We start from the raw sequence: 43354 nt of genomic DNA, 5'->3' as shown, positions 1-43354 counted from the left end.
TATCCAAACAGAGGTTTTTGTGCCTCTCAGCAAATGCATTTTTATGGTTATAAACTTCATGCGGTTTGTTCTATAAGTGGTATTTTTCAAAGTATTTGTCGACTGAAATTCAAATTGATCTGTTCAATTACGCACATATTGAATTGGAAACGCCTAAAAGAGTGAATCAGAAAGATTACAGGCCTCAATTTTATTTGTTCAAAAAACAGCGAAAGAGGATCGAGACATTGTTTTCGCAATTATGTGACCAATTTATGATTAGACGTAATTATGCTAAATCCTTTGATGGGTTCAAAACAAGGATATTAGCTAAAATAACAGCTTTAACCGTTGTGCAATTCATCAATAAAGCCTATTTCAATCGAAATATAAATAACTTAAAAGTCAGTATTATTTAAAATGCACAACGGGTTATATTTTGTAAATTGCGATCCTTATCAATTTGCCCTTCAAAAATGAACGATTTTAATAAAATTCTTACCCAGTACAGAAAATTATCTTTCTCAGAAAGAGACAAAGGAGATAGATTTGAAAAGCTTATTCAAAATTACTTTTTAACAGACCCTAAATATGCATATAACCTAAAGAAAGTATGGTTATGGAATGAATTTCCTGGCAAAAAAGATTTTGGAGGTAAGGATACAGGGATAGATTTAGTCGCTCTAACCATTCATGGTGAATATTGGGCTATTCAATGTAAATGTTTTGATGAAAATGCTACCATTGACAAAAAAGCTGTAGATTCTTTTTTATCTACTTCCAGCAGGATATTTCAAAATGAACAGTTACAGACTGTAGGTTTTTCACAAAGACTTTGGGTTTCTACTACCAATAAATGGGGAGGTAATGCAGAAGAAACGATCAGAAACCAAAATCCACCAGTTACCAGAATTAATTTATCAGATTTACAACAAGCTCCTGTAGATTGGGATAAAATTGAAAATGGAATAAGTGGAGAACTCGCAAGAAATGAGAAAAAATCACTTAGACCACACCAAACTTTAGCATTAGAAAAGACTAATACCTATTTAAAAGACCATGATAGAGGAAAACTAATTATGGCTTGTGGTACAGGAAAGACTTTTACCTCTCTTAGAATTGCAGAAAATGAAACCAATGGTAATGGTTTAGTATTATTTTTAGTCCCTTCAATTGCCTTATTAGGACAAACTTTAAGAGAATGGACAGCAGATGCATTAGAACCCATCACTCCTATTTGTATATGTTCAGATACTAAAATCACCAAGCAAAAAGCTAATAATGATTTAGGTGATACTAGTGTGGTAGATTTAGCTTTACCTGCTACTACAGATGTGAAATCTGTTATTACTCAGTTCAAAAATATCAATAGAACTAGTAACAAAGGAATGACTGTAGTGTTTTCAACTTATCAGTCTATAGATGTAATTGCTACTGCTCAGCAACATCTTCTGAAGGAGGGGAATGATAACGCAGTTTTTGACCTCATTATTTGTGATGAAGCCCACAGAACTACTGGGGTTTCTCTTACCAAAGAAGATTCTTCCTCTTTTATAAAAGTGCATGACAATGATTTTATAAAATCTCAAAAAAGACTGTACATGACAGCTACTCCTAGATTATATAGTGAAGATTCTATCTCCAAAGCACAGCAAAGTGATGCCATTATTTGCTCTATGGATGATGTAAACACCTATGGAGAAGAAATTTACAGAATTGGATTTGGAGAAGCTGTAGAAAATGATTTATTGACAGATTATAAAGTACTTATTCTTACCCTAAATGAGAAAGATGTGCCTGCTTCTGTACAGAGTATGATTGCAGGAAGTGATAATGAAATTTCTTCTGATGATGCTTCTAAACTCATAGGGTGTATTAATGCTCTTTCTAAACAAGTCTTAGGAGATGAAGGCTTATTAAAAGGGAGTGACCCAGAACCTATGAAAAGAGCTGTTGCATTCTGCCAAAACATTAAAGTTTCTAACCATATTACCAATACTTTTAACCAATCTAAAGGAATTTACCTAGAATCTTTACCAGCAAAAGCTAGAGAAAAAATGGTAAGTGTTTCTTCTAAACACATAGATGGTAGCATGAACGCTCCCACTAGAGAAGAATTACTGGAGTGGTTAAAATCTAGTGATACAGAACCTAATGAATGTAGAATACTTACCAATGTAAGATGCCTTAGTGAAGGGGTAGATGTACCCTCTTTGGATGCTGTGTTATTTCTTTCTGCTAGAAATTCTCAGGTAGATGTGGTACAATCTGTAGGTAGAGTAATGCGTAAAGCAGAAGGTAAAAAATATGGCTACATTATTATCCCTGTAGTAGTGCCTTCTGATGTAGATGCTTCTAAAGCATTAGACAATAATGATAGATTTAAAGTTGTATGGACTGTTTTAAATGCCTTGCGTGCGCATGATGACAGGTTTAATGCTACTATTAATAAAATAGACCTTAACAAAAAGAAACCTAGCCAAATCTTAGTAGGTGGTGCTTCGCATGGTAATGATGAAGGTACTGGTGAAAGCAATGGCACTACTAAAGATGTAACAGAGCAACTTGCCCTACAATTTCAGGAATTACAAGGCATTATGTATGCCAAGATGGTACAAAAAGTAGGGGATAGAGTGTATTGGGAAAAATGGGCTAAAGATGTAGCTAAGATTGCAGAAGACCAGATAAGCAGAATAAAACACCTTATTACTACCCAGCCAGAACACAAAGAAGCCTTTGATAAATTCTTACATGGATTACAAAAGAACATTAACCCTAGTATTTCTGAATCTCAAGCTATAGAGATGCTATCTCAGCATATTATTACCAAGCCTGTTTTTGAAGCATTATTTGAGGGCTATTCTTTTGTAAAGAACAATGCAATTTCTACTTCTATGCAGGCTATGTTAGATGTTTTAGAAAGTACCACTTCTGCACAAGATTTTGAAGTGCTTGATAATTTCTATCAATCTGTAAAGAAAAGAGCCTCTGGAATTGATAATGCAGAAGGCAAGCAGAAAATTATCATAGAATTGTATGATAAATTCTTTAAAACTGCTTTCCCTAAAATGGTAGAGCAATTAGGGATAGTTTATACCCCTGTAGAAGTAGTAGATTTCATCATCCAATCTGTAAATGATGTCTTGAAATCTGAATTTGGCAGAAGTATTTCAGATGAAAATATCCACATCTTAGACCCATTTACAGGTACAGGGACTTTTATTGTAAGATTATTACAAAGTGGACTCATTACCCCAAAAGACCTCCATAGAAAATATACCCAAGAACTGCATGCTAATGAGGTCGTTTTATTAGCCTATTATATAGCAGCAGTAAATATAGAAAATGCTTTTCATGATGCTACAGAAGACCCAGATGATGGCATAGGAAAAGAAAAGTACATTCCTTTTGATGGCATTGTATTGACTGATACCTTCCAATTAGGAGAAACTGATTCCACAGAAAAATTATTTTCTGAGATGTTCCCCCAAAACTCAGAAAGGGTGCAGAAACAAAAATCTGCTCCTATACGAGTGATTATAGGCAACCCACCTTATTCTATTGGGCAAAAATCTACCAATGATAATGCACAAAACCAAAAATATGAGAAACTAGATAAAAGAATAGAAAGCACATATGTAAAAAACTCAAATGTTTCAAATAAAAATGCTCTTTATGATGCCTACATAAAAGCCTTTAGATGGAGTACAGACAGGCTAGATCCTAAAAATGGAGGAATAATAGCCTTTGTATCCAATGGAGCATGGCTAGATGGCAATAGTACAGATGGCTTTAGAAAAGAATTAGAAAAAGAATTTTCTAGCATTTATGTATTTAATTTACGAGGAAACCAAAGAACCTCTGGAGAATTGAGCAGAAAAGAAGGTGGCAAAATCTTTGGAAGTGGCTCTAGAACTCCTATTTCCATTACCTTATTGGTTAAAAATCCAGAGTATAAAGGCAAAGCCAACATCCATTATCATGATATTGGGGATTATCTTACTAGAGAAGAAAAACTAAAAATCATAAAAGACTTCAAAACAGTTACCAATCTACCTACCATTACCTTACAACCCAATGCAGAGGGAGATTGGATAAACCACAGAAACTCCATTTTTGAAGAATTTATCCCTATAGAACCAGAGAAAAAATTTGACATTAATGCTCAGTCCTTTTTTACATTAAATTCATTGGGTGTTTTTACAAATAGAGATTCTTGGTCTTATAATTTTAGTCTGAATCAAGCTAGTAGTAACATTGGAAGAATGGTAAATTTTTATAATCTACAAGTGCTAGAATATAAACAAGAAAAAACAAACAATCCTAAATTACTTTCAAAAGATTTTATTGAAACAAATCCCCAAAAAATAAGTTGGACTAGTAGTTTAATTCCTAAATTAGAAAAAGGAATTAATTGCCTTTTTGAAAAAGATAAAATATATTCTTCAATGCATAGACCATTTACAAAAGAACAACTTTATTTTGGAGAGCATTTAATTCACAGAAGAGGACAATTTGAACAATTTTACCCTAAACCATATAAACAAGAAAATATTACAATTTTTGTAACAGGGATAGGTGGTACAAATGAATTTTCAACACTAGTTACAAATATTATATCAGATGGACAAATATTACAAAATTGTCAATGTTTTCCTCTATATTATTACGAAGAAAATAAAGTACAACAAAGAGGATTGTTTGATGAGGAAGATACCAACCAATATATACGCAGAGATGGGATAAGTGATTTTATCCTTACAAGAGCTACCAAGCAATATGGTAACTCAGTAGGTAAGGAGGATATTTTCTACTATGTGTATGGTATTTTACACAGCCCAGACTATAGAGAAACTTTTGCTAATGACCTTAAAAAAATGCTCCCAAGAATCCCATTGGTAGAAGAGCCTAGAGATTTCTGGAAGTTCAGTAAAGCAGGGAGAGCCTTAGCAGAACTTCATCTTAATTATGAATCTGTAGAATCTTATCCAGAAGCTAATATTTTAGGAGAAGATATTACTAGTTATAAAGTTACTAAAATGCGTTTCCCTAAAAAAGGAGAAAAAAGAAGTATTATCTACAATAACCAAATCACTATAGACAATATCCCAGAAAAGGCTTATGAATATGTAGTGAATGGAAAATCTGCCATAGAATGGATTATGGAAAGATACCAAATCACCACAGATGCCAAAAGTGGCATTACCAATAATCCTAATGACTGGGCAGAAGAAATGGGAAACCCTAAATACATTCTGAATCTTCTTCTTAGTATCATTAATGTATCTGTACAGACTGTAAAGATTGTGGAGAGTTTGCCTAAATGCTATCTTACAAAACTATAAAGAGGATGTAAAGATTGTTTTTTAAATTAATCACAAATAAAAAAAGTTAGAATAATCTAACTATTATAATTTAACAAAAATGGCAATAACAGAAGAACTTAAAGAGGCAATATCTCATTTGCCCTCAGACGAAAAAGATAAACTTATATTCAGATTGTTGAAAAAAAATCTACCGCTGGCTAAAAGACTTTCATTTGAATTAATAAGTGATAAAAGTGTGGAAGAATTAAGAGAAGAATTACAAGAACAGCTAAAAGTAAAATGTCATATTGCTGCTACTCAACACTTATACTCCATAGGCTATTTTAGCATGGATATAAGAGAGATGAGCGGACTTATCAATAAGCACGTTACTACTACTAAAGATAAATACGGTGACGCTTGGTTGAATATCTTCCTATTGAATGAAATTTTGGAAAAGGCTTCAAAAGATCTGATGGGATTTAAAAGCAATAAAAAACTACAGAAACTCTATATCGCTTTTATTGCAAGAATCTTTAAAGCCCTGCTAATTATAAACAAATTACATGAGGATTATCTAATAGATTTTATTCCAGTCATGGAAAAACTGGCTAAACAAATAGGTGATAATCCTTTTTTAATGGATATAGCCATGCATCACGGACTTGACGTAAATTGGCTTTATAAAGCAGAAATACCTGAAAATATAGCCTCTATACATAAAGAATTAAGAGAAAATGGATATTTAAAAGCATAACTAATTTAAATTTGAGAATAACTTCAAGTTGTAAATAGTATTTTTTGTATTTTTGATACTATTGGAAAAAACGGTCAAATTGACCACCTCATTTCGGAATAAATTGACCACTGATTTTGGAGCAAATTGACCACCACTTTTCGGTTCAAAATGACCACCCATTAACTGGGATTAATACCCTTTTAGCTGTATAGGCGAAGGGTATTCTTATTTCTTAGCAACAAATAGCCAATTTCTGTAAACTTTATATGTAAAAGAATTGGCATCATTCAAATGAGAGGTCTCTATAATTTTATCAGTAATTGTTGTATAGCCATTTTTTTCAAAAAATAATCTAAATTCCTTTGCTGTAAGCATTTCTGATTCATCAGAAAAAAAATAATCCAATGGTCCAAAATGGACAAAATATCCCTCTTTTTTAATGATAGCATTTATTTTATCAAACCATAATTTTAATGCAATAACATCTGTAAAATAAATTGAGAAAACAGCATTAATTGAATCTTCATTAATTGGAAGGTTTAATATATCTGACACAAAAAAATCTACTTTTTCTCGTATCACCTTCTTAATATCCTCTTTTATGAATGCTGTATGTTTTTTAGCAACATTTTCAAGTGAATAGATATTTTTTTCTTGTGGATTGTAAAATTCAAAGTTATTTTCAGAAATCAACTTATTTATATGCCAAATCATTGAATAAGATTTATCAGTAGCATATACTTTTTTAAAAGAGTCTGAAAGTTCAACAGCTAACCTTCCTACACCACAACCTAAAAACAGGGCACTCTCCATTTTTAGAGGTAGTGAATTTTTAATAGCATTATCAATGATTTCTACTTGTTTTTCCCCTTCTTCGTAATAGCACCAGTCTCTATGTAGATATAAATAATCTTTTAGTGTTGTATTAACAGCATTACCTCCATTAGTATTAACACTTAATACATCTTCAACTTCTACATAGGGCTTGAGATTTAATAATAATTCTCTAATATTATTGTAGTTATGGAGATAGGCTTCTATTAAACAGCCAAAATATTCTTTCCTATATTCTTGATTAATGTATTTGTGTAAATTAAATTCATTGTACTTATTATGATTAAATAGCAACATATAAGATTCAGCAATATAGGTCTGAATGTTATCTACATAAATTTTAACCCTATCTATTTCAGAAAAATTTCTGTTATAAATCATCCTACTTGTCATTTTATTGCTAAAAACCCTTCAAAACATATATATTTCATTATGCTCATAACATCTACAAAGCCTGATCTGTGCAAAAGATCTAGATTTCCTTGAGATGAGAAAGGCTCTAAAACGCCTTTTAAACTTCTTGTCTTATCTAAAATTTCTTCCTTTGTGAAGCCCTGCTCCAATTTAAAATCTGTGTATAAGGCTGTTGAAATATCTTGAAATCTTGCATCTGCACCTCTTACTTTCTCAAACAAAACAAAAGCACCTCCCCAGTTCAAGGATTCATAAATTTTATTGAAAATTAGTTGCCTAATTCTAGGTTTAACGAATTGTATTGTATAGTAGGAAATAATCATATCTGATTTTTCCAATTCAATATTTAAAATATCATCACAAATTATATCAATATTATCATAATTATTCAATTTACTATTTGCAAAATCGACCATATCTTGCTCAATCTCAATACCAATGAATTTGATATTTTTAGTAGAATTATGATCTGCTATTGTTTGCAGTAATGTACCTGTGCTGCACCCCAATTCATAACATACAGAATTGTCTGATAAAAAGAAATCTGAAAGATTAGATATAAGTTTATGACCTTGTTTATATAAAGGTACTGATGATAAGATATGATTGTCAAAATTTTGAACAATATCTCCTGAAAATTTCCAATCTGCATTCATAATTATAAAAGAAAAGGAGCTTACGCTCCTTAATTAGTTCTTTTTTTCAAAAGAAATTAGTTTACCCATGGATATTGAGCCTGAATATCTTTAATTACCTGCTGCAATTCTTTCAATTCTTTTGTTCCATTTCCTGAAGGTGCTGGTGCTGTTGTGTGACAAGCTCCTAAAATACCTCCTGTAAGTTTCTTAAGTTCTTTAATATCTTGTTCTTTTTTTACAGTTTCTTTTTTAAACTGGTCTAGTGTTAATCTGCTCATAAGTTCCAAATATATATTTGTGTTAAAATTTATTTTTATTGATTAATATATTATCCCCAACCATATTTATATATAGTTCCTTGCTCTGGGAACCATTGTGCATGACAAGCTCCCAAAATGCCTCCTGTCAATTTTTCTAAATCCATTTTTTCGTTTTGAGTTGCTTGTTTTTTGAACTCATCTAGTGAAATTCTACCATTTTTTTGGTTACTTTCAGTAGTTTTCTTGAAATTTTTTAAATTCAACATAAGTTTTAAGGTTTAAAATTGTTTAATAATCTAACAAATGTAATAATATTGTTGAAACTACAAAATATCTAAAGCATTTATTTTTAATGTAAAATGTTTTAGTAGATTAATTGTGAACTTGCTAATGTTGTCATCACTATCTTCCTGAAAGATTTCTTTTAAAGATTCTTTTAATTCATACCCATAAAACTCATTCTGCCCACCCCTAATTATATCAATTAAAATTAAATCGTCATTGGTCAAAATAAAATTCATATATCCCCAATCTTTATTAAATGAAAAACTTATATAAGAGGACACCAATTGACCTGTATCAATGTTAGAATGTCCATTTTCTTCGTAGAAAATTTTCTTTCCTTCGCCATCAATATGCAATAAAACCCCAACATCATTGATACGATACTTAGCCTCAAGTAAAAGATTGGGGTTATTTTTATTTTTTTCCTGAATAAGAAAATAGTTATTCACCCTTTTCTGATACAGTTCTTCATAATTTATATTAAGTTGATAGTTGAAAAGATACTCATTCATTTCAAACTTTCGCAATAAGGTCTCATCATTTATGCCTATCACTGCATTTTTCAACTCGTCTAATTCTAGCAATTCTGCATTATCTACTGCATAATCTTTTATAAGAATATCTTTGATTTCTTTAAAATACTTCATGGTATTTTTCTTTTAATAATGTTTGTATTCTTTCAAAATATTCAGGATAACTTTCTTTAAGTGTAATATAAATGTACTCGTTTATATGAATAGATTTTTTCCAAACAGCAACAGGATGGATATAAAATGATGAAGGAATATTTTCAATCCTAACCAACTCAATAAATGATTTATCAGTAGGAGGGAAAAGTTTTTCAACATGTACATTATCATGTATGGACAAGCTATGAAACAGTGCTTGTTCAAAAAACACATTAAAAGGATTGATACTGCTTAAATTATCAAGTTTATTATAATTTTTATCAATTATATTAAATGCTAATTGGCAATACTTTTTAAAAAAATCTAAATCATTTCCTCCTATGATTCCTGCATTTATACCTTCATAGCCATTCAAATTTGCTTTATTCTCAATATAAGGGGTCATTTCTTTTGGAATCTTAAAAGCGTTTTCTTTTATTTCCTCTGTAATTTTTGAATAATATTCAACATTGTTTTCAAAGTTTTGACAAAATAGTGGATTAGTTAAAAATGATTCTTCAAATGCCTTCCATAGAAAAACATCATTATCTATATGTAGAAAAGGTTCATTTTGAATCGAATACGCTTTTATTTTCCCCACTGCCCATAACTCATGCCTATAATTATCAATATCATTTAGAGATAAATCCACAGAATCATATGGCAATTTTAAAATATCAATTAAAATTCTTTTTCCATAATGATCTGTAACTAGCTCTACATTTGAATAAAATTCTTTCAGCTTCAATACACTAAGGGCATTGGAAATAAAAAACATTTCTTTATTCAGCCATAAGTTTTTATTTTTTTTTGCTGCTTCCAAAAAAGGTTTTGACCAAAAACTTTGTACAATCTTAAAATTACTCATTCTCTATTTTTTCAATTCTTCTATTATTTGTTGTAAATAAATAGCATCCATAGGGTGTGTATATGGATCTTTCATTCTAAAATCTTTAAGGTAGAACTCTTTGGCTTTAATTAAATTCTGAGTATATAGTTCTTTATTTTTTTCTTTGTATGCCATAGCTAAGTAATAATATGTTTCAGCATAATAATCAGAAATTTCAATTTCTTTATTGAAACATTTAATTGCTTTTTCTCTATTCCCAACTTCCAAATAAAGAACTCCTAAATGTATATAATCATGATTCAATGGTACATACTCTTTTTTTGAAAGTTGCTTTTCTATTAACTCTATAGCCTTACTTTTCTGATCTAACGCCTTGTAACATAACCCTATTACAATCTCTAAATTATAGTCTCCATTTTGAGAAAAGCCAATATCATTCATCATGTTTTTTAGTTTTTTCAAATCAGTCAAAGCTCCTTTATAATCTCTTAAAAATTGATATTTGCACCACCCTCTATAGCCTAAATTATTTTTAGGGTTTATCTCTACAGCTTTATCTATTAGTTTTTTCCAAGTAATAAAATCACCTCTTTTTAAATATGGCACTGATTTTTCCCTGTACGCATAATCCATATTTGGACATAATTTAATAGCCATATCAAGCATTTTCTGAGAATCTTTAAAACCTTGATAAGGTTCTGCGAGGTTTACTAATTTACACGCTTCTTTACAAGGAGCATCATTGTAAGAATTACAATTTAGTTGAGATAAAACAACAGTCAATGGAGATAGTATTGTGAAAGTGAATAGTAATTTTTTCATGCTATGGTAAAATTTCTTTGACAATTCCATTTTCTATTTTAAAAGTTAAATATTGGTAATAATCTATTTTTTTTTCTTTAGATTCTACCTTAGCCCATTCATCAAGGCTTTTAACAAAATTCAATACTTTTTTAACTAAATTTTCATTAAAAGAAGTTTCCAGATAGTTTTCATCCATTTGCTGGATTCTGAATAAGCCTGTTTTACCTTCACAGTTTACGAGAAATCGAATTGTGATATACCCTGTTTTTTCAGAAATATACAAATTGGGATTGTATGTCTCTCCCCATAGCTTTAATATCGCATATTTTTCTCCTTTATATTGAACCCCATTGGATTGAAAAATATTATAATATTGAAATGATTTATTAGGATTACATACTTTAAAATTTGGATCATCTATTTTACTGTTATATTGTGTATCTCCAACCTGCTCTAAGTATTTGTTCTCTTGTTGAGCTTGGCAACTGAAAATCATAAATAGGCATATTAAATTAATTATTTTCATTTATTGCTTTCTTTAAAAATGTTATACGAAAATACATAGGGTTGATTAGATACATCAAATGAATCAATCAAATCTTTTTTTCTATTATATAGGTTTTGGTATCGCTCAGTAAAGAATTGATACCATAATTCCCCTTCTTCATTATATAAATTGGGAATATTAAACTTTTCGATACCTGCTCTAAATCTTTTCATATTGCTTGAAAACCTGCCTAGTAATTCATGATGCTGCTCCCCTTTAAAAACATTGTTATCAATACATATTTCCATACATGGATTAATATTGGATTGTGTAAACATACCATGAAATCTCCCATACAACTCACCATGATCTGCTTTGTCATTTGTTATTTCCGACATTGCTGTTTTAAAAGGAACTTTAAATAAATTCATCTTAGAATTATAAGTTAAAGTATTAAAAATTACATGTGCCCCCTCGTGTAATATGTGATCTAAGAAAAAAACCTCATCATTACCTATATGAGCATTCAGGAAAATCATATTATGGGCTTGTAATGCTGCAAACGAATAAGGCTCTCCATCATAGATCAATACTTTTTTAATACTTTTTTTTAGCAAATTAAAATATTCAGAATAATTCTCTTTGATAATTTTTAAAGCTGTATTAAAATGTTCAATGTGTTTGTCATAAACCTTATCAATTTCTACTTCAACTATATCATCATTATTATTTCTAAACAAAACTTCAAAAAGAGGATGTTGTGTTTTTACCAATTCAATACCTTCTTCTAAAAAAAGTAATGACTCAAAATGAAAAACTATTTTCTCATCTTTTTGGTTTTTAATTAAAAAAGTGCCATTAACGACTTCTAAGAATAACTTTTGGTTTTTTTCATCTGTATGAAAATATCCTATGTTAGGTATGTAAACGATACCTTTCTTATTGGAGAAAACCTCGATTTTTTTATTTCTATTTTTTTCGTAGCCAAAAATTATTGAATCTAGCCAAAAATCATCACTTTGGGTAATATAAGCATACAAAAGAGGTTCTTGATATATTCTATCATCCTCAAAATCAATCCTGTCAAAAATGTTTTCATGCCTTTGATAAAGAAGTACTTTTAAAGAATCAATAACATCTTCTTGACAGTTATCAAAATTATTATAAAAATTCACAATTATCTTTGTTTAAAATTACGCACTAAAGTATAAACAAATCTTTGTAAAAGCCTTATATCGTCTGTAATAATTTCTGCTTGTCCCATGAGGTTATTAGGAGCAATTCTTTTATTATAGCTAGTCATAAGTCCTTTATTCAGTTCTATGATGACATAGTAAACATTTTCATTAGTTACATTAGTCACTTTTTTCACCCTGCCTTCTAAAACGCCATATTCTTCAAAAGGATAATTTAATAATTTTATATTTACCTTTTGGTTTATTTTTACTTTTCCTGCCCTATCAATGGGCATTTTAGCTCTAGCAAAATATTTACCTGTTGTGTTGTTTGCAGGAATCACAGAAAATAATGTCTGCTCATTTTTTACATATTGGTCTTTTTGCCAAACATCAAAAAAATTAATCTTTCCATTGATTGGAGCTTGTATCAAATATTTATTCTTCCATGATAAAATTTGAGCTTTTAATTCCTGCATAGCATTTTCAGCATTAGTAGATAGTTCTATTTTTTGATTTTCTTTTTGTAAACTTAAATCAACATTTTCTTTCTTGATAATACTTTTATCACTTTCTAAATTTGAAATATTAGAATTATAGCTTTTATACTTATTTTCAGTTTGAAGCAATTCTATTTGGCTTTTTTCAAATTCATTTTTAGAAATTACTCCTTGCTCAAATAAATCTTTATTTCTGTTATATTCTTTTTTCTTCACTTCATACTCTTTATGAGCTATTTCTTTTTGATTGTTAAATTCTCCTTGAACATTATTTACTTTATTAATTCTGTCTTGATTTGAACTAATTCCAACAAGTTGGGGATTAAAAGTACTAAAATATCTATATTGGCTTATCGCTTTTATGTATTCATTATAATAAGGTTGTACTTCTCCTAATTTTAACCCTAAAGGAACTTGAGCAACTTTTGAATCTGTATTTTGATTCATTATAGAATCTATTTTTTTTATATCAGAAGTTATAGCAGGATTTTCAATAACAGCAATCCAATCATCTTTTTTCACAGAATTTCCATCCAAAACATTTAACTCATTAATTTTTCCATTTGTTCTAGAAACTAAATAAACAGGTGGGTTTTCAGAGGTAACTTCTACTTGAGTAGAGACAATATCAGGATATTTTATTATCCAAGAAATTAAAAATAAAATGGCAATAAAAATAAAGAAAATGGAGTTGCCCCATGTTATAATCCATGAGGGAGTTTTTTCTAATATTTCTTTGGAAAAATCACTTGTTTCATCTAGCAAGTCAATCTTATTTTTCATCTTAATTTGATAATTCTAATTGATTTTTTACAAGCTCAAAATAAGCTCCTTTTATTTTTATAAGTTCAGAATGAGTTCCTTGTTCAATAATTTTACCTTTATTTATCACGACAATATTATCTGCATTTTTTACAGTACTTAAACGATGCGCAATAACCACCACTGTTTTACCACAGAAAAACTGATTTAGATTTTCCATAATGATTTTTTCATTGTTTGCATCTAAAGCACTTGTTGCCTCATCAAAGAATAAATATTGTGGGTTTTTGTACACAGCCCTTGCAATCAAAGTTCTTTGGGTTTGCCCTCCACTTAAATTTATTCCACTTGTACCTGCTGGACCAATTCTCGTATTATAGCCTGTAGGGAAATTTTCAATCATTTCTTCAATATTTGCAATCCTTACAGCATTTAATAATTTTTCTTTATCTAATATCCAATCTGATTGCGATTCTGTAATATTTCTCGCAATAGTATCTGTAAAAACATATCCATCTTGCATAACCACTCCACATATATTTCTCCACTCTCTAGTGTCTACATTATTCAAATCAATACCTCCAACATTTATTTTCCCATCTGTAGGTTTGTATAGCTTTAATAATAATTTCAATAAAGTAGTTTTGCCACTTCCACTTTCTCCTACAATAGCAGTAATCTTGCCTTGAGGAATTTGTAAATTAATATCATCAAGTATTACTTTAGAGTTCCTTCCACCATATTGAAAAGATAGATTGTTTATTGTAATTGTTTGATTTTTAGATACTTCGTGGTTGATTTCTTGTGCCTCATATTCATCTTTTATTTCTTTTATTTCATTTATTCTTTGTAAACTAATTTTAGCATCCTGTGCATCTCTAAAAAACTGAACTAATGAAATAAGAGGGGTATTTAATTGCCCTATGATATACTGTACAGCAAGCATCATCCCTAATGTCATGTCTCCCTTGATTACAGAATATGCAGCAGTAAACGATATTAGTATATTTTTAATTTCATTAATTGAGTTTGCACCAATTAATTGTATTTGTGCTAGCTTTAATGATTCTATTGATATTTTGTAGAGTTTTATACGCATTTCTTCCCAACCCCATCTTCTTCTTTTTTCAGAACCATTAATTTTAATTTCTCTAATACCATTAATTATTTGCAGAAGACTACTAGAGTTTCCTGATGATTCATCAAATCTTCTATAGTCAAGTTCTGCTCTTTTTTTCATGAAAAATAAAATCCATGTAATATATAGAACAGCTCCTAATAAAAAAACACCAAAAATAATAATATTGTAGTACAGCAATATTCCCATAAATATGAGCATATTGACCAATGAAAACAATGTAATGGGGGATGTTGTTAAAAACCTTTCCAGCCTATCAGAATCTTGTAATCTTTGTAAAATATCTCCTGGAATTTTTGAATCAAAATAAGATATTGGGAGCTTCATTAATTTAATTAAAAACTCTGTTGCAATGGTCAGATTTATTCTTGAGCCAACATATAAAAGCAACCAGTTTTGAACAAAATTGACGAAGGATTGTGAAAAGAATAAGGTAATTTGTGCTATTAAAACCAATACTACAAAATTTAATTCTCTATAATTGATTCCTTTATCGACAATAGATTGGGTTAAAAAAGGTAATATTAACTGTATAATGCTAATAATTGTTAATCCTATAACGACCTGTAAAGTATATTTTTTATAGGGTTTAATATAGGGCAGTAATGATAAAAATCCTTTTTTTTCTTTTTTTTCTTCTGCTATTTCATAAAACTGTGGCGATGGTTCAAATAATAGTACTAGTCCTTCATTAGCATTATTAAGGTATCTGGTATTTTGCCATCCTTCTATAAATTTTTCTTTACTATATACCATCAATCCATGATCTGGATCTGCAACATAAATTTTCTTTTTTTCTATCTTATAAACGATAATAAAATGTCTTTGACGCCAATGCACAATACATGGTAAAGGAGCTTGTTGCTCCAATGTCTCAAAATCAATATTTGCCACATGAGTATTAAAGCCTATTTTTTCAGCAGCATCAGTGATACCCATTACAGATACTCCCTCTGTTGTAATGTTACTTAGTTCTCTGAGGTACTCAGGTGAATATATCTTACCATAATATTTTGCCAACATTCTTAGGCACGCTGGACCACAATCAGTTCTGTCAAATTGCTTATAAAAAGGGAATTTTTGTTTTCCTATCTTCATTAAAAAATATAATTTTACTGCAAATATACATTTGAATGTTAAATATAAACGAAATTTCTAAGATAGGAATAGGAACTTACAGGATGACAAATAATTCTGAGGACAGCGGTGTTCTAAACTACGCATTAAAATCAGGAATAAATATTATAGATACAGCTTCCAATTATGGATTTGGGGAATCAGAATTATTATTGGGAAATAATATTAGCAAACAAATGAGAAGTTCTATTTTCATTGTTTCCAAAGTAGGCTATATACAAGGAGAAGATATAAATAGAGTCAAAAATATGGATGATTTAGAATATGTTGAGCTAAATGAACATTTTTTATTTTCTATTGCCCCTGAATTTATTTCATTTCAACTAGAACAATCCTTAAAAAGGCTAAAAACAGATTATATTGACTGCTATTTACTTCATAATCCTGAATATTATTATGAAACAAATTTTTCAAAATCAGATTTAAAAATTATTCTTCTTAATTCATTTTCTCTTTTGGAGCAAAAAGTTAAAGAAGGTAAGATCAGATACTATGGAATTAGCTCAAACTTATTGAGTTCACTACCTCTAAAAGATATATTAAATTCTTTACATGAATTTCCAAATTTAAAATTTCTACAGTTTCCTTATAATATCGTAGAAAGAAATTATAGTTTTCAGTTGAATGATCTTGAAAGTATTACAATTCATCAATTAAAAGAGCAAGGGTTGATTTTACTTTCTAACAGACCTCTTAATACAACTTATGGGGATAAAGTTTTAAGATTATCTGACAATCCTATCGAAAATATAGATTCTGTTAGAAGTCAAGAAGAATTGTCATTTAATACATTTACTTCTATAATACAGCAACGATTATCAGATATGCAAGAGGATGATTCTTTAGAAAATTACTATCCTATTAGTTTTTTTATTGAAAACAGAAGAGATATAGCCAATCAAGAAGCGATAAATAAGTCCATAAATTCTTATCTTATCCCTTTTCTCGAAGCATTAGAATTAAAAAATAAAAAAGTGCTTGAAAATCTAAATGATTTGAGGAACTATTGGATTATTTTTTCTCAATATAACAACCAAAACAGATTAGATATTCTGAAAAATAAGTTATATGATGAAAAAATTTTGACAAGGGGAGATAATCGTGATTTATCTTTAATACTTGCTGAAAACTATCTTAATTCTGGAATAGATACTGTTTTGATGGGATTGAGGAAAAAAACTTACATTGATAAGATTACAGATTATTTTTCATAGAAAAGTATTTTTTTTCAGTCCATAAAAAGGGTTGAGAGTTGATTTTGTTGATACAAAACTTATTCCTTAACCGGAAATAAAGACAAACAAAGAATACTTTTGCAGAAAAACCTAAAACATAAATATTTAATACATCGTATAAAATTGACTAACAGTTTTCTTTGCGATTGACACAAATATTGACACTTATTATTTGTAAAATAATTTAAAGATTTTATTTTCAGTGTTTTAATTAACAAATATGTAGTACCGTAGGAATCTAAACAGAGATTTTACAATTATATCTCTAATAATTCCGCCTAGATTCCTACGGAATGACAATCTTTCTGCTTTAATTTTTAAATTCTTAGTTCGCCAAAGTAGCTTCCAAAGTAATTTCAAAGTTGAAAGCTGCGCTTACAGGGCAACCTTCCTCAGCAATTTTTGCATACTTTTGAAATTCTTCTTCTGAAATTCCAGGAACTTTTGCAGTTAAAGTCAATTCAGATTTTGTGATTTTTCCGATGTTTGGGTCTAAAGTGATCACAGATTTTGTCGTCAATTCTTCAGGAGTATAACCTGCCTGAGACAATTCTGCGCTCAGTTTCATGGTGAAACATCCTGCGTGAGCCGCGGCCAATAATTCTTCCGGGTTTGTTCCAACTCCATCCGCAAAACGGCTGTTGAAAGAATATTGAGTCTGGTTTAATGTAGTACTTTGAGTAGTGATGTGTCCGTTTCCTTCTTTGATGTTACCGTTCCAAACGGCTGTTGCGTTACGTCTCATAATAATTGTTTTTTGTTGTTTTAAATATTGTTATTTTTTGATGTTACAAAGGTATGTCGGAAATTCATCGAGATAAATACACAAATCGACTTAAATATTGTACTTTTTTCCCGAAGTGTAATTTTTCTTGAAATTTGTGGGTGTGCTTCCGATTTTATTGGTGAAAAGACGGTTAAAATAAGCCGGATCTTCATAGCCTAAATCATAAGCAATTTCTTTCACAGGCTTATCGGTATAAAATAAAAGTCTTTTGGCTTCCAATAGAATTCTATTAATGATATATTGGTTCGGAGATTCAAGGTTTAAACTTTTAAATTTGTGAGTCAATGTTTTCGGTGCGATGTGCAGCAAATCTGCATAATCTGCCACATTATGTTTTTCTCTGAAATGAATTTCCAAATGTCTGCTGAAATCCCGGAAAACATCAAGTTCATTGCTCGGAATTTTTATTTCGTCGTTATCAAGATTTTGTTTTTTCCATTTTCGGGTTGCTCGAATGATGATTTGTTTTACGTAAGTTCTGATCATTTCTTCGGCGGAAGAATCTTTCCATTCCAATTCATCTTTGATGCTTTGAAATAAATTTTTAATGATAAAATTTTCGTTCTCATCAAGCTCTACAAAAGGAATTTCAAAAACATTGTGAAAAAGAAGCCCATCACAAGCCACTTCCTTATCATGAATTTGAATGCAGTAAAAATCGCGATTATAATATAAAAGATGTGATTCGTCTATGCCGTTTTCAACCTGCAAATATTGATTGGTCAGGAAAAATAAAGCAGGATTTTCTGTTTTATAATGCTTAAAGTCTATAGTTAATTCGTAGCCCTCGGGAACGTAGAAAATTTTGATTTCAGATTTATATTTGATGTCTTTAAGGGTTTTCAGATTATTTTCAGAAAAAGTTTCAAAACCTAATTTCTTGTAATTATCTTCAAAAATAAGCGTCTGCGACATAGATTTACTTTAGCTTAAAGATACAAAAAAGCATGGCTTCTTAATTATTAAATTATTGAAACCATGCCTTTTTAATTTGAAAATAACTCAAAACACATCAACTCTCAAACGCTGAAGATTAGAATGTCACATCAAAGCCAACATAAATATTTGCTTTCATGATCGGAGCATACACCATTCCGCCATCAAAATAATTTCCGAAAGGATCTTTAAAATCGACGATCGCATTTTTCTGATAATAAGACGTCAGGTTTTCACCGCCCAAATACGCTCTGATTTTTTTATTGAAATTCCTTGAAATCTGTGCATTTAAAATCGCATAAGATTCTGAAAATGTTGACAATTGAAACTCTTCAGGGTTTGGAAAGGTGTTCGGAAGTCTTTGTTTTCCAACCAAATTTAAAGTCGTATCAAAGCTCCAGAATCCACCGATATTATTTTTATTGGTTGAATACGACAGATTCACAAAACCTCTGTGTTTTGCCATGAATGGAACTTCACGTCTTCCATCCAGATAATCTGCCTGAACGTTGTAATATTTATAAGCCAATCTTACATCAAAATTCTTGAAGGGCGTGAAATCCCACTGTGTCTGGAAAGAATTGGCGAAAGATTTTCCATCAAGATTATAGAAAGTCAACTGCTGAGGTGAATGATCCAAATCTACCATCACTTGATCTTGGAAATCAGTTCTGAAAAAGTCGACAACAATCGTAGATTTTCTTCCGAAAATTTTAAACTCTTGCTGTAAACTTACACCGTAATTCCATGCGATTTCGGGTTTTAAGCCGTAAATATTTCCGCCATTTTGTAAAATCTGAACACTTCTATTTGATGCAAAATATTGCTGACTTTCCGCAAAAACATTCGCTGTTCTGAAACCTCTTCCTGCAGAAAGTCTCAAAATAGTTTGTGGCGTGAAATCATATTTAAAATTCAATCTCGGCGTGAATTGAGTACCTGCCAAATTGTGAAAATCAACTCTTGCTCCGGCAACTAAAGTATACTTTAATCCTGTCAACGTATATTCGGCAAAAGCTCCGGGAACGATTTCGTTTCTTTTTAAATTGTCCGTTAAATACGTTTCATCATAGCCATCATACATAAAACTCGCTCCGGCTTTGTATTTGTGATTAGTATTTCCTAAAATACTTTCAAAAATTAAATTTGAATAATACGTTTGCTGTTTTCCGGAATAATTTCTCAATCCAAAAAAGCTATCTTGTTGATGATAAGTGTATTGGTTCATCCAACCCAAACTTTGGTAAGGTTTTCCTTTAAAAACATACCCCGTTTTATTCCAAACCTGAAATCTCGAAATATCAATTCCGACTCCGTAAAATGATTGTTTGTCCTGTGGAATTTTTTTATCGAAACCAATTTGTCCTGAAGTTCTTTCGTCTTTAATAAAATTAATTCCAAAATGCGAACCCAATCCTGATTTTTCCAAATCGTTATAATTCAATAAATAAGCTGCATTTAACTGAGTCCCTTTTGGTCTGTCTAGAAATCCGTCGTTATTCATGTCCGTGTCTCCAAAAGTTCCGTTTCCATGAAGTAAAAATGTCTGTGACCATTTCTCATTGATGGGCGAAACGCTTGTAATATTTGCTTCGGCTCTTCCGTTGAAATCAGCAAACAAATTCAATGAAGTTTCTGGTTTTTCCGCATTTTTCAACAATTCTGTATTGATTTGTCCTGTAATGCTTTCGTAGCCGTTTGTAACGGTACTTCCGCCTTTTGTCAACTGAATACTTTCAATCCATCTTCCGGGAATGAAATTTAACCCATAAGCTGAAGCTAATCCTCGGATTTCAGGCAATAATTCTTTCGTTAAACTCGTGTATTTTTGATCTAAGCCTAACATTTTCAATTGCTTTGTACCCGTCACCGCATTGCTGAAAGAAACATCTACGGTGGCATTGGTTTCAAAACTTTCGGATAGATTACAGCAAGCGGCTTTTAACAATTCTTTTCTGTCGATATTAAAAACCAATCCGGCTTCTTTTTTGTTTAAGGAAGTTGCTGCTTTCGAGCCTGTTACGATCACACCTTCAATATGTTTTTCATGGTTCTCATGATTTTCATTGGTTGTATTATGATCGTTGTGATCTCCATGTTCAGAAGTTGTTCCTTCTTCAGCATGAACCTTTGGATTGGCTTCTCCAAAAGGGATTTCTCTGTCGTAAAGACAGCAGGAAGGCAGATTTTTGTAGGTTTTATCGTCGGATTTATACTTTTCGTTGTCGTGACCAAAATCTGCAATTTTCTTTAAAATTTTATCTACAGAAGTTTTTTTCGGATCAAAATTTAATGTTACTATTTGCTTTTCAGCATTCCATTCAGCGGAATCTGCTCCTGCGTCTTTGGCTGCTTTTTCAATTCTGGCTTTGCACGATTCACAATTTCCTTTTACATAAAATTCATTCTCTTTTTTGGAGTAATGTTTATGATTTTCAGTAGCTTTTGGCTCTAAATTACGATCATAATGACAACATCCAGGAAGTGCTTCATAAGTTGCATCGATTGCTTTAAATTTTTCATTATCATGACCAGCTTCAGCAACTTTTTTTAAGACATCATCCGTTGAAAGAGTATTGTCTGTTTCTAAGGTTAATGTTTGTAAATCAATTGAATATATAGCTGTTTTTGCTCCTGCCTTTTTTGCTGTGTTCTCGATTCTTTCTTTACACATTTCGCAGTTTCCTTTTACTTTGAACTGGTTTTTAGAAAGATTTTGAGCCAATATAAATTGTGTAGATAGTAAGAATACACCAAGAATAATCCTGGAAATATATAATTTCATTTTGTTTAAAATTTAGAATAATTAAGTTAATGTATCAATAAACAATGTAATAATTTAACAATCATTGGTAGATTGATAGACTGATACATGTTACATTTTTAATTATCCTATTTTCGGCGGTTGCCAAATCTCTTTCAAACGATCTGAAATATATGGATCTGAGTATTGAAACTGTAAGTTTTTGTTGGATTTATAATAAGAAATCTCTAATTGAAGGCTCTTCGAAAAAGGAGTTTCTATAAAAGTATAACAAGCCACGCAAGTCGAGCAGCAATCGTCATTACAAGAAGATTTTTGCTTTTTTTTGTTGTGATTGTCTTTAGAAGATTCTTTATGGTCGTTTTTACAGCAATCCATTCCGGATTCTGATTTGCAGCACGTTTCCTGCATATTCTGAGCATAGAAATTGTTTTTAGGAACTAAAAAAATCCCCAAACAGAAAACAATCGCTATGATCTGAAACAATTTCACGGCTGCAAAAATACGAAATTATGGTAAACGCTCACCTACTTTCACACCACAATTGTGCCAAGGTTCTCCGTGAGGAGGGTTCAATTCAGGCTTTGGACCTGTCGGCGCAGGAGTTGGAGCCGGAGCTGGTGTATTTTGGGCAATCGTCTGAGTTGGCTGTGGAGTCGTCGTTGCAGGAGCAGACTTACTATTTAAAGGCTGCCCAACAGGAATATCACATCTGTGTCCCGGTTCTCCATGTGGAGGATTCATACCTTTTGCTGTTTTTACAGTTTTTGCTTTTCCGTTGTTATCAATCTGAAATTTTCCAGGTTGTAGAGAATTCGGATCAATTTGAATGGTTTGTCCTTGTTGTGCATTTACCGCAACATTTTGAGTTCCTTGTTGAGGAGCTTGTGCAGGAGCGGAATTTAAAGGCTGTCCGACAGGAATGTCGCATCTGTGACCCGGTTGTCCGTGAGGAGGGTTCATTCCCTGAGCCGTGACAGGTGCTGCAGAACTTTGAATGGGTTGAATTCCAGCCTGATCTAAAAGCGAAGGTTTCGGAGCATTATTCACAGCTACGGAAGGTTGTTGAACTCCCGCTTCTTCCGTTAAATAAGTCGCTCTTTCATCTTTTTTACAAGAAACTGTTAATATAGAAATGGCGATTAAGCCTAAAAATGTAGTCTTCATATCTTTTGGTATAAAACAAAATTAGCAAAACATTTTTAATTGCTTTGCTAATTTTATATTTATAATGATATTTCGGAATTAATTTTTAACTAAAAGTCTAAATCCTTCTCCGTGTACGTTGATGATTTCCAACCCTTCGTCATCTTTTAATAATTTACGAAGTTTCGCGATGTAAACGTCCATACTTCTTGCAGTGAAGTAATTTTCTTTTTTCCAGATCTTTCTTAATGCTAAATCTCTCGGCATGAAGTCGTTTCTGTGAATGCAAAGAAGCTTCAACAATTCATTTTCTTTTGGAGAAAGTTTGTATTCGTTGTCACCAACTCTCAATTGTCTCAGCATAGAATCAAAGAAAATATTACTGATTTTGAATTGCTCCTGCTCTTCGTTTTCCAATGTAGAACTTCTTTGAAGAATCGCTTTAATTTTATATAAAAGTAATTCAGTATCAAATGGTTTTGTGATATAATCATCTGCTCCCAATTGATATCCTTTAAGAATATCTTCTCTCATATTTCTTGCTGTCAAGAAAATGATTGGTGTGTTTTTGTCGATTTTTTTCACGTCTTCCGCCAATGAAAAGCCATCTTTTTTAGGCATCATTACGTCGAAAATACAGATGTCGAATTCGTTTTCTGTAAATTCTTTTAATCCTTGTTCACCATCTGTGGCAAGAGTAACTTCGAAATTATTTATTGTCAAATAATCCTTCAACACTGCCCCGAAACTTTGATCGTCTTCTACTAATAATATTCTGTTGCTCATAGTTTTAATAATTAATAATTAATAATTAAGAATGAACTTTTCACTCTTCTCTTCTTATACTTTGTTTTTGGTTTATATTTATACTAGATCTTGATATATGATTATTACGCCATTGGAAGTTTAATAGTAAACGTACTTCCTTTTCCTTTGTGAGAATCTACAATGATCTGTCCTTTGTGTAATTCCACGATTTTCTTTACATAGGAAAGGCCTAAGCCTTGTCCTTTCACATTATGAATATTTCCGGTTTCTTCCCGAAAGAACTTTTCGAAAATCTTCGTTTTATTGTGGGTTTCCATTCCCATTCCTTTATCTGAAACTTCGATCACATAAAAATGTGCTTCATTTCTTGTCTTAATGCTAATCTCCGGTGCTTCCGGCGAATATTTATTGGCATTATCCAAAAGATTCACCAGCATATTGGAAATATGAAATTCATCTATTTTAAAGGTGTAATTCGTAGCATTAAATTCCTGAGTAAGCTGTCCGTTTCTTTGCTGAACAATCAGATTGAAAGATTCTGTGGTCCTTTTAATTAATTCTCTTACATTGGTTTCCTTCAGGAACAATTTTACCTCATTCCTTTCAAGCTTCGACATGTTCAGCACGTTTTCCACCTGTTTTTTCATCCTGAGATTTTCCTGCTTTATCAATTCGGAATAGTATTTTACTTTATCAGGATTGGTTGCAATTTTATCGTTGGCCAGAGAATCTGTCGCCACGGAAATTGTTGCCAATGGCGTTTTAAACTCGTGAGACATATTGTTGATGAAATCGGTTTTTACTTCCGCCAGCTTTTTTTGTTTCATCATATAATTAATAGAAATAATATAAATTCCCAAAATCGTAAGCAGTGACAGGAAAGTTCCCAGCAGCATCGGCCAATTGTTCATCGCCAGGGAATATTCTTTTTTCGGGAAAACCAGCGCCAGGCTATACAATGTTCTTTCTTTTGAGTCTGTAAAAAGAGGGTAAGAATAGTTGTTATTGTTCTTTTCTTCTTTAAAAACTTTATTTACAACGCCCGTAAGCTTATTGTTTTTATCTGTAATTCCATATCCGAATTTTGCAGAGATACCCCTTATCCTCAATTCTTTTGTAATAACGGAATCCAAAACTTTTTGGTTTACCCTTTTTGTGATGGGGATATTATTTCCTACAATATTAGCATATTCGCGTAAATAAAAATCACCATTTTCGAGATCTCGATTAATATCAGTCGTTAAAAGTTCACGGCTTGTAGTATCTCTTTTTATTTTGTAGGCGGCTTCGTCGGTATATAATTTTGTAAGCTTGATAGAATCTCCCATTTTGGAAATCGGAAGCTGGCTTTTCTCAATAATATTTTTGGAATAGATAATCTGCCTCTGCGTTCCGGAATCTTCCACTTGCTGAATCGTAGTCAATGAAGGCTGTCCGCTATTGGCAAGAATGTTTTTTCTGAAATCTTTATTATTCTCGTTCAAATATTTATCAACCTCTATTTCACCGATGCTTTTGGCGGTTCCTTCCAGCGCAGAATATACTTTGGAAGAAAAATCCTGCTCCAGGGCACCATAATAACTTTTCAGCCAATAAAACTGGAGCGTGACGAAGACAATCAGTGAGATCGTCATAAACACCGATATTATTGGGATGAATTTATTATTCATTTATGCTATTTTATGAGTTTTTAAAAAAATGAATGTTAAAATTAAACATTTTAAGACTTGATAAACAAAAAACGAGCCAAAAAATTGTGTAATTTTTCTTAAAACATGGTTTTTTAACATTTATTTATAAATTTTAATTACTTGCCATAGGAAAAGTCTTATGCCACGATAAAGAATTAGCTTTGTATAAAACAATTATTATTATGGAATCGAATATCATTTTTAACAAAGATTTTGAATCAAATTCTGTTTATGTGATGAAAATCTATCATACTGAGGTTTCAAAAGTTTGGGATTATTTTACCAAATCCGAATTATTGGATCAGTGGTGGGCTCCAAAACCATGGAAATGCGAAACAAAAAGCCAGGATTTTAAAGGAGGAGGAAGCTGGCTGTATTCAATGGTCGGTCCGGAAGGAGAAAGGCATTATGCTATGGTGAAATATGGTGAAATCACAGAACACAGAAGTTTTGACGGAGTGGATGTGTTCTGCGACGAAAATGGAAACATTAATCCAGATTTTCCTGAAGCGAAATGGTTATTTGGTTTTACAGGAGTAGAGGAAGGAACGAAAGTGACCGTCAATATTCATTTTCCTACGGAAGAAGCTTTGAAAATGCTTTTGGAAATGGGTTTTGAAGAAGGTTTCAAAAGGGGACTGAATCAGTTAGAAGATATTTTAATTTGAAAATTAAAAAAGTGATATTATCAGTAGGAACGGGCTTTAGCCCGTTTTCAATGCAAATGAAAGCAGATTGGCTTTAGCCAAAACTTAAAGAAGAATAAAAAAGGAAAGTAAAAATTACCTTCCATTTTTATTGTATACAATTCAAAAATTTTCAAATTATCTCATTCTCAAATTAATTCCTCATCCTGAAAATACTGAATGATCGCTTTTTTCATTAAAAGCTGCTGCTCATTTGGTTTAAGCTCGGGAAGGTCTTCCAGCTTTTCAAAATGCGGATAGCCGTCATCGTCATAATGCGAAAATTTATAATACCCGAAAGGCTCTAATAATCTGCAGACTGCAATGTGGATTAGATTTACCTTGTCATCTTTCGTATATTTCTGCTGGCCGCTTCCCAACTCCTGAAGGCCGATTAAAAACAAATACGTTTCAATCGGAGCATCTTTCTCAGTGTCAAAATTTTCAATGAAAAATTGTTGTACTTTCTGCCATTGTTCTGCTTCGTTAATCATCTTTTTTCTTTTCTAATTTTAATAAAAATGCATATTCTAATGCATCTTCTTTAAGTGATTCAAATCGTCCGCTTGCACCGCCGTGCCCTGCGCTCATATCTGTTTTGAAAATCAAAATATTGTTATTCGTTTTTAATTCTCTCAATTTTGCGGTCCATTTTGCAGGCTCCCAATACTGAACCTGGGAATCATGGAGACCTGTAGTAATCAGTAAATTAGGATAATCTTTTGCTTCGACATTATCATAGGGTGAATATTCTTTCATATAATGATAATATTCTTCGTCGTTCGGATTTCCCCACTCGTCATATTCTCCGGTTGTTAAAGGAATTGTTTCATCCAACATCGTTGAAACAACGTCCACGAAAGGAACTTGTGCCACAATCCCGTTGAATAGGGTAGGTTCGTAGTTCATTACTGCACCCACCAACAGTCCGCCCGCGCTTCCGCCCATTGCGTAAAGGTGTTTTGAAGAGGTGTAATTTTCTTTAATCAAAAACTTTCCTGCATCAATAAAGTCGAAGAATGTATTTTTCTTGAAGAGCATTTTTCCGTTTTCATACCATTCTCTTCCTAAATATTCGCCGCCTCTGATGTGGGCGATGGCATAAATAAATCCTCTGTCTAAAATCGATAACCTTACGTTTGAAAAACTGGCATCTACCGTGTGTCCGTAGCTTCCATAACCATACAAAAGCAAAGGTGTATCCGCAGATTTTTCCGTGTTTTTATGATAAACTAAAGAAATCGGAATTTTTGCTTCACCATCTCTTGATTCTGCCCAGATTCTTTCGGAAATATAATTTTCAGCAAAGAATTTTCCACCCAAGACTTCCTGCTGTTTCAGGAGTTTAGTGGTTTTTTCCTTCATATTATATTCATAAGTCGAGCTTGGCTGTGTTAAAGAAGTGTAACCGTAACGCAAAACCTCCGTATCAAATTCAAGATTTACCCCAATGTAAGCCGTGTAGGTAGGATCTGAAAAGGGTAAATAATAAGATTCCTGAGTTTTTTCATCAATAATTTTTATTTGGAGTAAACCTTCCTCTCTTTCCTCAAGAACCAAATAGTTTTTAAAGATTTCAAAGCCTTCCAGCAAAACTTCCGGGCGGTGAGGGATTATATCAACCCAGTTTTCCATTCCGCAGTTATTGATTTTTGCTTTTACAATTTTAAAGTTGAAAGCATCATCTGCATTGGTTATAATGTAAAACTCATCCTCGTAATGCTCAACGGAATATTCCAAATCATCAATTCTCGGCTGAATAATCGTCCAGTCCGTAAAAACATTATCAGAAGGAATGAATCTGTGCTCATCCGAAATCGTGCTGGAGCTTGCAATAAAAATATATTCCAACGATTTGGTTTTAAAAACGTTGACATCAAAGGTTTCATCTTTTTCATGAAAAATTAAAACGTCTTCTGAAGTATCAGTGCCCAATTCATGCCTGTAAACTTGGAAAGCCCTCAGGCTTGCATCTTTTCTAATGTAGAAAATGTGCTTATTATCATTGGCCCAGACTGCTTTCCCTGTAGTGTTTTCAATGGTGTCGGGAAGGATTTTTCCTGTTTTTAAATCTTTAAATTTAATGTTGTAGATCCTTCTGCTTACATTATCTGTTGAAAAAGAAGCCAGCTGGTTGTTTGGGGAAACGGCAACGCTTCCTACCTCGAAATAGCTTTCGCCTTCAGCCAGAATATTGACATCAAGAATGATCTCTTCTTCATTGTCCAGGCTGCTGTATTTTCTACAGAAAATAGGATATTCTTTTCCTTCTTCATAACGGACGATATACCAATAACCGTTGAAAAAATAGGGCAGGGATTCATCATCTTTTTTGTAACGGGCCTTCATTTCTTCAAAAAGTTCTTCCTGAAGCTTTTCCGTGTCTTTCATGACAAAATCTGCATAAGCATTTTCTTCTTCGAGGTATTTGATGACTTCAGGATTTTCTCTTTCGTTAAGCCAGAAATAATTGTCAATCCTTTTATCGTTGTGTATTTCAAGTATTTTTTCTATTTTTTTTGCCTGTGGAGCTTTCATCCGAATATTTTTATTTTTTATCCGATCGAATGGAACGTCTATGTTAAGGACGTTTCATTCAATGTGAATTTTTGTTCAAATTTAATTAAAAAAAAACCATCTTTCCTGAGATGAAAAGACGGTTCACTTATATTTTATGATAAAGCCTACTTGTGAAGAGCTTTAATATACTTTTCCAATGCCATTGTCATGGAAGGCGTTTCTTTTGTAGGAGCCATCAGATTTACCTTTAGACCTGCTTCTTCCGCTGCTGCTGAAGTAGTCGCACCAAAAACCCCGATTTTAGTTTCTTCTTGCTTAAAATCCGGGAAATTTTGCTGCAGTGATTTGATTCCCTGAGGGCTAAAGAAAATCAGCATCTCATAATCCTTAATATTAATATCCGTAAGGTCACTGCATACTGTTCTGTACATGATTGCTCTTGTCCAGTCTACATTAGAAGCTTCCATTGTTTTTACAATATCCGGGCTTATCACATCAGATGATGGCAGCAGATATTTTTCCGTAGGAAACTTTTTGAAAAGAGGCAGCAGGTCTGAGAAATTCTTTTCCCCAAAGCTGATCTTTCTTTTTCTGTAAACAATATGTTTTTGAAGATAATTTGCAATAGCCTCAGACTGACAGATATATCGCATTGTATCAGGAACCGCAAAACGCAGTTCTTCTGCTAATCTGAAATAATGATCAATAGCATTCTTACTGGTGAAAATAATTCCCGTATATTGCGTAAGATCAATCTTCTGTGTTCTTAATTCTTTATTGTCAACTCCTTCGACGTGGATAAAAGGACGGAAATCAATCTTTATTTTTTCCTTCTTCGCAATATCCAAATACGGAGACGACTCGCTAGGCGCTGGTTGAGATACCAATATAGACTTTATTCTCATCATTGACTTTATTAAAAAAATAATAATTTCCAAAGCAACAAAAGAGGTGCAATTTGGAGGGTGCAAATATACAAAAATTTATAATACCATTTTTCAGGTAAGACGTTGTTTTTGTGAAATAAATAGAAAAAAACCTTGAAAATAAATACGAAAGAAAAAAACCACAAATAGTATAAAAACATTTTATTTCTGTCTATCGGGAAATAATAATGGGTTATACATAAAATTATCAGTAAAAATGAAAGAACGAAATAAAATTTTGTGGAGGTAAAATAAAAAATCGACCATTTTTTTCCATCGCCAATACTTTGGTAAAATAAAAATCCCAAACATGATTTTATCAGATAAAAAAAGATCATGGCAATTAAGCAAAACCCAAATTTATTCAGTTGAAATCCGAAAAGCTGCAGACCAGCAATAAATTTCGGAACTACAGGAATATATTGCGAGATTACAACGGATAATAAAAGAGCTGTCACACAAGAAGTAATCACCCAACTGGGCAAGTTGTTGCTTGCATCAAAATATTTTTGAAGCAGAAAATCCCTCAGGTTGGCTTCCCTCTCTACGATATTCATCATAAAGAGGTATAAAAAGATACAGCCCAGTAATATAAAGATAACCCAATCGTTATTCTCAGGTATTCTTATTTGATTTGTAATGTTTTGTGACAATAGCAACTGAATAATTTTTTGCAAAATTATAGATTATTTTGTATAAAATAAAAAGGTTAAATAAACTATCTTTGCAAATTGAAATGAAAAAACTGGTCATCATTCCGACTTACAACGAAAAGGAAAATATTGAAAATATTATTTCCGCGGTTTTTGCATTGGAAGATGAATTTCATATTTTAGTAGTGGATGATTCATCTCCTGATGGAACTGCGGAAATGGTAAAGGATTTGCAGAGACGATTTCCACATTACCTTCACTTATCTATAAGACACATGAAAGATGGTCTGGGAAAAGCATATATCCATGGTTTTAAATGGGCAATCGAAAACAAATACGATTACATTTTCGAAATGGATGCAGATTTTTCTCACAACCCGAACGATCTGCCTAAGCTTTTTGAAGCCTGTAAAAATGCAGACATGGCCATAGGATCACGCTATTCCAAAGGAGTAAATGTTGTGAACTGGCCCATGGGAAGGGTGTTACTTTCTTATTTTGCCTCGAAATATGTAAGATTCATTTTAGGTTTACCCATTCATGATACCACAGCAGGTTTCGTTTGTTTTTCAAGAAAGGTGTTGGAAGAGATCGGGCTGGATAATGTAAGGTTAAAAGGATATGGGTTTCAGATTGAAATGAAGTTCCGGGCCTTTAAAAAAAGATTCAAAATTGTAGAAGTACCCATTATTTTTACAAACAGAATTCTGGGAGAAAGCAAAATGAATGGCGGGATCATTCATGAAGCGGTTTTTGGAGTTTTAAATTTAAAATGGAAATCAATAATCAACAGATTATGAAAAAGCTGATCTTCATTTTCCTTCTGATGTTCGTCGTTTCTTGTGAAGGAGATTATATCGATAAACCTGAAAATCTAGTCCCAAAAGATCAGATGGCTGAAATTATGGCTGATCTGGCCATAAACGACCAGGCCACTTATATGTACCCTAATTCTAACCTGGAAGCAGGAACAAGATACGTTCTGAAAACACATAATGTAAAGCCGAAAGATTTTGTTGATAGCTTCAGATATTATGTCGTAAAAGAAAAAATGAACGGAATTGTAGAGAATGCACAGCAAATATTAATAGAAAAAGATCCAAAAGCGGATCAGTATGTAAAGGATAAATTGAAGAAAAACGGCAATGTCCCGAATTTCGCAAGATAATTAAAAGATGCAGAAATTTTTTACTATAGAAAAAACCTCCGAAGGCAAGGCAAGGGCGGGAGAGCTTACCACAGATCACGGGAAAATCCAAACCCCGATCTTTATGCCGGTAGGTACGGTTGCAAGTGTAAAAACCGTTCACCAGAGAGAACTGAGAGAAGATATAAAAGCCCAGATTATTTTGGGGAACACCTATCATCTTTACCTTCGTCCGGGGATGGAAGTGATGCAGGAAGCAGGAGGACTGCATAAATTCATGAACTGGAATCTTCCGATTCTTACCGATTCCGGAGGTTTTCAAGTATTTTCATTGGCGAGCAGCCGGAAAATGTCCGAAGAAGGGGCAAGATTCAAGTCTCATATCGATGGAAGCTACCACATGTTTACTCCTGAAAAATCCATGGAGATCCAAAGGCAGATCGGGGCCGATATTTTTATGGCTTTTGATGAATGTGTAGCCTATCCTTGCGAATACGGGCAGGCAAAATTATCAATGGAGCTCACACACCGATGGCTGAAAAGATGTATTGAATGGACAGAGAATAATCCCGAATTATATGGTCACAAACAAAGGCTTTTCCCAATCGTTCAGGGTTCTACATTTTCAGATTTAAGAAAAATTTCTGCAGAAGTAATTGCTGAAGCAGGGGCAGAAGGAAATGCCATTGGCGGGCTTTCCGTGGGCGAACCTGAAGAGGAAATGTACAGAATCACAGATGAGGTTACCGATATTCTGCCTAAAGAAAAACCAAGATACCTCATGGGGGTAGGAACTCCGTGGAACATTCTGGAATCTATAGGCCTGGGAATTGATATGATGGATTGCGTAATGCCTACAAGAAATGCAAGAAATGCAATGCTTTTCACCTGGAAAGGGGTTATGAACCTGAAAAATGAAAAGTGGAAAAAAGACTTTTCGCCTTTGGATGAATTTGGTACAAGTTTCGTAGATAGAGAATATTCGAAGGCTTATGTGAGGCATTTATTCGTTTCAAAAGAATATCTGGCAAAACAAATTGCTTCAATTCATAATTTAGCGTTTTATTTGGATCTTGTAAAAGTGGCAAGAGAGCACATCATGGCGGGTGATTTCTACGAGTGGAAAAATTCCGTAGTGCCGGTTCTCAGACAAAGGCTTTAAAATAAGTATATGTTAAAAATTATAGACAGATATATCGTAAAAAAATACCTTGGAACTTTCAGTTTCATGCTGATATTGTTGTCTATAGTGGTTTTGGTAATTGATGTACAGCAGAAAATTCCCAGAATAGAAAATGCCACGGCAATTGATGCAAAATTAAATGTTACGTACTTCCTTATTCATTTTTATCCATTCTGGATTATTAATCTGGTGATGACCTTTCTTTCGATTCTGGTTTTCATTTCTGTCATTTATTTTACTTCCAGGATGGCAAACAATACTGAAATTGTGGCGGTTATCAGTAGCGGTGCCAGTTTTCACAGGTTTGCAAGGCCTTATCTTATCACTTCCTTATTTATTGCAATTATTTCATTGATCATCAACCATTTTGTATTGCCTTGGGCGAATATCCAGAAAAATCAGCTGGAAGCTTACACTTATAATGCTACCAATAAAGAAAAAGTGCTCGGGACCGCTCCTGTTTCCGCACAATTGAGCAAAGCAGAGTATATTTTCGTTAATTCCTGGAACAAAAGAGAAAAAAGAGGTTCCGGATTTGTGTATCAGAAATTTGATAAAAACAGAAGGATGATCCATGAATTAAAAGCATCCGATGTGAGCTGGGATAAGGATAAAAAACTTTTTGTATTAAGTTCTTATACAGAGAAAACCATCAATAAGGATGATACCGAAAAGCTTTCTAATGGCTTTGATTTAAAGAAAAATTTCGGGCATGACCCCGAGGAGCTTTTCCCAAATGAGCTTTTGGGGCAGAATAAGACAACTCCTGAGCTTTTAAAATTCATCCAGAGAGAAACGGAAAAAGGAAACAGCAACCTGAATGCACATCTCAATGAGCTTCATCAGAGAACTTCAATGCCCGTGTCTATCGTAATTCTAACGTTTCTAGCACTTTCGCTTTCTTCACAAAAGAAACGTGGGGGGTTGGGAATTAACCTGGCGTTAGGGATTTCCCTGGCTTTTGTTTTTGTATTCTCATTTGAAGCACTGAAGATTGTTTCAGAGAATAAAAGTATTTCGCCTGCCTTAGGTATGTGGATCCCGAATATGGTGTTTTTCCCGCTTGCAGCTTATCTTTATCTCAAAAGAGCCAATCAGTAGAGTAGTTTTATTTCTTTGTGATAAAAAGATTGCAGGCCGTCTTCAAACTCAATAAGGAGCTCACCTTTTTCGTCTGCTTTTCGAATGATGCCATTTTGTCGCATTTTATTCAGTTCAAAAACAGAAATTTCATCCTTTTTGAACAAATGAGAGTTGAAAATATTCATGATTTGATCTTCTGTAGGAAAGGTTTTTAATTTTTTAAGCAAAAAATTATTAAGATTTATAGCAAATTTTTCAAGCTTAAAACGTTTTCCTGTTTGCGTAAAAATTGATCCGGCATTAGATATTTCATCAAATTCTTCCTGAAGAATATTGATTCCACACCCAATAATGAAGTAATTATTTTGATTAATTTTTTTCTTTTCAATTAAAATTCCCGCAATTTTTTTATTTTTAAGGATAATATCGTTCGGCCATTTTATTTTTACATTGTTTTCAGTCAAATTGGCAAGATAATCCCTCATTATAATTGCGGTATAATAATTGAACATAAAATCGGAAAGCGGGAAGTTTTGAGTCTTTACCGCCAATGTATATGCTAAATTTTTTTCAGCAACTGATGACCATGTATTTCCGTACTGACCGCGGCCTCTGGTTTGATTGAATGTATATAGTGTTACAAAATCCGAATTTTCATAAAGTAAAAAATTTGAAATTTCGTCATTAGTAGAAGGACACTCTTTCAGGTAAAATAGTTGACTCATTTAAGAAAACTTTAAGACTTTCGAGAACCAAAAGTAAGGCTAAAGTAAAAGAAAAACAATAAATTTGCAGATTATAGTATTTTTTAATGAATAAAACAGCAGAAAAACAAGAATTATTAGATAAAATCGTTGAAGCAATTCAGGATGTAAAAGGAGAAGATATTATGATCTTTGATCTTTCAAACATCGAAAACTCTGTGGCTGAGACTTTTGTAATATGCAGCGGAAATTCCAATACACAGGTAGCTGCTTTGGCAGGAAGTGTGGAAAAGAAAATAAGAAATGAATTAAAAGAAAGACCTTGGCACGTAGAGGGTACCGAAAACGCAATGTGGGTTTTGGTAGATTATGTTTCTGTGGTGGTTCATATTTTTCAAAAACAAGTACGTGAGTACTACGATATAGAGGAGCTTTGGGGTGACGCTGTCATTACAAAGATTGAAAATGAATTTTAAATTTTAAAAAGTATAAATGAACAATAAAGGATTTAACTGGTTTTTTCCTATCGCAATCATAGCTCTTTTGTTATTCTTTATCCCTAATTTTTTTGGTGATAGCAGTACAAAGGCTATTGATGAAGACGGTTTCTTCAGAGAGATGCAAATGGGAAAAATTCAGAACATTATAATTTACAAAGATACTGAGAAAGCCGATGTGTTCCTAACGCAGGCTGCAAAAACGGCAATGGTTAATAAAACCAAAGAAAATGATCCGCTTTCTGCATTCTCAATGACTCCGAATGCAGATTTTTCTGTTAAATATGGTGACCTTCAGCTTTTCCTTCAAAAATTTGATCAGATAAGAGCGCAGAATCCAACCATAAAAACAACGAAAGATTATGGTACCGGTAAAAGTCCGTTGATGGAGATTTTAGTTCCTGCGCTAGTTTGGATTTCTATTTTTGGATTATTCTATTTCTTTCTTTTCAGAAAGATGGGCGGAGGCGGAGGCCCTGGTGGACAAATTTTCTCTATCGGAAAGTCAAAAGCAAAACTTTTCGATGAAAAAGAAAGAATTCAGGTGACATTCAAAGATGTTGCAGGCTTGGAAGGTGCTAAAGAGGAGGTTCAGGAGGTGGTAGATTTCTTGAAAAACTCAGAAAAATATACAAAATTGGGAGGTAAAATCCCTAAAGGTGTTCTTTTGGTGGGACCTCCAGGAACAGGTAAGACGTTATTGGCGAAAGCAGTAGCGGGAGAAGCCAAAGTTCCGTTCTTCTCACTTTCAGGTTCAGATTTCGTTGAAATGTTCGTTGGGGTTGGTGCTTCAAGAGTAAGAGATCTTTTTGCTCAGGCTAAAGCTAAATCTCCAGCAATTATTTTTATTGATGAGATCGATGCCATCGGACGTGCAAGGGGAAAAAATAATTTTTCCGGTGGAAATGATGAAAGAGAAAATACATTGAACCAGCTTCTTACTGAAATGGATGGTTTCGGAACAGATACAAACGTTATCGTAATGGCAGCAACCAACAGAGCAGACATCCTGGATAAAGCTTTGATGAGAGCAGGACGTTTTGACCGTTCAATCTATGTAGACCTTCCGGAATTGCATGAAAGAAGACAGATTTTTGATGTTCACTTAAAGAAAATCAAGCTTGATGATAATGTAGACAGAGAGTTTTTAGCAAAACAAACTCCCGGATTCAGTGGGGCGGATATTGCAAACGTTTGTAATGAAGCAGCATTGATCGCGGCAAGAAATAACCACGCTTCAGTAACGAAACAAGACTTCCTTGACGCAGTAGACAGAATCATCGGCGGGCTTGAAAAGAAAAATAAAGCGATTAAGCCATCTGAAAAAAGAAGAGTTGCATATCACGAAGCTGGTCACGCAACAATCTCATGGCTGGTAGAACATGCTTCACCACTTTTAAAAGTGACAATTGTTCCGAGGGGGCGTTCATTAGGTGCAGCTTGGTATTTACCTGAAGAAAGACAATTGACAACTACCGAGCAAATGTTGGACGAAATGTGCGCAACTTTAGGTGGTAGGGCAGCAGAGCAAGTAATCTTTAACAATATTTCTACAGGTGCACTTTCAGATTTGGAAAGTGTAACGAAGAGAGCTCAGGCAATGGTTACGATCTATGGATTAAGTACAAATATTGGTAACATTTCTTATTATGACAGTTCAGGTCAGTCTGAATATTCCTTCGGAAAACCTTATTCTGAAGAAACAGCTAAGAAAATTGATATTGAAATTAAATCAATTATCGAAAATCAATATGACAGGGCGATTCAGATTTTAACGGAAAATAAAGACAAGTTGGATGCTTTGGCGAATAAGCTTTTGGAAAAAGAGGTAATCTTCCGTGAAGACCTGGAAGAGGTTTTCGGAAAAAGAGCGTGGGATCCGGAATTAACGGAAAAGCCTGTTACCAATACAATTCCTACGACAAGTGAACAACCCGAACCAATTATTATTAAAGATAAAGAAAAGGAAGAAGAAAGTGAAATTCAGGCTCCTGAAAGCCCAACCCAACTTTAAGTTTTTTCTTAAACTAAATAAATTTAGCCTGACAGTTTTAAAATTGTCAGGTTTTTTCTTATTTATCGGCATGTTTTTGGATTTCTATTTAATTAATTTATATTTTTGTATAAAGGGACTAAAAATAGATCAAGTTGAATTTATTTAAGAGGATTGTAAGCAAACTTACCAACCAGCCTGAGGAAGAAGAAAAACAGAGTCTGGAAAAGCTAGGAGATTCGCTGAAAAATGCAGATCTTGATTATAAGTTTGCACAATTGTTTACGCATTCCGGAGGGTTTTTCAATTACTGTGCTGATGAGGCAGAGGCTCTTAAAACTTTGAACCAGATCATTAAAATAGAAAGTATTCACAATATTTTTTGTTGGGATAAAGATCTACAAAATTTCCTGAATGTTGTGAAATCAACTTATTCTTCGGAATTGCAAGCTGAAAATGATGCAGCTTTTATTACCTGCGAATATCTGATTGCTTATGACGGAAGAATCATGCTTTCTCATAATAATATTCTGCATTATCATTCTTCTAGACTACCCGATAGAATTATTATAATGGCCAATGTTTCACAGATTGTGAGTAACCTGAATGATGCCATGGGGAAAATCAAAAGAAACGGAAATATTAAAAATCTTACTTCTATCAGCGGAAGCCAGTCGAAGCTCGACACATCTTCCAATACCAATACAAAGCTATTTTTATTGCTGCTTGAAGATTAAGTGTCAACTTTTAAAATCAAAATTTTGGACAAAAACCTTATTCAAAGAACACTTTCGGGAATTGTGTATGTAGCAATCATTATTCTTTGTACCACTCCGTTTGGAGCCAAGCTGATCAATAGCATTTCTCCGGATCTTGTAAAACAGGAATATTTATATTATGGGTTAATCACACTTTTGCTGGCCATAGGTTCCTGGGAATGTTTTAAAATTATGAAATTCGGGGACGGCTATGAAAGATGGGTTGTTCTACCTTTAATTATTATTATTTTTTATATTTTCTCCAAAAGATATTTTCATTTTGATTTCTTTTTTGATTTCAGGATAAGCGAAATTCTGGCTTTACTGCTCATTCTCATCGCAATGGTCACTCTGTTTAAATATCCAAACGAATTGTATTACGATAGCGGGAAGCTTATTTTTACGGTAATTTATGTTGCATTACCATTTAGTTTTGCATTGGGTTTACCGAAATTTTCAAGATTTGATGACAGATTCTCACTGGAAGTTCTTTTCCTGTTTTTTTTAATCTGGAGCAGTGATACTTTTGCCTATTTGACCGGAAAATTCTTCGGGAAACATAAAATGGCTCCTAAAATCTCTCCCAAGAAAACCTGGGAAGGATACATTGGGGGAGTAGTCTTAACCTTAATTTTATCCTATTTTATTGAACATTACCAGCCAGACCTTCGCGGAAATTGGATAATTGTAGGATTTTTAGTAGCTGCATTTGCTCCGGCGGGCGATCTTGTGGAAAGCCAGCTGAAAAGAAATTTCGGGGTAAAAGACAGTGGAAACATCATTCCGGGGCATGGAGGGGTATTGGACAGGCTGGATAGTTTTTTAATCTGCGTTCCTGTCGTATATTTGTACTTTATTTTAGAAAAATTTATTTAATCTCATGAAATTACACAAAGAATCAAAAGGAACAATTACCGTAGCAACCATACTCTTTATCATATTAGGTGCTTTGGCGATTTATTTTCTTAAAATGTGGTCATTGGCGATCTTACTGCCTTTATTGGTGGTTTACAGTTTGGTATTTTGGTTCTTCAGAGTTCCAGACCGTGATATTCAGGAACACAGGGAGAATGTTGTCGCGCCGGTAGACGGGAAAGTGGTGATGATTAAAGAAGTGGAAGAAGATGAGTTTATCAAAGGAAAAGCGATCCAGGTTTCAATCTTCATGTCGCCGCTGAATGTTCATATCTGCAGATATCCGGTTTCAGGGAAGGTTATTTATAAAAAATATCATCCCGGAAAATATCTGGTAGCATGGCACGAAAAATCATCTACGGAAAATGAAAGAACAACGGTTGCTGTTGAAAGTTTAACGAACCATAAAGTGGTTTTCAGACAGATTGCAGGATACGTTGCAAGAAGGATTGTTTTCTACTGTAATGAAGGAGATGAAGCAAAAGCAGGGCATGAGTTCGGATTCATAAAATTCGGATCGAGAATGGATGTTTTCCTGCCTTTAGATACGGAGATTATCTGTAAGATCGGAGACATCACAAAAGGTGGTTTGGACGTGATCGCAAGAATGAAAGATTAAGATTTCAACTTAAAAATATTGAAAAGGCTGTTTCGGAAAAGGCGGTCTTTTTTTGTTTGATTTAAAAACATATTGCACGAATTTTTTCACGAATGAACACAAATGGGAAATGATTATTTGAATTGAAATTCAAACAGAATATTTCCATCAATAGGAGCGGGCTTTAGCCCGTTTAACAAAGGGATAAGATTCCAATTTGGCTTTAGCCAAAATCTAAAACATTTAAATTACTGCTGCAAACTGCAACCTAAAATCTGCAACCTATAATTCATTTAACCTGAGTTCGGGATAAGAAAATAATAATAATTGTAATTTAATTGATAATCATTATTTTAAATATTATATTTTGATGATTTAGCTTTCAGATCTTTAAGAGATGACTTCATTATTTCTGGTTTACAACGATTTTTCTATCCTGAAAATCAAAAAATTGATCAAGAAATGAAAGAACTAAGTATAAATTAATAATTTTTTGTTAATTATACAAAATACTTATCCCGAACTCAGGTTATTTAATAAACTTTTTCACTTCATCAATCAACTCCAAAATCAATTCCACGGGCAAATCCTCTTCCATGTCAATTAAAAGAATTTTAAACTTCTTTCTGCCTTCCTGAAGAAGCAGTGGATGATCAAGCCTGTCGCCGTGATAAAAACTTATGTAATGTTGTCTGTGCCTTTTACTGAAATAAAAATAACACATCATTTTCTTTTTATACTTAAAAAACGGCAAGCCAAAACTCAATGCTTCTGTAATATTTTCCGTATCAGATTCCAGGATTTTTTCCCGCAAAAAAAGAAGAGTACTTCTCTCAGGCTCTTCAACTCTGTAGAAATACTCTTGTATGGGATTCATATTTTGAATTTATTTGAAAGGAAGATGGGGGCTTGAAGCAGGAAGATTAATATAACGTTAGCAAACTCCCAGCTTCCCTCTTCGAGCTTCCTGCCTTTCTTTAATCAAAATTCTGCAGCTCAACAAGCTTGTGGTACATTCCTTTTTTGGCGATGAGGTCGTGATGGGTTCCTTGTTCTACGATATCTCCTTTTTCCATTACCACGATCCAGTCAGCCTTTTGAATGGTCGAAAGTCGGTGGGCAATTACCAGTGAAGTTCTGTTTTCCATCATTTTTTCCAAAGCATCCTGCACAAATCTTTCGGATTCTGTATCCAGTGCAGAAGTTGCTTCATCCAAAATCATAATCGGAGGATTTTTTAATACTGCTCTGGCGATGGAAACCCTTTGTTTCTGACCTCCAGAAAGCTTTCCTCCATCATCCCCGATATTAGAATCGTATCCTTCCGGAAGCTGGCTGATGAATGAATCTGCATTGGCAATTTTCGCGGCTGCAATTACTTCTTCGCGGGTAGCATCAGGCTTACCCATCAAAATATTATTGTAAACGGAATCGTTGAACAAAACGGATTCCTGGGTTACCATTCCTAAAAGCTGACGGTATTCTTTTAGTTTTAAATTTTTAATATTTGTCCCGTCAATAAGGATTTCACCTTCTGAAACATCATAAAATCTTGCTAAAAGGTTGGCAATGGTTGTTTTTCCGCTCCCACTCTGTCCAACAAGTGCAATCGTTTTTCCTTTAGGGATAATTAAAGAGAAATTTTTAAGAATAGTATGGTCTTTATCGTAATAGAATCCGATATTATTAAATTCAATCTGATTATTAAGCGTTGAAATGGTAACTGGGTTTACTGCTTCATCGATTTTTACATCGGCATCCAGGATATCCAGTACCCTTTCAAGGGAAGCTTCTCCCTTCTGAACATTAGAAATGGAGGTTGATAAGCTTTTTGCAGGCGGTAAAATCTGGAAGAACATTCCTAAAAAAACAAGAAAATCTGCGGGGGAAATAGATTGCTCAACGATAATTTGTTTTCCGCCGTACCAGGCAATAATTAAGAATGTAATTGATCCTAAAAATTCGCTCATCGGAGACGCAAGTTCCTTTTTCCTTCCAAGACTTATTGAGCTTGCGATCCATCTGCCCATAGATTGTGTGAATCTACTGCTCATTATTTTCTCAGCATTGAAAATCTTAATCACTTTTGAAGATTTTAAAGTTTCATCTACAATAGAGAAGATAGTACCCATTTCGTGCTGCGCTTCATGAGAATCCTTCTTTAAGCTTTTCCCTACCAGCGCAATCATGGTTCCCATAACCGGTAGTACAAGCAATGAAAAAAGGGTCATTTCAGGACTTAAAAAGAATAAGGTAATCAATGTGCTGATCAACATGAAAGGAGCATTGATCAGTTCGATCAAACTGCCTAAAATATTACCTTCTACTTCACCCACATCATTTGACATTCGGGACATCAGGTCGCCTTTTCTCCGTTCCGTAAAGAATGAAACGGGAAGCGAAAGTATTTTGTTGTACATAGCTCCACGAAGGTCTTTAGTAACACCCACCCGGTAATTGATCAATAAAAAAGCTCCTAAATATCTGAAGAGGTTTCTCAATAAAAACATAAAGGCAGTGACGATACAAAGCCACGCCAAAACATTTAATGCTCCATATTCCGTGACCAGAGTCTGAACATAATAATTGGAATATTCTTTTAAATATGATAGAAAATCTGTCACTTCCCCGGAATAAACAGGTGCAGATTCATATTTTTCGGGTTTTATAGTTCCGAAAAGCATTCCCAAAACCGGAAGGATCGTCCCTAGTGAAGCAATCTGGAATACAGAATACATAATGTTGAAAAATAAGCTTCCGTAAATATATTTTCGGTGCGGCCTCGCGAACTTTAGTATTTTAAGATATTGATTCATTCAATAAAAAAATTGATAGCAAAATTACGTAAAATTAAAAGATTAGACGTTTCCAACCTTGTTTTACTTTACTAATATGTTCTTATAAGTTCTGTTTTGTTACAAAATACTTTGTTTCAAATAAAAAACTAGCATAAAATGACGGGTTTATCTTGTCTTTAAAATTTTATTAAAATTTCACTTTATCGTTATATTTCGGAGCAAAATTCTTAGGACCTAATTTTTCTAATGTCTTTCCAAAATTATTTATAATCTGTGCCATATTATCAAGATCGACAACGTTAATGTCATCGTTTTCGTTGTGATAATGGGCTGCTTTCGTCATATCAACTGTTGAAAAAGAATGTGCTATGATTTTCTTTTTAACGAAACTGACGTTATCAGATCTGTAAAATAATTGTTCAGAAGCATACGGATCCGGATTTATTTTTAAACCGTTTGTTACACTTTTATTGAATAATTCATCAAGGTCAGAAAACTCATTACCAGTCATAAACAGAGTGTTTCTACCGAATGCGGATTCTGTGGCTACCATTTCAAAATTAAAAAGGGCAGTAAGATTAGTATAAATTTTATCTAAATTTTTATTTTTAGAAATCGCTTTTGAACCCAGCATTCCTTTTTCTTCACCATTAAAAGCCATAAAAACCATGGAGAATTCAGGTTTTTTATTTTTAAAATAATCCGCAATTCCTACTAAAGTCATGATTCCGCTGGCATCATCATCTGCTCCGTTATAAATATGATCCTTTGGATTATCGCTGGTTCCTATATGATCGAAGTGTCCGGAGAATCCTAAATATTTATCAGTTTTTCCTTTTTTAATTCCACAAACATTATATGTTGTTTTCCCATTATAATCAAATGGAACCAGGTAAGAAGTTCCGGTACAATATTCTAAATTGTTTTCCTTAAAAAGTTTTGCAATATAATTGGCTGCGTTTTCATTTTCCTGTGTTCCGATTTCACGGCCTTTCATTTCATCGGAAGCCAAGGTGGAAATCACAGTCCGGATTCTTTCTTTGGAAACTTCCTGCGCGAAGGTAAATATTGAAAAAAGGGAAAAGGTAATATAGGCTAGTTTTTTCATTTTGAATAAAATTTATAAACAATCTGTCGCAGTTGAAACGGAAATGTTGCAATTTAATTTTAATTATTTTGATCGAAAGACTAGACAAAGGCTTTTCTTCATTCCTTGTTTATATTAAGATAAACTATGGCGTAGATTTATTAAAGCAATACAATTATGAAGAGTTTGTTTTTCAAAATAAGTGAAGCGGCGCTGTATATTTTTTAAAATTTAAAGCTGAAGTTGTTTAAACTTATTTAGACAAAAAAGTTCCAAGAAAATTAGCAATTTTGGATTGCAATTTAAAAAACTAATAATCTGGAACTCATCAGCAAAGATAAAATAGAGAAATGGATTTTACCCCATCTAAGTAAAGGAAAAAGAGGATTTTCTACGAAATTTGACCTGGAAGTTGTTTAAACTTATTTAGACAAAAAAGTTCCAAGAAAATTAGCAATTTTGGATTGCAATTTAAAAAACTAATAATCTGGAACTCATCAGTA

Annotated in this window: 39 protein-coding genes and 1 pseudogene; 14 read left to right on the top strand and 26 right to left on the bottom strand. The window is 33.0% G+C overall.

Features of this window, described 5'->3' with window-relative positions; genetic code table 11:
* The 3 genes and pseudogenes from BW926_RS11960 to BW926_RS11950 form a co-directional block, all read left to right on the top strand.
* Positions 1–398, top strand: a pseudogene (locus BW926_RS11960) (transposase); the annotation flags it as partial.
* Positions 399–455: 57 nt separating this feature from the next.
* The gene (locus tag BW926_RS11955) at positions 456–5324 is read left to right on the top strand and encodes a DEAD/DEAH box helicase (RefSeq protein ID WP_076447353.1); all 4869 of its coding nucleotides are present in this window, start codon (positions 456–458) and stop codon (positions 5322–5324) included.
* A gap of 79 nt (positions 5325–5403) precedes the next feature.
* On the top strand, positions 5404–6042 hold the full coding sequence (locus BW926_RS11950; RefSeq protein ID WP_076447351.1) for a hypothetical protein: 639 nt from the start codon (positions 5404–5406) through the stop codon (positions 6040–6042).
* 207 nt (positions 6043–6249) lie between these two features.
* Here the strand turns inward: BW926_RS11950 and BW926_RS11945 are convergent, their stop codons facing one another.
* Genes BW926_RS11945 through BW926_RS11895 form a run of 11 tightly spaced genes read right to left on the bottom strand, consistent with a single transcriptional unit; the run spans position 6250 to position 15937 of the window.
* Positions 6250–7239 carry a methyltransferase domain-containing protein gene (locus BW926_RS11945; RefSeq protein WP_179078013.1) on the bottom strand — a complete coding sequence of 330 codons (990 nt, stop codon included), beginning with the start codon at positions 7237–7239 and terminating at the stop codon, positions 6250–6252.
* A gap of 8 nt (positions 7240–7247) precedes the next feature.
* The gene (locus BW926_RS11940) at positions 7248–7928 is read right to left on the bottom strand and encodes a methyltransferase domain-containing protein (RefSeq protein ID WP_076447347.1); all 681 of its coding nucleotides are present in this window, start codon (positions 7926–7928) and stop codon (positions 7248–7250) included.
* A 56-nt stretch (positions 7929–7984) separates the two neighbouring features.
* The gene (locus BW926_RS11935) at positions 7985–8188 is read right to left on the bottom strand and encodes a hypothetical protein (protein ID WP_076447345.1); all 204 of its coding nucleotides are present in this window, start codon (positions 8186–8188) and stop codon (positions 7985–7987) included.
* A gap of 50 nt (positions 8189–8238) precedes the next feature.
* A complete protein-coding gene (locus BW926_RS11930; protein WP_076447343.1) occupies positions 8239–8436 on the bottom strand; it encodes a hypothetical protein in 198 nt (65 codons plus the stop codon).
* 57 nt (positions 8437–8493) lie between these two features.
* Positions 8494–9102 (bottom strand): hypothetical protein, encoded by a 609-nt coding sequence (locus BW926_RS11925; RefSeq protein ID WP_076447342.1) that lies wholly within the window; start codon positions 9100–9102, stop codon positions 8494–8496.
* Positions 9089–9991, bottom strand: coding sequence for a DUF6734 family protein (locus BW926_RS11920; protein ID WP_076447340.1), 903 nt, complete (start codon positions 9989–9991; stop codon positions 9089–9091). Before BW926_RS11920 ends, BW926_RS11925 begins: the two co-directional genes overlap by 14 nt.
* Positions 9992–9994: 3 nt before the next feature.
* Complete coding sequence (locus tag BW926_RS11915) at positions 9995–10795, bottom strand: tetratricopeptide repeat protein (RefSeq protein WP_076447339.1); 801 nt, start codon at positions 10793–10795, stop codon at positions 9995–9997.
* Position 10796: 1 nt separating this feature from the next.
* Positions 10797–11303 carry a hypothetical protein gene (locus BW926_RS11910; protein WP_076447337.1) on the bottom strand — a complete coding sequence of 169 codons (507 nt, stop codon included), beginning with the start codon at positions 11301–11303 and terminating at the stop codon, positions 10797–10799.
* Entirely contained in the window at positions 11300–12439 is a 1140-nt protein-coding gene (locus BW926_RS11905) for a hypothetical protein (RefSeq protein ID WP_076447336.1), read from the bottom strand. Before BW926_RS11905 ends, BW926_RS11910 begins: the two co-directional genes overlap by 4 nt.
* Positions 12440–12441: 2 nt before the next feature.
* A complete protein-coding gene (locus tag BW926_RS11900; protein ID WP_076447334.1) occupies positions 12442–13722 on the bottom strand; it encodes an HlyD family secretion protein in 1281 nt (426 codons plus the stop codon).
* Between the two features lies 1 nt (position 13723).
* Complete coding sequence (locus BW926_RS11895) at positions 13724–15937, bottom strand: peptidase domain-containing ABC transporter (protein ID WP_076447333.1); 2214 nt, start codon at positions 15935–15937, stop codon at positions 13724–13726.
* A 35-nt stretch (positions 15938–15972) separates the two neighbouring features.
* On the opposite strand from BW926_RS11895, the gene BW926_RS11890 reads away from it, so the two are divergent.
* The gene (locus BW926_RS11890) at positions 15973–17190 is read left to right on the top strand and encodes an aldo/keto reductase (RefSeq protein WP_076447331.1); all 1218 of its coding nucleotides are present in this window, start codon (positions 15973–15975) and stop codon (positions 17188–17190) included.
* 346 nt (positions 17191–17536) lie between these two features.
* Here BW926_RS11890 and BW926_RS11885 read toward each other — a convergent pair whose 3' ends face one another.
* The 7 genes from BW926_RS11885 to BW926_RS11855 all read right to left on the bottom strand — a co-directional run bounded on the left by BW926_RS11885 (position 17537) and on the right by BW926_RS11855 (position 25282).
* On the bottom strand, positions 17537–17956 hold the full coding sequence (locus tag BW926_RS11885) for an OsmC family protein (protein WP_047441259.1): 420 nt from the start codon (positions 17954–17956) through the stop codon (positions 17537–17539).
* 90 nt (positions 17957–18046) lie between these two features.
* A complete protein-coding gene (locus BW926_RS11880; RefSeq protein WP_076447330.1) occupies positions 18047–18913 on the bottom strand; it encodes a helix-turn-helix domain-containing protein in 867 nt (288 codons plus the stop codon).
* Between the two features lie 118 nt (positions 18914–19031).
* Positions 19032–21719: a TonB-dependent receptor domain-containing protein gene (locus BW926_RS11875; protein ID WP_076447328.1), complete on the bottom strand. Its 2688-nt coding sequence runs from the start codon at positions 21717–21719 to the stop codon at positions 19032–19034.
* 102 nt (positions 21720–21821) lie between these two features.
* Positions 21822–22190 carry a hypothetical protein gene (locus tag BW926_RS11870; RefSeq protein ID WP_076447327.1) on the bottom strand — a complete coding sequence of 123 codons (369 nt, stop codon included), beginning with the start codon at positions 22188–22190 and terminating at the stop codon, positions 21822–21824.
* A gap of 18 nt (positions 22191–22208) precedes the next feature.
* Positions 22209–22865 carry a hypothetical protein gene (locus BW926_RS11865; RefSeq protein ID WP_076447325.1) on the bottom strand — a complete coding sequence of 219 codons (657 nt, stop codon included), beginning with the start codon at positions 22863–22865 and terminating at the stop codon, positions 22209–22211.
* Between the two features lie 78 nt (positions 22866–22943).
* Complete coding sequence (locus BW926_RS11860) at positions 22944–23630, bottom strand: response regulator transcription factor (RefSeq protein ID WP_027380477.1); 687 nt, start codon at positions 23628–23630, stop codon at positions 22944–22946.
* Between the two features lie 104 nt (positions 23631–23734).
* Entirely contained in the window at positions 23735–25282 is a 1548-nt protein-coding gene (locus BW926_RS11855; protein WP_076447324.1) for a sensor histidine kinase, read from the bottom strand.
* Positions 25283–25485: 203 nt separating this feature from the next.
* On the opposite strand from BW926_RS11855, the gene BW926_RS11850 reads away from it, so the two are divergent.
* Positions 25486–25971 (top strand): SRPBCC family protein, encoded by a 486-nt coding sequence (locus BW926_RS11850; protein WP_076447322.1) that lies wholly within the window; start codon positions 25486–25488, stop codon positions 25969–25971.
* A 167-nt stretch (positions 25972–26138) separates the two neighbouring features.
* Here BW926_RS11850 and BW926_RS11845 read toward each other — a convergent pair whose 3' ends face one another.
* From BW926_RS11845 to BW926_RS11830, 4 genes are all read right to left on the bottom strand, one after another.
* A complete protein-coding gene (locus BW926_RS11845; protein WP_076447321.1) occupies positions 26139–26483 on the bottom strand; it encodes a hypothetical protein in 345 nt (114 codons plus the stop codon).
* The gene (locus BW926_RS11840; protein ID WP_076447319.1) at positions 26476–28527 is read right to left on the bottom strand and encodes a S9 family peptidase; all 2052 of its coding nucleotides are present in this window, start codon (positions 28525–28527) and stop codon (positions 26476–26478) included. Before BW926_RS11840 ends, BW926_RS11845 begins: the two co-directional genes overlap by 8 nt.
* Positions 28528–28673: 146 nt before the next feature.
* Positions 28674–29414 (bottom strand): uroporphyrinogen-III synthase, encoded by a 741-nt coding sequence (locus tag BW926_RS11835; RefSeq protein WP_076447360.1) that lies wholly within the window; start codon positions 29412–29414, stop codon positions 28674–28676.
* Positions 29415–29425: 11 nt separating this feature from the next.
* Positions 29426–30088 carry a DUF4271 domain-containing protein gene (locus BW926_RS11830; protein ID WP_228403445.1) on the bottom strand — a complete coding sequence of 221 codons (663 nt, stop codon included), beginning with the start codon at positions 30086–30088 and terminating at the stop codon, positions 29426–29428.
* 83 nt (positions 30089–30171) lie between these two features.
* Here BW926_RS11830 and BW926_RS11825 point away from each other — a divergent pair, with 83 nt between their 5' ends.
* Genes BW926_RS11825 through BW926_RS11810 form a run of 4 tightly spaced genes read left to right on the top strand, consistent with a single transcriptional unit; the run spans position 30172 to position 33519 of the window.
* A complete protein-coding gene (locus BW926_RS11825; RefSeq protein WP_076447318.1) occupies positions 30172–30888 on the top strand; it encodes a polyprenol monophosphomannose synthase in 717 nt (238 codons plus the stop codon).
* Positions 30861–31256 (top strand): DUF4296 domain-containing protein, encoded by a 396-nt coding sequence (locus tag BW926_RS11820; protein ID WP_228403444.1) that lies wholly within the window; start codon positions 30861–30863, stop codon positions 31254–31256. The genes BW926_RS11825 and BW926_RS11820 overlap by 28 nt, the downstream gene beginning before the upstream one ends.
* A 7-nt stretch (positions 31257–31263) precedes the next feature.
* A complete protein-coding gene (gene tgt / locus BW926_RS11815; RefSeq protein WP_076447316.1) occupies positions 31264–32397 on the top strand; it encodes a tRNA guanosine(34) transglycosylase Tgt in 1134 nt (377 codons plus the stop codon).
* 9 nt (positions 32398–32406) lie between these two features.
* Positions 32407–33519: an LptF/LptG family permease gene (locus BW926_RS11810; protein WP_076447315.1), complete on the top strand. Its 1113-nt coding sequence runs from the start codon at positions 32407–32409 to the stop codon at positions 33517–33519.
* Here BW926_RS11810 and BW926_RS11805 read toward each other — a convergent pair.
* Entirely contained in the window at positions 33513–34226 is a 714-nt protein-coding gene (locus BW926_RS11805) for a biotin--[acetyl-CoA-carboxylase] ligase (protein WP_076447313.1), read from the bottom strand. The two genes, BW926_RS11810 and BW926_RS11805, sit on opposite strands and share 7 nt — an antisense overlap.
* A gap of 86 nt (positions 34227–34312) precedes the next feature.
* Between BW926_RS11805 and rsfS the strand changes: the two genes are divergently transcribed.
* The 5 genes from rsfS to BW926_RS11780 all read left to right on the top strand — a co-directional run bounded on the left by rsfS (position 34313) and on the right by BW926_RS11780 (position 38987).
* A complete protein-coding gene (gene rsfS / locus BW926_RS11800; RefSeq protein ID WP_076447312.1) occupies positions 34313–34681 on the top strand; it encodes a ribosome silencing factor in 369 nt (122 codons plus the stop codon).
* 16 nt (positions 34682–34697) lie between these two features.
* Entirely contained in the window at positions 34698–36716 is a 2019-nt protein-coding gene (gene ftsH, locus BW926_RS11795) for an ATP-dependent zinc metalloprotease FtsH (RefSeq protein WP_076447310.1), read from the top strand.
* Positions 36717–36850: 134 nt separating this feature from the next.
* On the top strand, positions 36851–37432 hold the full coding sequence (locus tag BW926_RS11790; protein WP_076447309.1) for an LUD domain-containing protein: 582 nt from the start codon (positions 36851–36853) through the stop codon (positions 37430–37432).
* Positions 37433–37456: 24 nt separating this feature from the next.
* The gene (locus BW926_RS11785) at positions 37457–38329 is read left to right on the top strand and encodes a phosphatidate cytidylyltransferase (RefSeq protein ID WP_076447356.1); all 873 of its coding nucleotides are present in this window, start codon (positions 37457–37459) and stop codon (positions 38327–38329) included.
* 4 nt (positions 38330–38333) lie between these two features.
* The gene (locus tag BW926_RS11780) at positions 38334–38987 is read left to right on the top strand and encodes a phosphatidylserine decarboxylase family protein (protein ID WP_076447307.1); all 654 of its coding nucleotides are present in this window, start codon (positions 38334–38336) and stop codon (positions 38985–38987) included.
* A 508-nt stretch (positions 38988–39495) separates the two neighbouring features.
* Here BW926_RS11780 and BW926_RS11775 read toward each other — a convergent pair.
* The 3 genes from BW926_RS11775 to BW926_RS11765 all read right to left on the bottom strand — a co-directional run bounded on the left by BW926_RS11775 (position 39496) and on the right by BW926_RS11765 (position 42872).
* Entirely contained in the window at positions 39496–39843 is a 348-nt protein-coding gene (locus BW926_RS11775) for a DUF1801 domain-containing protein (RefSeq protein WP_076447306.1), read from the bottom strand.
* 100 nt (positions 39844–39943) lie between these two features.
* Positions 39944–41782: an ABC transporter ATP-binding protein gene (locus tag BW926_RS11770; RefSeq protein ID WP_076447304.1), complete on the bottom strand. Its 1839-nt coding sequence runs from the start codon at positions 41780–41782 to the stop codon at positions 39944–39946.
* Between the two features lie 169 nt (positions 41783–41951).
* Positions 41952–42872: a M28 family peptidase gene (locus BW926_RS11765; protein ID WP_076447303.1), complete on the bottom strand. Its 921-nt coding sequence runs from the start codon at positions 42870–42872 to the stop codon at positions 41952–41954.
* Positions 42873–43354: the final 482 nt, after the last annotated feature.

The sequence above is a fragment of the Chryseobacterium sp. RU37D genome (assembly GCF_900156075.1).
Classification (GTDB): Bacteria; Bacteroidota; Bacteroidia; order Flavobacteriales; family Weeksellaceae; genus Chryseobacterium.
The sequence above is the reverse complement of the archived record's forward strand: the minus strand, read 5'-3'. Positions and strand labels throughout refer to the sequence as shown.

Coding starts and splice junctions, on each gene's coding strand:
- BW926_RS11955 (WP_076447353.1), top strand. CDS start 456: ATGAACGATTTTAATAAAATTCTTACCCAGTACAGAAAATTATCTTTC.
- BW926_RS11950 (WP_076447351.1), top strand. CDS start 5,404: ATGGCAATAACAGAAGAACTTAAAGAGGCAATATCTCATTTGCCCTCA.
- BW926_RS11945 (WP_179078013.1), bottom strand. CDS start 7,239: ATGATTTATAACAGAAATTTTTCTGAAATAGATAGGGTTAAAATTTAT.
- BW926_RS11940 (WP_076447347.1), bottom strand. CDS start 7,928: ATGAATGCAGATTGGAAATTTTCAGGAGATATTGTTCAAAATTTTGAC.
- BW926_RS11935 (WP_076447345.1), bottom strand. CDS start 8,188: ATGAGCAGATTAACACTAGACCAGTTTAAAAAAGAAACTGTAAAAAAA.
- BW926_RS11930 (WP_076447343.1), bottom strand. CDS start 8,436: ATGTTGAATTTAAAAAATTTCAAGAAAACTACTGAAAGTAACCAAAAA.
- BW926_RS11925 (WP_076447342.1), bottom strand. CDS start 9,102: ATGAAGTATTTTAAAGAAATCAAAGATATTCTTATAAAAGATTATGCA.
- BW926_RS11920 (WP_076447340.1), bottom strand. CDS start 9,991: ATGAGTAATTTTAAGATTGTACAAAGTTTTTGGTCAAAACCTTTTTTG.
- BW926_RS11915 (WP_076447339.1), bottom strand. CDS start 10,795: ATGAAAAAATTACTATTCACTTTCACAATACTATCTCCATTGACTGTT.
- BW926_RS11910 (WP_076447337.1), bottom strand. CDS start 11,303: ATGAAAATAATTAATTTAATATGCCTATTTATGATTTTCAGTTGCCAA.
- BW926_RS11900 (WP_076447334.1), bottom strand. CDS start 13,722: ATGAAAAATAAGATTGACTTGCTAGATGAAACAAGTGATTTTTCCAAA.
- BW926_RS11895 (WP_076447333.1), bottom strand. CDS start 15,937: ATGAAGATAGGAAAACAAAAATTCCCTTTTTATAAGCAATTTGACAGA.
- BW926_RS11890 (WP_076447331.1), top strand. CDS start 15,973: ATGTTAAATATAAACGAAATTTCTAAGATAGGAATAGGAACTTACAGG.
- BW926_RS11885 (WP_047441259.1), bottom strand. CDS start 17,956: ATGAGACGTAACGCAACAGCCGTTTGGAACGGTAACATCAAAGAAGGA.
- BW926_RS11880 (WP_076447330.1), bottom strand. CDS start 18,913: ATGTCGCAGACGCTTATTTTTGAAGATAATTACAAGAAATTAGGTTTT.
- BW926_RS11875 (WP_076447328.1), bottom strand. CDS start 21,719: ATGAAATTATATATTTCCAGGATTATTCTTGGTGTATTCTTACTATCT.
- BW926_RS11865 (WP_076447325.1), bottom strand. CDS start 22,865: ATGAAGACTACATTTTTAGGCTTAATCGCCATTTCTATATTAACAGTT.
- BW926_RS11860 (WP_027380477.1), bottom strand. CDS start 23,630: ATGAGCAACAGAATATTATTAGTAGAAGACGATCAAAGTTTCGGGGCA.
- BW926_RS11855 (WP_076447324.1), bottom strand. CDS start 25,282: ATGAATAATAAATTCATCCCAATAATATCGGTGTTTATGACGATCTCA.
- BW926_RS11850 (WP_076447322.1), top strand. CDS start 25,486: ATGGAATCGAATATCATTTTTAACAAAGATTTTGAATCAAATTCTGTT.
- BW926_RS11845 (WP_076447321.1), bottom strand. CDS start 26,483: ATGATTAACGAAGCAGAACAATGGCAGAAAGTACAACAATTTTTCATT.
- BW926_RS11840 (WP_076447319.1), bottom strand. CDS start 28,527: ATGAAAGCTCCACAGGCAAAAAAAATAGAAAAAATACTTGAAATACAC.
- BW926_RS11835 (WP_076447360.1), bottom strand. CDS start 29,414: ATGAGAATAAAGTCTATATTGGTATCTCAACCAGCGCCTAGCGAGTCG.
- BW926_RS11825 (WP_076447318.1), top strand. CDS start 30,172: ATGAAAAAACTGGTCATCATTCCGACTTACAACGAAAAGGAAAATATT.
- BW926_RS11820 (WP_228403444.1), top strand. CDS start 30,861: ATGGAAATCAATAATCAACAGATTATGAAAAAGCTGATCTTCATTTTC.
- tgt (WP_076447316.1), top strand. CDS start 31,264: ATGCAGAAATTTTTTACTATAGAAAAAACCTCCGAAGGCAAGGCAAGG.
- BW926_RS11810 (WP_076447315.1), top strand. CDS start 32,407: ATGTTAAAAATTATAGACAGATATATCGTAAAAAAATACCTTGGAACT.
- BW926_RS11805 (WP_076447313.1), bottom strand. CDS start 34,226: ATGAGTCAACTATTTTACCTGAAAGAGTGTCCTTCTACTAATGACGAA.
- rsfS (WP_076447312.1), top strand. CDS start 34,313: ATGAATAAAACAGCAGAAAAACAAGAATTATTAGATAAAATCGTTGAA.
- ftsH (WP_076447310.1), top strand. CDS start 34,698: ATGAACAATAAAGGATTTAACTGGTTTTTTCCTATCGCAATCATAGCT.
- BW926_RS11780 (WP_076447307.1), top strand. CDS start 38,334: ATGAAATTACACAAAGAATCAAAAGGAACAATTACCGTAGCAACCATA.
- BW926_RS11775 (WP_076447306.1), bottom strand. CDS start 39,843: ATGAATCCCATACAAGAGTATTTCTACAGAGTTGAAGAGCCTGAGAGA.
- BW926_RS11770 (WP_076447304.1), bottom strand. CDS start 41,782: ATGAATCAATATCTTAAAATACTAAAGTTCGCGAGGCCGCACCGAAAA.
- BW926_RS11765 (WP_076447303.1), bottom strand. CDS start 42,872: ATGAAAAAACTAGCCTATATTACCTTTTCCCTTTTTTCAATATTTACC.